This is a genomic window from Megasphaera stantonii (assembly GCF_025567065.1).
In the GTDB taxonomy this organism is placed as follows: domain Bacteria; phylum Bacillota; class Negativicutes; order Veillonellales; family Megasphaeraceae; genus Megasphaera; species Megasphaera stantonii.
Genome location: NZ_JAOQKD010000019.1, coordinates 1 through 44,669 on the forward strand (window position 1 = coordinate 1; position 44,669 = coordinate 44,669).

38 protein-coding genes, 1 pseudogene and 1 other annotated feature are annotated in these 44,669 nt (G+C 52.8%); of the genes and pseudogenes, 36 read left to right on the top strand and 3 right to left on the bottom strand.

The annotated features are described in order from the left end of the window. Positions 1–388 precede the first annotated feature (388 nt). Positions 389–1,681 (bottom strand): M18 family aminopeptidase, encoded by a 1,293-nt coding sequence (locus tag OCV58_RS09385; RefSeq protein WP_154877692.1) that lies wholly within the window; start codon positions 1,679–1,681, stop codon positions 389–391. A gap of 408 nt (positions 1,682–2,089) precedes the next feature. On the opposite strand from OCV58_RS09385, the gene OCV58_RS09390 reads away from it, so the two are divergent. The 17 genes from OCV58_RS09390 to OCV58_RS09470 all read left to right on the top strand — a co-directional run bounded on the left by OCV58_RS09390 (position 2,090) and on the right by OCV58_RS09470 (position 26,215). Further along, positions 2,090–3,517, top strand: coding sequence for an amino acid permease (locus OCV58_RS09390; RefSeq protein ID WP_154877693.1), 1,428 nt, complete (start codon positions 2,090–2,092; stop codon positions 3,515–3,517). Positions 3,518–3,650: 133 nt separating this feature from the next. Next, positions 3,651–4,850 (top strand): alanine racemase, encoded by a 1,200-nt coding sequence (gene alr / locus OCV58_RS09395; RefSeq protein ID WP_154877694.1) that lies wholly within the window; start codon positions 3,651–3,653, stop codon positions 4,848–4,850. Positions 4,851–5,127: 277 nt separating this feature from the next. Next, complete coding sequence (gene miaB, locus OCV58_RS09400) at positions 5,128–6,405, top strand: tRNA (N6-isopentenyl adenosine(37)-C2)-methylthiotransferase MiaB (RefSeq protein WP_394802417.1); 1,278 nt, start codon at positions 5,128–5,130, stop codon at positions 6,403–6,405. Between the two features lie 39 nt (positions 6,406–6,444). After that, on the top strand, positions 6,445–9,015 hold the full coding sequence (gene mutS / locus OCV58_RS09405) for a DNA mismatch repair protein MutS (RefSeq protein ID WP_154877720.1): 2,571 nt from the start codon (positions 6,445–6,447) through the stop codon (positions 9,013–9,015). Continuing rightward, on the top strand, positions 9,012–10,967 hold the full coding sequence (gene mutL, locus OCV58_RS09410; protein ID WP_107196506.1) for a DNA mismatch repair endonuclease MutL: 1,956 nt from the start codon (positions 9,012–9,014) through the stop codon (positions 10,965–10,967). The genes mutS and mutL overlap by 4 nt, the downstream gene beginning before the upstream one ends. Positions 10,968–10,969: 2 nt before the next feature. Then, positions 10,970–11,755: a class I SAM-dependent methyltransferase gene (locus OCV58_RS09415; protein WP_095629433.1), complete on the top strand. Its 786-nt coding sequence runs from the start codon at positions 10,970–10,972 to the stop codon at positions 11,753–11,755. Then, complete coding sequence (gene miaA, locus OCV58_RS09420) at positions 11,756–12,685, top strand: tRNA (adenosine(37)-N6)-dimethylallyltransferase MiaA (protein WP_154877696.1); 930 nt, start codon at positions 11,756–11,758, stop codon at positions 12,683–12,685. 97 nt (positions 12,686–12,782) lie between these two features. After that, positions 12,783–14,033: a methionine gamma-lyase family protein gene (locus OCV58_RS09425; RefSeq protein ID WP_267312878.1), complete on the top strand. Its 1,251-nt coding sequence runs from the start codon at positions 12,783–12,785 to the stop codon at positions 14,031–14,033. Then, entirely contained in the window at positions 14,026–14,586 is a 561-nt protein-coding gene (rnmV, locus tag OCV58_RS09430) for a ribonuclease M5 (protein ID WP_095629436.1), read from the top strand. Before OCV58_RS09425 ends, rnmV begins: the two co-directional genes overlap by 8 nt. Next, positions 14,573–15,439, top strand: a complete 867-nt coding sequence (gene rsmA, locus OCV58_RS09435; RefSeq protein WP_154877698.1) for a 16S rRNA (adenine(1518)-N(6)/adenine(1519)-N(6))-dimethyltransferase RsmA — start codon at positions 14,573–14,575, stop codon at positions 15,437–15,439. The genes rnmV and rsmA overlap by 14 nt, the downstream gene beginning before the upstream one ends. A gap of 25 nt (positions 15,440–15,464) precedes the next feature. Further along, on the top strand, positions 15,465–15,986 hold the full coding sequence (locus tag OCV58_RS09440) for a gamma carbonic anhydrase family protein (RefSeq protein ID WP_154877699.1): 522 nt from the start codon (positions 15,465–15,467) through the stop codon (positions 15,984–15,986). Between the two features lie 3 nt (positions 15,987–15,989). Next, positions 15,990–17,081 (top strand): iron-containing alcohol dehydrogenase family protein, encoded by a 1,092-nt coding sequence (locus OCV58_RS09445; protein WP_154877700.1) that lies wholly within the window; start codon positions 15,990–15,992, stop codon positions 17,079–17,081. 152 nt (positions 17,082–17,233) lie between these two features. Next, a complete protein-coding gene (locus tag OCV58_RS09450; protein ID WP_154877701.1) occupies positions 17,234–19,657 on the top strand; it encodes a U32 family peptidase in 2,424 nt (807 codons plus the stop codon). A gap of 20 nt (positions 19,658–19,677) precedes the next feature. Further along, entirely contained in the window at positions 19,678–22,041 is a 2,364-nt protein-coding gene (locus OCV58_RS09455; protein ID WP_154877702.1) for an endonuclease MutS2, read from the top strand. A gap of 24 nt (positions 22,042–22,065) precedes the next feature. Next, a complete protein-coding gene (locus OCV58_RS09460; protein WP_087478275.1) occupies positions 22,066–22,341 on the top strand; it encodes a metal-sensing transcriptional repressor in 276 nt (91 codons plus the stop codon). Positions 22,342–22,537: 196 nt separating this feature from the next. Then, positions 22,538–22,782: a binding site (T-box leader), on the top strand. Positions 22,783–22,851: 69 nt separating this feature from the next. After that, positions 22,852–24,186, top strand: coding sequence for an MFS transporter (locus OCV58_RS09465; RefSeq protein WP_204968184.1), 1,335 nt, complete (start codon positions 22,852–22,854; stop codon positions 24,184–24,186). A 154-nt stretch (positions 24,187–24,340) separates the two neighbouring features. Continuing rightward, positions 24,341–26,215 (top strand): heavy metal translocating P-type ATPase, encoded by a 1,875-nt coding sequence (locus OCV58_RS09470; RefSeq protein ID WP_154877704.1) that lies wholly within the window; start codon positions 24,341–24,343, stop codon positions 26,213–26,215. 62 nt (positions 26,216–26,277) lie between these two features. Here OCV58_RS09470 and OCV58_RS09475 read toward each other — a convergent pair whose 3' ends face one another. Beyond that, positions 26,278–27,000 (bottom strand): NAD-dependent protein deacylase, encoded by a 723-nt coding sequence (locus OCV58_RS09475; RefSeq protein ID WP_154877705.1) that lies wholly within the window; start codon positions 26,998–27,000, stop codon positions 26,278–26,280. 15 nt (positions 27,001–27,015) lie between these two features. Continuing rightward, positions 27,016–27,516 carry an HD domain-containing protein gene (locus tag OCV58_RS09480; protein WP_154877706.1) on the bottom strand — a complete coding sequence of 167 codons (501 nt, stop codon included), beginning with the start codon at positions 27,514–27,516 and terminating at the stop codon, positions 27,016–27,018. 357 nt (positions 27,517–27,873) lie between these two features. On the opposite strand from OCV58_RS09480, the gene OCV58_RS09485 reads away from it, so the two are divergent. From OCV58_RS09485 to OCV58_RS12240, 19 genes and pseudogenes are all read left to right on the top strand, one after another. After that, a complete protein-coding gene (locus OCV58_RS09485; RefSeq protein ID WP_154877707.1) occupies positions 27,874–29,274 on the top strand; it encodes an alanine/glycine:cation symporter family protein in 1,401 nt (466 codons plus the stop codon). Positions 29,275–29,531: 257 nt separating this feature from the next. After that, positions 29,532–30,068: an energy coupling factor transporter S component ThiW gene (gene thiW, locus OCV58_RS09490; RefSeq protein ID WP_087478282.1), complete on the top strand. Its 537-nt coding sequence runs from the start codon at positions 29,532–29,534 to the stop codon at positions 30,066–30,068. Further along, the gene (thiM, locus tag OCV58_RS09495; RefSeq protein ID WP_154877708.1) at positions 30,046–30,888 is read left to right on the top strand and encodes a hydroxyethylthiazole kinase; all 843 of its coding nucleotides are present in this window, start codon (positions 30,046–30,048) and stop codon (positions 30,886–30,888) included. The genes thiW and thiM overlap by 23 nt, the downstream gene beginning before the upstream one ends. 129 nt (positions 30,889–31,017) lie before the next feature. Continuing rightward, positions 31,018–33,069 (top strand): molybdopterin-dependent oxidoreductase, encoded by a 2,052-nt coding sequence (locus OCV58_RS09500; RefSeq protein WP_154877709.1) that lies wholly within the window; start codon positions 31,018–31,020, stop codon positions 33,067–33,069. A 69-nt stretch (positions 33,070–33,138) separates the two neighbouring features. Then, complete coding sequence (gene ylxM / locus OCV58_RS09505; RefSeq protein ID WP_095629450.1) at positions 33,139–33,468, top strand: YlxM family DNA-binding protein; 330 nt, start codon at positions 33,139–33,141, stop codon at positions 33,466–33,468. A 12-nt stretch (positions 33,469–33,480) separates the two neighbouring features. Then, complete coding sequence (gene ffh / locus OCV58_RS09510; protein ID WP_154877710.1) at positions 33,481–34,833, top strand: signal recognition particle protein; 1,353 nt, start codon at positions 33,481–33,483, stop codon at positions 34,831–34,833. Positions 34,834–34,881: 48 nt separating this feature from the next. Then, positions 34,882–35,154 (top strand): 30S ribosomal protein S16, encoded by a 273-nt coding sequence (rpsP, locus tag OCV58_RS09515; RefSeq protein WP_107196758.1) that lies wholly within the window; start codon positions 34,882–34,884, stop codon positions 35,152–35,154. Positions 35,155–35,169: 15 nt separating this feature from the next. Further along, positions 35,170–35,397: a KH domain-containing protein gene (locus OCV58_RS09520; protein WP_087478288.1), complete on the top strand. Its 228-nt coding sequence runs from the start codon at positions 35,170–35,172 to the stop codon at positions 35,395–35,397. Positions 35,398–35,405: 8 nt separating this feature from the next. Next, positions 35,406–35,813 carry a YlqD family protein gene (locus OCV58_RS09525; protein ID WP_087478289.1) on the top strand — a complete coding sequence of 136 codons (408 nt, stop codon included), beginning with the start codon at positions 35,406–35,408 and terminating at the stop codon, positions 35,811–35,813. Positions 35,814–35,819: 6 nt separating this feature from the next. Further along, positions 35,820–36,323: a ribosome maturation factor RimM gene (gene rimM / locus OCV58_RS09530; RefSeq protein WP_107196759.1), complete on the top strand. Its 504-nt coding sequence runs from the start codon at positions 35,820–35,822 to the stop codon at positions 36,321–36,323. Further along, positions 36,320–37,057 (top strand): tRNA (guanosine(37)-N1)-methyltransferase TrmD, encoded by a 738-nt coding sequence (gene trmD, locus OCV58_RS09535; RefSeq protein WP_154877711.1) that lies wholly within the window; start codon positions 36,320–36,322, stop codon positions 37,055–37,057. The genes rimM and trmD overlap by 4 nt, the downstream gene beginning before the upstream one ends. Then, positions 37,054–37,626, top strand: coding sequence for an RNA methyltransferase (locus OCV58_RS09540; protein ID WP_154877712.1), 573 nt, complete (start codon positions 37,054–37,056; stop codon positions 37,624–37,626). The genes trmD and OCV58_RS09540 overlap by 4 nt, the downstream gene beginning before the upstream one ends. 15 nt (positions 37,627–37,641) lie before the next feature. Further along, a complete protein-coding gene (locus OCV58_RS09545) occupies positions 37,642–38,376 on the top strand; it encodes a YebC/PmpR family DNA-binding transcriptional regulator (protein WP_154877713.1) in 735 nt (244 codons plus the stop codon). A 403-nt stretch (positions 38,377–38,779) separates the two neighbouring features. Next, positions 38,780–40,225 carry an undecaprenyl-phosphate galactose phosphotransferase WbaP gene (wbaP, locus tag OCV58_RS09550; RefSeq protein WP_154877714.1) on the top strand — a complete coding sequence of 482 codons (1,446 nt, stop codon included), beginning with the start codon at positions 38,780–38,782 and terminating at the stop codon, positions 40,223–40,225. A gap of 190 nt (positions 40,226–40,415) precedes the next feature. Continuing rightward, a complete protein-coding gene (locus OCV58_RS09555; protein WP_154877715.1) occupies positions 40,416–41,180 on the top strand; it encodes a DUF4422 domain-containing protein in 765 nt (254 codons plus the stop codon). After that, positions 41,066–42,658, top strand: coding sequence for a glycosyltransferase (locus OCV58_RS09560; RefSeq protein WP_154877716.1), 1,593 nt, complete (start codon positions 41,066–41,068; stop codon positions 42,656–42,658). The genes OCV58_RS09555 and OCV58_RS09560 overlap by 115 nt, the downstream gene beginning before the upstream one ends. A 15-nt stretch (positions 42,659–42,673) precedes the next feature. Then, positions 42,674–43,459, top strand: a complete 786-nt coding sequence (locus tag OCV58_RS09565; protein WP_154877717.1) for an ABC transporter permease — start codon at positions 42,674–42,676, stop codon at positions 43,457–43,459. Positions 43,460–43,474: 15 nt separating this feature from the next. Next, on the top strand, positions 43,475–44,212 hold the full coding sequence (locus OCV58_RS09570) for an ABC transporter ATP-binding protein (RefSeq protein WP_154877718.1): 738 nt from the start codon (positions 43,475–43,477) through the stop codon (positions 44,210–44,212). A 69-nt stretch (positions 44,213–44,281) separates the two neighbouring features. Beyond that, positions 44,282–44,547: pseudogene (locus OCV58_RS12240) on the top strand (glycosyltransferase family 2 protein). Positions 44,548–44,669: the final 122 nt, after the last annotated feature.

Here is a 44,669-nt window from a genome sequence, read left to right on the forward strand (position 1 = left end):
CGGCGTGTTTTGGGCTACCATACGCCGTCAGAGCTATTTGATGCATTCCTCGATGAAGTTTATGCTAGTGAGTGTGTTTCCTGATTATGGTTGTTCAAATTCAACTTGCAATTTACCATAATGTAATCTCCCAGTGTGAACAAATGATACGTTATAGTGTACTGCCCTTATTATAAGGTGAATAGAAATGCAAGTCAATACAAAAATTGCATATTCCTTAATCTTGTCAAAAAATATCTGAATATTTAAAAGATAAGATAAATTCTATTACTGCAACTATTTACACTTAAATCATATAATATGCATACATATGAATAAAAATTCTATAAATAAGGCGTAAACACTGGGATTGTTAATAATAAAATATTATATATGCGATAAATATAATTTATATTGAAAAGAAAGTATATACTAAATCGTGGAGGCCTTTTTGGTCGGCTGCGCCCATCAGTTCCCGGGCAGAGTGCATGGCTAAGATAGGAATGCCGACGTCCATGGTCCGGATGGGTAGATTGGCTGATAAGAGGGAACCGAGAGTCGAGCCGCCGGGCATGTCGGAGCGATTGACGAACCGCTGGCAGGGAATATGGGCCCTGCGGCATAAGGCGACGACAGCGGCCGCCGCTTCGGCGTCGCCGGCGTAGGACTGGCTGGCCGCCGTCTTGAGGGCGATGCCCTGGCCGAGGCGGGGCATGTTGGTAAGGTCGCACTTTTCCGGTACGTTGGGATGCATGGCGTGGGCGACGTCGATGGACAGGATGAAGGCGTCGGACGCGTCGATGCGATACTCCCGGCGCGTATAGCCGAGGGAGGCATAGAGTTCTTCCAATAGGGCAGGGAAGGCCTGGGACAAGGCGCCCTGTTTCGTCCGGCTGCCAACCTCTTCATTGTCGAACAGGGCGACGACGTGGAGGCCGTCGTGTCCCTTGCTTCGGACCAGACCGTCGACGCAGGCGTAGGCCGACGTCAGGTTATCCAGGCGGGGAGAGGAAATGAATTCGTTTTTCAGACCCATCAGGCAGCCTTCTTCGCACAGGTATACCGTAAGGTCGTAAGATAAGATATCCTCGGGCCGGCAATGGCATTCGTCGGCGAGAAATTGGAGAAAATAGGAAGCGTCGTCGCCTGGCCCCGTCAATGTCATGAGAGGCAGCATGTCTTTTTGAGGATTCAGGGCTACGCCGTCGTTGACATGGCTGTTCATGTGTATGGCCAGGCGGGGAATCGTCAGCAGGGGCCGCCTGGCGTCGATCAGATGTACTGCCGGCTTGAAGGGATCGTCGCTGGCCACGGCTACCTTGCCGGCCAGGGACAGGGGTCTGTCGAGCCACGACTCACGGATCATGCCGCCGTAAATTTCGACGTTCAGCTTTCCGTAGCCTTTTTGCGCCAGCGCCGCCGCCGGTTTGACGCGGAGGCAGGGAAAATCCGTATGGGCTGCGGCGATGCGCAGGTTAGCCCGCGGGTCAGGGCCAATTGTAAAGGCGATGAGGCTGGAATCGTAAAGGGAAATATAATATCCCTGACGAGGTTCCAGCTGCCAGGGCTCGTTCCAGCGCAGTTCCCGGAACCCTGCTTCCTTCAAGATGGCCGCGCTGGCTTTTACGGTGTGATAGGGCGAAGTGGCTTGGCTGATAAAATGCAGCAGGCGCTGCGAAAGATGTATGTCAGAGTATGTCATAATCGTACCGTCCTTTTCTGGAAAACTAGTATATCTTGGTATTTATTATAGCATATCTGGGAAATATGCGTTTAGAAAGGACATTTGCACGAATAAGCATGACGAATAGGGGAGAAAGCAGAAGGTTTCAGGAATTGCATGCTTTTTACTGTCTTTAATGAAATCATGCATTGAGTTTAAATAAATAAATTTGATAAAAGAAATTTCTTTAAAAATATCAAACAACAAGCAGATGAACATTGACATAAGTAAAGTGAGAAGTTTATAATAAGTATTGTAATTTGATGTATGCGAAAAAGGTATACTGAGCGGAACGCATGCGATGGTTAATGGTAGTGTATTTTCCTGACGAACAGCCGTTTCAGGGCATATGCCGCCGAAAATTTATGATGACAGAGGTGACGTAGTATGAGTGAACAAAATGCGAAAGTCGTTCGTGAAGATTTGAACCGCGGCCTGCAGGAAAGGCACATCCAGCTGATTTCCTTTGGCGGGGCCATCGGCGTCGGCTTGTTCTTAGGGTCGGCGTCGGCTATTGAAAAGGCCGGTCCGGCCGTCGTCGTAGCCTACATTATCTGCGGCCTGGCTATTTTCTTCGTCATGCGGGCTATGGGCGAAGTCGTTGTCGAGTATCCCGTATCGGGCTCCTTCAGCGCCCATGCCTATCAATTCTTGAATCCCTTGGCCGGATATATTTCCGGATGGAATTACTGGTATTTCTGGATTGTTACCTGCATGGCTGAGATTACGGCCGTCGGCGTGTACATGCATTTCTGGTATCCCGACTTGCCCCAGTGGATATCCTGCCTGGCTGCGCTGGCTATCATGACCTGTGCCAATTTGATTTCCGTCAAGGCTTACGGGGAATTTGAATTCTGGTTCGCCCTTATCAAGATTATTACCATCATCTTCCTTATCATTACGGGCGGCGCCATGATTTTCTTCGGCTTCGGAAATAACGGCGTGGCTGTCGGCCTCAGCAACCTGACGGCGCACGGCGGCTTCTTCCCCAACGGCTGGGCAGGCGTGTTCGGCACGCTGGTCATGATTTCCTTCGCTTACGTCGGCATCGAGGTCATCGGCGTGACGGCCGGCGAAGCCCACAATCCGGCGAAGACCCTGTCCGGAGCGATCGACAAGGTGCTGTATCGAATCCTTTTGTTCTACGTACTGGCCTTATTGGTCATCATGGCTATTTATCCTTGGAACCAGCTCGGCCATCAGGGAAGCCCCTTCGTCATGGTATTTGAAAAATTAGGCATCAGCAGCGCGGCTCATATCATCAATTTCGTCGTCATTACGGCGGCCCTGTCTTCGTGCAACTCCGGCATTTACAGTACGGGGCGCATGCTGTACAACCTGTCCCTGCAGGGGAAGGCGCCCAAGTCGCTGAGCGTCGTCAGCTCTCATAAGGTGCCGTACCGCTGCATACTCGTATCCGTATTGTTCATGCTTATCGGCGTCGCCATGAACTATTTCCTGCCGGCGCAGGTATTTGTCATCGCTACGTCTATCAGCTCCTTCGCCTGCATGATTACGTGGAGCCTCATCTTGTTCAGCCAGATGAGCTACCGCAAATCGCTGAGTCCGGAGCAGCGGAAATCTATTCGCTATAAAATGCCCTTATCGCCGTATTCTAATTATTTCGCTCTCCTCTTTTTCGTCGTCGTCGTCATCTCGGCGGCCTTCGACGCCACGACGCGCATCGCCATTTTTGCGACGATCGTGTGGGTAGCGGCCTTGCTGCTCGTCTATTACGGCACGGGCGTTCATAAGGCGGAAAAAATCCGTTTCGAGCATTATAAGGGAGACGCCGTGGACCCGTCCAACCGGTAGGCCCGAATCTTGAAAAAGACGATAGCGTGCAGTATAGTTATAGTAGAAATCATATAAGCAACGTAGGGAAAGCAGTTGCCGGTCAGGACGACTGGCGGCTGCTGTTCCTTTTTAGACAGGATGGTGACAACCCATGGATGTACTGGAATTAACGGAGCATTTTACGAAACGGCCTGTGTGGGCCCAAATTGATTTAGACGCGGCGGCGTATAATATGCAGCATATTCGTCAGGCCGTCGGGCCGGATACGCTGATTACGTCTGTCGTCAAGGCCAACGCCTATGGCCACGGCGCGGTAGAGCTGGCGAAGGTGTTTTTGGAAAACGGAGCGGATCGGCTGGCCGTTGCCTGCGTCAGCGAGGCCGTAGAGCTGCGGCGGGCCGGCATTACGGCGCGCATCGTCATCCTGGGCCATACGGATGGCCGCCGGGCGCGGGACGTCGTGCTGTACGGCATCGACGCCGCCGTATTTCATTATCAGGATGCAGTCCTGTTTTCCGAAGAAGCGCAGCGGCAGAATCAGACGATACATGTTCACATCGCCGCCGATACGGGTATGGGACGCATCGGCTACCGGCCCAGTGAAGAAAGCATCGCAGAAATCAAGAAGATCGCAGCCTTGCCTCATGTAGCCATTGAGGGGCTGTTTACGCATTTTGCTGTCGCCGATATGGCTGGCGACGAGTCGGTGGGCTATACGAAAAAGCAGTACGAAGCCTTTGCCTGGTTCTGCCGGCGGCTGGAGGAAGAAGGCGTTCCCGTTAACGTCCGCCATTGCTGCAACAGCGCCGGCACGGCAGTGTATCCCGATTTCCGCTGCGACATGGTGCGGCCCGGCATTATCCAGTACGGATACAATCCGTCCGACGAAGTGCCGGTTCCGTCCTTCACGCCCCGGCCGGTCATGTCCCTGCGGTGCTGCGTGACCCACATCAAGACGATTGACCCGGGCGATACGGTCAGCTATGGCCGTCACTTTACGGCAAAGCGGCCGACGGTCATTGCGACGCTGCCTCTGGGCTATTCCGACGGCTATCCCCGCGTCTTGTCCAATCGGGCTGAAGTCCTCGTCCATGGACGGCGGGCTCGGCAGGTCGGCAATATCTGTATGGATCAGTGCATGATCGACGTGACCGACATTCCTGGCGTTCAAATCGGCGACGAAGTCGTGTTGTTCGGACAGCAGGGCGGCGAAACGATTCCCTTGGAAGAAATTGCCGGATTGATCGGCACGATAGATCATGAAATCCTCTGCAACATTAACCGCCGCGTCCCCCGCGTATATATTCAAGGGGGAAAGGTCGTCAAGCGCGTAGAGTATCTATTCGAATAGGCTCGGCAGCAGGCCATTGAGGATGGGCCGCTAAATACAGGTTCTCAATATAGGCGCGGCAGGACGTACGTTGCTTTGTACGGACTGCCGGGCCTATTTTTTATTGCTTATTCCGGGGCCCCTATGGTATTATATAATGTAAACCTCAATGGGGCATAATTATCATAACGCAAGCCCCGATGGAGGGTTATTGCAGATATATTCATGGAAACGGAGAGAACCTGCATTGGATATTATAGAAAATAAATTCTACTTTTTGCTTACATATGGATGTCAGATGAACGAGTCCGACAGCGAGCGCTACGCCGGCCAGCTGGAATCGCTGGGATATCGCAGGACGGAAGACATGGATATGGCCGATGTCGTCCTGCTCAACACCTGCTGCGTCCGCGAGACTGCCGAAGGAAAGATCCTGGGAAAAATCGGCGAGCTCAAGCATGTCAAGCAGCATAACCCGAATCTCATCATCGCCGTCGCAGGCTGCATGGCCCAGGAATGGCAGGACCGCCTGTTTGAACGGGCGCCGCATATCGATTTGGTCATCGGCACGCATAATATACACAAGCTCGTCGAGCTCATCCGGGAACGGCAGGCTAAGTCAGGCCATTATCTGGAAGCCGACATGACCGTGCCGGCCTTTCACGATTTGCCGACGAAACGGTTCCAGAAATTTTTCGCCTGGGTGCCGATTATGAACGGCTGCAATAAATTCTGCACGTACTGCATCGTTCCCTACGTACGGGGCCGCGAAGTAAGCCGGCCCATTGCCGACATCGTCAGGGAAATCGAGGAGATTGCCAAAGAAGGCTATAAAGAAATTACCCTGCTGGGGCAAAACGTCAATTCGTATGGCCTGGATTTGAAGGACGGCACCGACTTTTCGGCCCTCCTTCAGGCCGTAGACCGCATCGACGGCATCGAACGGGTGCGGTACATGACCAGCCATCCCAAGGATATGACCTTTGCCATGATCGACGCCATCGCCGACAGCCGGAAGGTCGTTAACCACATGCACCTGCCGATTCAGAGCGGTTCCGACGAGCTGCTGAAAAAGATGAACCGGGGCTATACGGTAGACCAATATATGGAACTGGTAGAGTACGCCCGCAAGCGCATTCCCGACCTGGTGCTGACGACGGACATCATCGTCGGCTTCCCCGGCGAAACGGAAGAAATGTTTTGCCAGACTCTGGATCTGCTGAAACGGGTTCAGTACGACATGGCTTACACCTTCATTTATTCGCCTCGCACGGGGACGCCGGCGGCCAAGATGGATCATCAGATTCCCCAAGAGGAAAAGAGCCGCCGCCTGCAGCGCCTCATGGATGTGCAGAACGTGTACAGTCTGCAGCTGAATCAGGCTATGGAGCATAAGGAATACGAAGTCATCGTCGAAGGACCGACTAAAAACGACGAAAACCACTGGTTCGGCCGGACGACGGGCAATAAGATGATTATATGGGAACACGACGGGTCCGCAGCCATAGGCGACACCGTAAAGGTTGCCGTCGATAAGGGGCAGACCTGGGTATTGAAAGGACATTTAATTCATTAAGGAGGCAGCGCGTTGGCTGATACAGTAAAGTTGACTCCTATGCTTAAGCAGTATTTGGAGGTCAAGGCTCAGTGCCCGGATAAGATATTATTTTTCCGGCTTGGCGATTTTTATGAAATGTTTAACGACGACGCTTTGACGGCATCGCGGGAATTGGATTTGACGCTGACCGGGCGGGGCGTCGGAAATAAGGAACGGGTTCCCATGTGCGGCGTGCCCTTCCATTCGGCCGACACCTATATCGAGCGGCTGGTTCACAAGGGCTACAAGGTGGCGATCTGCGAGCAGATGGAAGACCCGAAAACGGTCAAGGGCATCGTCAAGCGCAAGATCATCAAGGTCATCACGCCGGGGACAATTACCCTGGAAAATGCCGTAGCCTCGAAAAAGAACAACTATATCAGCTGCGTCTGCGCGCGCGACACGTCGATTGCCGTCGCCCTGATGGACGTGACGACGGGAGAATGCCTGTGGTCCCTATGCAACGCCGGCGCTATGGACGACGTGCTGTTTGATATTTTTTCGGTATATGAGCCGAGCGAGCTCATATACGCCCATATGGACGAATACATGGACGCCGTCCAGGCTTATCTGCGCAGCCGGCTGGCCCAGTGCGCAGTGACGCCCTTTGCCGCTGACGATGCCGCCGACTACGAAGCGGTCGCAGTCCGGTATTTTGGGGCGGAAGCGGTAGAGGAAGCGAAGGGAGCAGCGGCCTGCATCGGCATGCTCCTGACCTATGTCGGCGAAGTCATGCAGTCCGATATCGGCCATATCAACTCGCTGGAACGCATTGACAACGAGCGCCGTCTGGTCATCGACGCCGCCAGCCTGCGCCATCTCGAAATTACGCAGAACGTCCGCGACGGCGGCCGCAAGGGCACGCTCCTGTCGATTTTGGACAAGACGAAGACCGCTATGGGCGGCCGGCTGCTGCGCAAGTGGCTGGAAGCGCCGCTGGTGCGCATGGCCGATATTACGATGCGGCAGGACGCTGTCGAAGAGATTCTCAGCCATGAAATCATGCGGCAGGACCTGGCCGATACGATGGACCGGATTTACGATTTCGAACGCATCCTGACCCGCATCGAAACGGGGACGGCCAGCCCGAAGGATCTGGTAGCTCTGCGGGAATCTTTAGCGGCGATACCCCAGCTCCGGCATATCCTGGAGCAGGCCGACGCGGATCTGCTCCAGCGCCTGTGCGGCCGGATCCAGACGCACGACGATATGTACGACCTGCTGTGCCGCAGCATCAAGGACGATCCGGGATTGGTTATCCGCAACGGCGGCGTCATCCGCGACGGTTATTCGGCCGAGCTCGATGAAATCCGCTCTATTGCCGCTAACAGCAAGGCCTATTTGAAGGAGCTGGAAGAGCAGGAAAAAGAAAAGACAGGCATCAAGATGAAAATAGGCTATACGAAGGTATTCGGCTATTACTTCGAAATTTCCCACGCCAATACGAAGCCTATTCCCGATTACTATGTGCGCAAGCAGACGCTGGTCAACGCCGAACGGTACATCACGCCGGCGCTGAAGGAGTTTGAAGTCAAGGTGCTGACGTCGCAGGAACGGATGCTGGAGCTGGAATACCAGCTTTTCGGCCAGCTCCGCAGGGACATACAGGGCCATATCCGGGAAATGCAGCAGACCGCCCGGGCCATTGCCCGCGTCGACTGCCTGTACAGCCTGGCCTGCGCCGCCCATGACAACCACTATATACGGCCGGGCCTGAATACGAAGCAGGCCGTGCAGATCAAGGACGGCCGCCATCCGATTATTGAAAAGTTCCTGAAGGACGAGCTCTTCGTGCCGAACGACGTGACGCTGAACCACAGCAGTCATGAAATCCTGGTCATTACAGGCCCCAATATGGCTGGCAAGTCAACGTACATGCGGCAGGTCGCCGTACTGGTACTCATGGCCCAGACCGGCTCGTTTATCCCGGCCCGCGAGGCGTCTATCTGCCCGGTAGACCGTATTTTCACCCGCATCGGCGCCAGCGATGACATCCTGAGCGGCCAGAGCACCTTCATGGTGGAAATGAAAGAGGTATCCTATATTTTAAGCCACGCGACGGAGCGCAGCCTTCTCGTCCTCGACGAAATCGGCCGGGGCACAAGTACCTTTGACGGCATGTCCATCGCCCGGGCTGTCATCGAGTATTGCCTGAAGCACATCCACGCCCTGACGCTCTTCGCTACTCATTACCACGAATTGACCGACATGGCCGATACGTCGGAAAAGATAAAGAACTACACCGTGGCCGTAAAGGAACGGGGCAAGAATATAAAATTTTTGCGGCGCATCATTCCCGGCGGCGCCGACCGCAGCTACGGCCTGCACGTAGCCCGGCTGGCCGGCCTTCCCGAAAGCTTGCTGAAGCGGGCCGACGTCATCCTGTCGGAGCTGGAGTCCCAGGGAGCCGTGGCGGCGCCTGCGCCGGCGGTTAAAAAAGAAAGCCGTCCGCCGGCGGACAGCCTGTTTACCGACCCCGTGCTGGAGCGGCTGTTGTCCGTCGACGTGTCGAGTATGACGCCTATTGAAGCGATTTCATTTCTCTACTCCTTGCAGAAAGAAGCTAAAGAAGGGAGCGGCATGAATTGAGTTCTATTATAAATTTGCTTGACGAGGCGACGCGCAATAAAATTGCCGCCGGCGAAGTCGTAGAGCGGCCGGCGTCGTGCGTCAAAGAATTGGTGGAAAACGCCATCGACGCCGGCGCGTCGGCTATCGAAGTGGAAATAGCCGACGGCGGTCAGTCGTATATGCGCGTTACCGATGACGGCTGCGGCATGAGTCCCGAAGACGCGCGCAAGTGCATTATCCGCCATGCGACGAGCAAGATCAGCGCCGTCGAAGATATCTTTGCCATCAGCTCGCTGGGATTCCGCGGCGAAGCCGTGCCCAGCATCGCCGCCGTATCGCATATGCAGATTACGACGCGCCGGCCTGACGACGACTTTGCTACGCATCTCCTTCTCGACGGCGGCGAGATTACCAGCGAAGACCAGATCGGCGCGCCTGTAGGCACGACGATGGAAGTAAGCGATTTATTTTACAATACGCCGGCCCGCCGCAAATTTTTGAAGAGCGAGCGGACGGAAAGCTCCAAGATCAGCGAAATGATTACCAAGCTGGCCTTGTCGCATCCGTCCATTGCCTTTACCTTTACGAATAACGGCCGGACGACGCTGCATACGGGCGGAGGCGGCGAGCTGAAAGAAACGATAGCCAATATTTACGGCGCGGCGCTGGCGAAGGAAATCTTTTCCATTTCTCATGACGACGGCGATATTGCCATTGAGGGCTACGTAGGCAAGCCGTCGGTGTTAAAGAGCACGCGGGCCTGGCAAACCTGCATCGTCAATGGCCGCATCGTGCACAACCCCCTCATATTTAAGGCCGTGGAAAACGCCTATCACGCCATGCTGCCCAAATCGGGCTACCCCTTCGCCATGATTCACATTCACATGGACCCGGCGGCGGTAGACGTCAACGTCCATCCGGCCAAGACGGAAATAAAATTTGCCGACGAACAGGCCGTGTATCGGGCCGTATACCACAGTATCATTACGGCCCTGGTAGCCCAGGAAAAGCCGGAAGACATTGCGACGAACATCGACATGCTGCCGCAGCAGATACAGCGCAGGGAAGCGGAGGAAGAGGCGTTGGAGCTGAAAGAGCAGACGGCGGCTCCGCCGGCACAAGCCCAGGAACTTCCCTTTGAGGACCTTTCGCCCCTGCCGCAGCGGCGCGCCGACGCTGTACAGGAACCGAGACGTATGCCCGTGTGGGAAACGAGAGATGTCGTGACTCCCGTATACAGCCGTCAGGACGAGACGGGCAGAACGGCTGCGCGGTCGTCGGCCAATACATATGAGCCCTCCCGGTCTTCAGCTGACGATTGGGACGCCTTTAGCCGCGAACTGGCGTCGAAGGGGCAGGCGGCGCAGGACGACGCGCCGGTCATTACCTTCGACGGCGATGAAGACGTATTTATTCCTCTGGGCGAGGTAGCCGACTGCTTCATTATCGCCAAGAAGGGCCAGGATTTGTACATCATAGACCAGCATGCAGCCCATGAACGGATACGATACGACAAATTCTGCCGGCGGGCGGAGAAAATGCCCAGCCAGCAGCTTCTGACGGCGGAATTCGTGGAAGTCGACGGCGACGACATGACCTTGCTTCTGGAACGGCCGGACGTATTCGCCGATTTGGGCTATACCTATTCCGAGGCGGGGCCGTCGACGCTGCGCGTGGAAGAGGTTCCCTGCGACTTGCCGACGAGCCAGATAGCCGATTCTCTCGAGGATATCTGCCGGGCTCTTCACGAAAACGACGCCGTGGACAAGGCGGCGCTGCGCCATCGTTCCCTGGCGTATTTATCGTGCCACGGCGCGATCAAAGCCGGCGACGCGCTGAATATCCGCCAGATGAAGCAGCTGCTGGAAGACTTATTCCATACGGATAAGCCCTATGTATGCCCGCACGGCCGGCCGATTATCGTGCGCTTTACGCCGGACGAGCTGGCGAAATTATTCAAACGGACGTAGCGATGGAAAAAATATATGTAACGCCTTCGCTGAAGGCAAAAGATACGTTGACCAAGGAAGCCCGCGTCTGGGCCGATGAAATCGGCGCCGCCTTCGTGCCGCGCCGGGGCCGGACGATGGAAGAATTGCAGGCTGCGTACGGAGAAGATATCCTCGTGTATACGTCGCGGGGGCCGCAGCTCAAGAGGGCTGAGGGCACTCACTTTTTCAGCCTGAATATGGCGGAGCTCCGCATTCAGCATATTCGAAGGGGGCAGACGGATCATCTGCTCGAAGCTATCGGAGCGGAAGGGCCGATACGGCTCCTCGACTGCACCTGCGGCTTTGGCGCCGACGCAATTACGGCGTCCTTTGCCCTGCCTGCCGGGTCCGTCGTCCATGGGCTGGAAGCGTCACCGCTGCTGGAAGCCGTGACAGAGTGGGGCTGCCGGTATTTTTGTCATGAAATGGACGATGTGACGGCGGCCTTGCGGCGCATTCAGGTGCGGCGGGGAAATTATAAAGAGTATTTAGAAGACGAGTCGGCCCCTCCGTACGACGTATTGTATTTTGACCCTATGTTCAGCCGGCCCGTGGCGTCGAGCTGCCAATTCCAGCCCGTGCGGCCTATTATGGATCACGAGCCGCTGACGGTGGAATCCCTGCGGCTGGCCGTCAAAAAAGCGCGGCGGCGCGTCGTCGTCAAGGGCCGGTATTTCCGCGAGCTGGAACAGGCGTTTCCGCAGATGAAGCGGTACGGCGGCAAATACAGCCGCGTCGGCTACGCCGTCTTAGACGGGGAGGCATAAATGGAGAAAGTAATTGCAATTATCGGCCCGACGGCCGTCGGCAAGACGGCCCTGAGCTTTTCCCTGGCCGAACATTTTCATACGGAGCTCATTTCCGGCGATGCCTATCAGATTTACAAGCGCATGGACATCGGTACGGCCAAGCCGACGGCCGACGAGCTGCGCCGTTATACCCATCACCTCGTCGACATCGCCGAGCCGGACCAGCCCTATTCGGCGGCCTTGTTCTGCCAGATGGCCCGGAAGGCTATTTCCGACGTAGCGGCGAAGGGAACCATCCCCATTCTCGTCGGCGGCACGGGACTGTATGTCCAGGCCTTGCTGGAAGGATACAGCTTTGACAGCTCCGGCGCCGACGAGGCGCTGCGGCAGAAGGCCAGAGAGCGCATCGCCGCATTGCCGGAAGAGGAGCTGAAAGCCTATATTGCGGAGCAAACGGAGTGGCAGCCTGCGGACTGGCATGAGCTGCTGTCGAATACGAACCGCCTCGTGCGCCTCATGGCGGCGATTGAAAAGGGCGAAGGCCGGCAGCTCGTGCGGGCCGGAAAGGCGGAAGGCCTCGTGTACGACACCTTCGTCGTCGGCTTGTCCCTGCCGCGAAGCGAATTGTACGAGCGCATTGAACGGCGCGTCGATTTGATGCTGGAAGCGGGTTGGCCCGAAGAGGTCAAAGGGCTGCTGGACGCCGGCGTGTCGCCGCAGTGCCAATCTATGAAGGCCATCGGCTACGAAGAACTGGCATTGTACGCTCAGGGAAAGATGTCGCTGGCAGATGCGGCGGAGCGCATTAAGATACGGACGCGGCGCTTTGCCAAGCGGCAGATGACCTGGTATCGCCGCATGCCTTATATACGCTGGTTTGAAAAGGAACGGTACCCTTCGGAAGAGGCGCTGGCTGACGACGTCATCGCCTGGATTGAAGGCAGATAGTATATACATATTGTGAGAACAAATTAGAATCGTTCCTGCAAAGAGCAAAGACAGGATGCAGGAAACGCAGCAGGAGAAAGGATCTGAGTTTTTGTCTATCGATTTGGAACATATCAGAAAGCAGGCTATGGCGGCCTGCGCCGCTCAGTTTGAACGGATTGACGCGATTTGCCTGCATAACACGCAGAAGGTACTGCAGGCGTATAGAGAATGCCAGATTTCGTCGTATCAGTTTGCCGGCACGTCCGGATACGGATACAGCGACATGGGACGGGAAAAGCTGGACGAAGTATTCGCTCACGTGTTTAAGGCGGAAAAAGCCCTCGTACGGCCCCACTTCGTATCGGGGACCCACGCCCTGGCTACGGTGCTGTGTGCCCTCCTGCAGCACGGCGATACGATGATATCCCTTATCGGCGCGCCGTACGATACGATGCAGAGCGTTATCGGCTATGCCAACGAAACGCCGCATTCCCTGAAGGAAAAGGGCGTCATATATGATGAAGTGCCTTTGAAGGACAACGCCTATGATTTGGAAGGCATCCGGGAAAAAGTAGGGGCGGCGCAGCCGAAGCTGGTGCTGATTCAGCGTTCCCGCGGCTACAGCACGCGGGCGTCCTTGAAGATTTCCGACATCCGCGAAATCATTCAGACCGTCAAAGCCGTAAGCCCGCAGACGATCTGCTTTGTCGACAACTGCTACGGCGAATTCGCCGCCGAAGAAGAACCGATTGAAGCCGGCGCCGATATTATCGCCGGCTCGCTCATCAAAAACCCCGGCGGCGGCATCGCGCCGACAGGCGGCTACATTGCCGGCCGGGAAGATTTGGTCTCGGCGGCGGCAGACTATTTGACAGCGCCGGGACTGGGCGATGAACTTGGCTCCTATGCGGCAGGCTACCGCTTGTTCTTCCAGGGCTTTTTCATGGCTCCTCATGTGACGGCCCAAGCCATTAAAGGAGCCGTCTTCGCGGCAGCCGTCTTCGCCCAGCTGGGATTCAAGGTATCGCCGCTGCCGGAAGAAGAACGGTACGACTTGATTCAGACGATTTACCTGGAAAATGAACAGAACATGTGCCTGTTCTGCCAGGGAATTCAGTCCTTCTCGCCAGTCGACGCCCATGTCACGCCGATTCCCGACGACATGCCCGGCTATGCTGACAAGATCATCATGGCTGCCGGCGATTTCGTACAGGGCTCGTCCATTGAATTATCGGCTGACGGTCCCATTCGCGAGCCCTATATGATTTATCTTCAGGGCGGCATCGTCTTTGAACACAACGTATTGGCCGTCATGAGCGCTGCCAAGTATATCAGCGACCATGCCGAAGGAGAACGGAATGATTAAGGAAGTCCTCGTCGTCGAAGGCCGCTCTGACGTGGCCCGCATTCAGGCCAGCGGCATCGACGCCGACATGATTACGACCGATGGGTTTAACCTGCGCCCGGATACGATCCGGCAGATACAGTATGCCTATAAAAAGCGGGGCATCATCATCCTGACCGACCCGGACAGCGCCGGCGAGCGCATCCGCAAGTATTTGACCGAGCGCTTTCCCGACGCCAAGCATGCCTTCATTCCCCGCAAGGACGCCATCGCCAACGGCGACCTGGGCGTAGAACAGGCGTCGCCCGAAGCGATTCGCCTGGCCTTGGAAAAGACGCGCTGCGCCGTGTACGAGCCGGAAGAACAGTTTACGATGGCCGACGTCGTATTGGCTGATTTGAACGGCTCTCCCGAAGCGGCGGACCGCCGGGCTGCCGTCGGGGCCATTCTTGGCATCGGCTACGGCAATGCCAAGCAATTTTTAAAGCGCCTCAATCACTACGGTGTTACCCGCGCCGAATGGGAAGAGGCCCTCGCCAAGATAGAGGAGGTAGACGACAGTGAAAGACGTTGATTTGTCCAATCCCGACGTAGTACGCTACGTCGTCAATCGCTTCGGCCTGCGCATGAACAAGAAGCTGGGCCAGAATTTTCTCATCCGCCATGCTGTCGTCGACGATATCGCCGCGGCGGCGGAGCTCAAGCCCGGCGATCCCGTACTGGAAATCGGGCCGGGCATCGGCACCCTGACCCAGGCGCTGGCCGAAACGGGGGCGGCTGTAACCGCCGTTGAGCTGGACGACCACCTGTTGCCCGTATTGGACAAGACGCTGGAGCATTACGACAATGTCCGCGTCGTCCACGGCGATATCATGCGCATCGACATTGCCGAAACGATGAACCATAAGCCTTTTAAGGTCTGCGCTAATCTGCCCTATTACATTACGACGCCGATTATCATGAAGCTCCTCGAGCAGAAGCTTCCCATTGAAAAAATCGTCGTCATGGTGCAGAAGGAAGTGGCCGAACGGATGGTAGCCGCGCCGGGCAGCAAGATATACGGGGCCTTGTCCGTGTCGGTCCAATACTACACGGAGCCCCGGATGTTGTTTGAAATTTCGCCGAAATGCTTTATGCCTGCGCCGGAGGTTACGTCGGCCGTCGTGTCCATGGACGTGTGGCAGACGCCGCCCGTACAGGTGCAGGATGAAAAACGGTTTTTCCAGGTCGTCAAGACGGCCTTTTCTCAGCGCCGCAAGACCTTTTCCAATACCCTTAAATCGGCGGGCTTGTCGAAAGAGCAGATTGCCGGCATATTGGAAGCCAGCCGTATAGACGGCAGCCGCCGCGGCGAAACGATGAGCTTGCAGGAATTTGCCGACGTAGCCGACGCCTGGAGCCATATGGCGGCGGATGAAGGGAAGTAATATTTCTTTGAGGAGGATTCAGACTATGGCACAGATTATTTCGTTCGGCGGACACGCGCCGCAGATAGACCCGACGGCATATATTGCCGAATCGGCTGTCATTATTGGCAACGTTACGATTAAAGCCGGCGCGAATATTTGGCCCCACACCGTGATTCGCGGCGACGAAAGCCAGATCATCATCGGTGAAAACGTCAGCATTCAGGACAACTCGACAGTTCACACCTACCCGGCCCTGCCTATGATCATCGGCGATAATACCCTCGTCGGCCACAACGTCATCCTGCACGGCCATTCGATCGGCAAGGGCTGTCTGATCGGCATGGGTTCAATCCTCATGGACGCTACGGAAATCGGCGACGAGTCGATTATCGGCGCCGGCACGATGATTACGAAAAAGAAGGTCATTCCGCCTCGTTCCCTCGTATACGGCATGCCGGCCAAGGTAGTCCGCGAGCTGTCGCAGGAAGAAGTCGACGGCGTACAAAGCGAGGTCAAGCTGTATGCTGATTTAGGGGCAGAATACAAGAAGATACAGGGGGAATAAACTATGTTTTCCTATGAGATGCCGACAAAACTGTACTTTGGCAAAAGCTGCGTAGCCGAAGCCGGCGACGACATCAAAGCCCTGGGCAGCAAAGCCCTGCTCGTTACGGGCCGCCGTTCGGCAAAACAAAACGGTTCCCAGGATGCCGTCGTATCCCTGCTGGAATCCTTGGGAATCGAATGGGTCTTGTTCGACGACGTAGAAGCCAATCCGTCTGTCGAAACGGTGCGCAAGGGCGCGGCTCTGGGCCGGCACGAGGGCGTCGATTTCGTCGTCGGCATTGGCGGCGGTTCGCCTATGGATGCGGCCAAGGTCATCGCCTTGCTGTGTACGAATGAATTGGACGACGCGGCCCTGTTTAAAGGCCCGTATAACGCGTCGCTGCCGATCGTTGCCGTGCCTACGACGTCGGGTACCGGCAGCGAGGTGACGAAGATCAGCGTCCTGACGAATCACAGCGCCAGCACGAAACAGTCGGTCAAGTCGCCGCTCTTATATCCGAAGCTGGCTCTGGCCGATCCGTCCTTTACGATGGATGTGCCGGAAGCCGTCACGATCGATACGGCTATCGACGCCTTATCCCACGCCATAGAAGGCTACATGGCCAAGGCTTCGACGCCGGTCAGCGACGTGTGGGCCGAAGAAGCCATGCGGTTCTTCGGCGTTCATCTGACGAACCTGCGCGGCCATTTGCCTTACGCCGTCCGCGAAGACCTCATGTACGCCTCGACCTTGGCCGGCATCGTCATTTCTCAGGCCGGAACGACGCTGGTTCACGGTATGGGCTATCCCCTGACCTATTATAAAGGCCTGTCCCACGGCCGGGCCAACGGCCTGCTTCTGCCGCAGTACATGAAGCTCATGGAAGAATCCATGGCCGATAAGGCAGAACGGGTATGGGAAATCCTGGGATTTTCCGATGCCGAAGACTTTGGAGCCTTCATGAAAGACCTCATGCCCGAAACGGTAGAGCTGAGCGACGAAGACGTTGCGAAATTCACGGCCATGACGATGAAGACGAATTCCGTAAAGGCTACGGCCTATGACGTGACGGCCAGCGTAGTGTCGGATATCTACCAGGCTATACGAAGATAATATAGTAACGATAGGAGAGGGTGATTGCCTGAGAGGCGGGCAATCACTCTTTTTGTGAATGTTTGCTGACAAATAACGTACAGCCTATTTACATAATCTATGATATAATTAGCCTATATGTAGTACTTGGATTGGCTTGTAAAGGAGGACTCATGGCAGAATTATTAGCGCCGGCAGGTTCGCTGGATCATGTGCTGTCGGCTATTGACGCCGGGGCGGACGCCGTGTATTTAGGCGGCAAGTCGTTTAACGCCCGCAAGTTTGCCCACAATCTTTCAGATGAGGAATTAGCCGAAGCCGTGCGCATTGCCCACGTATTCGGCGTAAGGATATATGTGACCGTCAACATCGTCATGGCTGATAAGGAGCTAAAGGCGCTGACGGGCTATTTGAAATACTTGGATTCCATCGGCGTAGACGGCATCATCGTGCAGGATTTGGCCGTCGCCGCCATAGCCCGCAAGGTCGTACCCAATCTGCCCCTGCACGGCAGTACGCAGATGACCGTCGCTGATTTGGACGGCGTACGCTTTTTGGAACGACTCGGCTTTACGCAGGCCGTCCTGGCCCGGGAAGTATCCCTTGATGAAATCCGGGAAATATGCAGGCATACGACGATGGCTATTGAAGTGTTTATTCACGGCGCATCGTGTATGTCTTACTCGGGACAATGCCTCATGAGCAGCTTTATCGGCGGCCGCAGCGGCAACCGCGGCGCTTGTGCCCAGCCGTGCCGCCTGCCGTATAGCTTGACGAAAGACGGCAGTCCCTTGCTGAAGGAGGACGCCTATATCCTGAGCTTGAAGGATTTGAACAGCCTCGAATATATCGATGCACTCATGGATGCCGGCGTTTCTTCCTTTAAAATCGAAGGCCGCATGAAAGGATTGGGCTATGTCCGTTCCGTCGTACAGGCCTACCGCCGCGTCATGGACAGCCATTGCCGCTCGGCGCAGGAGCGAAGGGACGCCATGGCCGACGCAGTGCAGCTGACAGCGGAAAGCTTTAACCGCACGTATCAGCACGATTTCCTCGCCGGGACGGTAGGCCGCCGCACCCTTACCGAGCAGGGCGGCGGCAATCAGGGCCGGCGCGTCGGTATAGCCTCGGCGTATCGGGACAATGTCGTCGACGCCGTATTGGACGAGCCCCTGGCTGCCGGCGATATGATCAAAATCGTCGCGCCTGACGGACGGGAATGCATTGATGAAGTCCGCTCTGCCGTCGGTACGTTTTCTAATAAGAAACAATTTGTCCTGGAAATGCGCCGCAGCGATTTGCTGACCGGCGCCATATACCGCTTGGCCCGCAAGGAAGACCGGCAGAGCCATGCCGAAGGGCTGCAGCGGCGCATCGCCTTGTACTGCCACGTCGATGCAGACGGCGAAGGGCGGCTGCGGCTGACAGGCTGGGATGAAGCAGGTCATACGGCGGACGTCGTATCGGACTATGTCGTGCAGAAGGCTAAGAAACGTCCAGCCACGGCTGAATGGGTGAAGAGTCAGCTCGATCGCCTCGGCGATACGCCTTTTATGCTGGCCGACGCTACGATTTGGGATGAATCGTATATGATTCCGGCCAGCGTGCTCAACGAGCTGCGCCGCCAATGCGCCGATAAGCTGACCGAAGATATTCTGGCGGAGTACGTCCGCCCGTCGGCCGGGACGCCGTCTGACGACTGCTTTGTCCAAGCCTCAGGCAATGGGCAGCCCATACCCTTATCCATAGCCGTCCGCTGCGATTCCATAGACGCCGTCCAGGCTGCCGCAGACAGCGGCGCCGACCGGGTGATTTTCGGCGGTGAATCGTACCATCACCATTCGTTTTCTGCCGCCCAGTGGCTGGAAGCCGTCCGCGTTGCCCATGAAGGCGGCGCGTCCTTGTGGGCGGCGACGCCCCGCGTCGTATCGCAGCGGCACAACGGGTTGGTGCGGCGTGAGCTGGAACAGGCCCTGCAGAGCGGCGTTGACGGAGTGTATGCCGGCTCTATGAGCGTATTTTCCATGCTGCGGGATATGGGGGCCGATATACCTGTATATGCCGACTGGTCGTTAAATATATTCAATAGCGCGGCGGCAGGCGAATACGTGCGGCTGGGTTGCGCCGGCATTACCGTGTCGGCCGAAGCGACGCTGCGGCAAATAGGGAAGATAGCCGAAGCGGTCCGCTGCCCCGTCGAAGCCGTCATAGCGGGACGGCTGGAAATGATGATTACCGAATCATGCGCCGTCGCGGCCTTCGCCGGAACGGGCCGCAAGGCTGGCTGCTCTGCTCCCTGTATGAAAGGCGGCTTTGCCTTGGAAGACCGGCGCAGCGAGCAATTCCCCGTTGTGACAGACCAGTATTGCCGCAATCATATCCTGAACAGCAAGGAGCTGAACATGGTTCCCTATTTCAACGAGCTGAAGCGGGCTGGCATTTCTATACTGCGCATTGAAGGGCGGGGATGCTCTCCCGAATGGGTAGGCCGCGCGGCGAAGCAGTACGTCCGCCTCCGCGACGGATTGGAAACGATGGTCTTCGGTAAGGAAGACCGCGGTGTTACGCGAGGCCATTTTTTCCGCGGTATTTTATAAATCAGGAGTAACGAAAATAGATGAATAAACGAAGTTTGCGTATTCTCGGCTTTTATCAAGTACAAAACATGCTCGTCCGCCTTGCGCCGTCGCGCATGTCCAAGGAGATTGCCCGCCGGCTCAAGCCGGTATGCGATGCAGAGGAAGTAGCCCGGAGCCTGAACGATACGGAAGAAGCCTATCGTTGTCTGCAAAGCGAGGCGTCCGTGCCGATGGGGGGCATCGTCGACATCCGTCCGGCTCTGGAAAAGGCCCGGCGTGACGTGACCCTCGAAGGGCAGGACTGCATCGATATTTGGAACAACGTCCGGCGATACGGCGACATCCGCCAGTATTTCATGGATAAGGGGGAGGAATATCCCCAGCTGGCAGAGAAAGCCGAAGGTATCGGCGATTTTTCCCTTATTTCTCATAAAATGGCCGGCGTGTTCGATCAAAACCACCAGATTCGCGACAACGCATCGCCGGAGCTCATGCGCCTGCGAAACCGCATCGTCGAGCTGGAACGGCAGACGAAGCGGTACGTGACGGGCGTACTGCAGAATAAAGAATATCAAAAGTATTTCCAGGACGCCCTGGTAACGGTCCGCAACAACCGCTACGTCGTGCCTATCAAGCAGGAATACCGCCATGCCTTTCCGGGCATCGTCCACGACACGTCGGCCAGCGGCTCGACGCTGTACATCGAGCCCTTGGCTATCGTCAATGCCAACAACGACTTGCAGGCTGCCCGCATCGGCGAGACGAAGGAAATCGAGCGTATTTTCCGCCGCCTGACAGCTCTTGTGAGCGGTCAGTATGACGATCTCATGGACAGTACGAAATGCGTCGCCGCACTGGAATTCGCCTTTGCCAAGGCGCAGCTGGCCCAGCAGATGAAGGCCTGCCGGCCGTCCGTTTCGCAGAAGGGAATCGTCCGCCTCGTCCAGGCCCGCCATCCCCTCATCGACGCGAAGGCCGTCGTGCCAAATACGATTATTCTCGGCGGCGAATACCGCATTCTCCTCATTACGGGCTCCAATACAGGCGGCAAGACCGTTTCGATGAAAACGCTGGGGCTGTTGGTTCTCATGCATCAGGCCGGCTTGTTCATCCCTGTGGGCGAAGATTCGGAGCTGCCCATTTTCCGCGACGTCTTTTCTGATATCGGCGACGAACAGGATATTTCTCAAAACCTCAGTACCTTTTCCAGCCATATGAAGCAAATCGTCTACATCCTGCGCCACTGCACGGCCGACGACCTCATTCTGGCCGACGAACTGGGCTCCGGTACGGACCCGGCCGAGGGGAGTGCCATTGCCATCGCCGTACTGGACGCCTTGTATCAGAAAGGGTCGTACGTCATGGTGACGACCCATTACAACGACTTGAAAAACTATGCCTACAATACGCCGGGCATTGAAAACGGCCACGTAGAATTCGATGAAGAAACGCTGCGGCCGACGTATAAGCTGCGCATCGGCGCCGCCGGCAGCAGCCATGCCTTCAGCATCAGCGAACGCCTCGGCATGCCGGCGGAGATACTGGCCAAGGCGAAGGAGCTGCGCAGCAAGGCTCAGGACGTCGACATGGAAGCTATTTTGACCAAGCTCAACAGCCAGTCCAAGCGCATGGACGAAGAACAGGCCGAGCTGGAACAGAAGCTGGCCGACGTGCGCCGCATAGAAGACGAGCTGCGCCGGGAAAAGGAAAAGGTATCGGCCAAGCGGCAGGATATCATCGACTCGAGCCGCCGCGAGGCCTTCGATTTGAAGCGCAATCTCCGCGTCGAAGCGGAACGGATCATCCGCGAGCTCAAGCAGCAGTCCAAGGACAGCTCCGACAAGGAAAAGGCCAAGGCTATCGACCAGGCCCGCCGGGCGATTCAGCAGATTTCCCTGCCCGATAAGGAAAAGCCGCACCGCGACCCTGTCGACCCGTCGCAGCTTAAGGTAGGCCAAAGCGTATTTATCAATTCCCTGGACGGACTGGGCACGGTCACGGAAATCAACGGCAAGAAGCTGACCGTATCGGTCCGGGGTATGACAGTCCGCGTCAAGCTGCAGGATGTCAGCGCTCCCTATCTGGATGAAATCAAGAGGGAAGAGCAGGCAGAACGCAAGGCCAGCGCTTCGTCTTCCTTCCGGCCTATCCGCACGGCCAGCGTCGCGACGGAGCTCAATATCATCGGCAAGACCTATCAGGAAGCGCTGCCGGACGTGGAAAAATTCCTGGATCAGGCTTTGGCTGCCGGATTCAGCCCGGTGCGCATTATCCACGGCAAGGGAAGCGGCGCCCTGCGCCGTCAAATCCACGAGTTTTTAGACGGTCAGCCCTTCGTCAAGAAGTACGCTCTCGACGACGTAGAAGGCGGCGGCGCCGGCGTGACGCTCGTATATTTTTAGTCAGCCCATAAGGGGGAACGCTACATGAAACAATGTATGGATGCAGAGAATCTGCACCGCCGGCTGAAGAAGATCATCGGCCAGGTACAGGCTATCGACCGCATGATCGACGAAGATATTCCCTGCGAAGATATTCTGTCGCAGATTAATGCGGCGAAATCGGCCCTGCATAAGTGCGGACAGGTTATTTTAGAAGGTCATATCCGCCATTGCGTCCGCGACGGCATTGCCCACGGCGACCCGGACAAGACCATCGAAAAGTTTACGAAAGCCGTCGAACGGTTTGCGAATATTAAATAAAAATGACATGAAAAGCCGCAGCGAAGCCGGCCTTTAACAAGGGCCTTCGCTGCGGCTTTTCTTTATTATTTAAACGATTAACTTAAATTTGATGGGATACATAAAACGATTAACCTAAAAGTTTACTGAAAATTTTCAAAAAAACTGCTTGCCAAAGACTATGAGTTGTGGTACTATGCATACATCAAGTCAAAATAAAAATGCGTTGAAGAGAAATAGTAAGTTCCAGAAAGTTTGCAGAGAGCCGCTGGCTGGTGGGAAGCGGCAACGGAATGGAAGTGAACTCGTCTCGAAGCAGCTCCCTGAACATTGCAGTAGGCGGAGCCGGGGCCTGGCCGTTAACAGACAGGAGGGTATCGACACATTGTCCGTACCTGCTGAGGGCATGCCGTATGGCGTGAATTAGAGTGGTAACGCGTGAGTAAATCTTTCGTCTCTGGTGAGATGAAAGATTTTTTTTATTTTGAGTTGTACTATGGAAAGAACAGAGATTTTGAAGGAGATGGTAGTATGACGAACGAAACGAAGATTCCAAACACGCGATGGTGGCGCATTTTGCCGGCGACAGTGCTGGTATATATTGTGGCCAACATCGACCGCGCCAATATTTCCTTTGCCATGGCCGGCGGCATGATGGAAGACTTGGGCTTAGACGCCGTGGCGATCGGCATGGCCATCGGCATTTTCTTCTGGGGCTATTTGCTCCTGCAGGTTCCGGGCGGCCATTTGGCGGAACGGAAGAGCGCCAAGCATTTCATTGCGGCCATGATCGTCATTTGGGGCGGCTGCGCGACGATTTGCGGATTTATCAGCACGTCCTTTGAATTCAACGTCGTGCGCTTTATTTTGGGCATCGCTGAAGGCGGTATTTTTCCGGCGATTTTAGTCATTATTTCTCATTGGTTCCCGCCGGCGGAACGAGCCCGCGCCAATTCGATTTTCTTGCTGAGCTTCCCCTTATCGGCTATTATTTCCGGCCCCATTTCGGGCTGGCTCATCGCGACCTGGGGCTGGCGTGAAATGTTCATCATCGAAGGCGTAGCTTCCATCGCCTTGATTTTCTTGTGGATGCCCCTCATCGCCGACCGTCCGAGTAAGGCGAAATGGCTGAGCGCAGAAGAACGCAACTGGATTGAAAGCGAACTGGCTGCCGAAGCGGCCGCGAAAAAAGCTGCTGCCGCCACGAATAAGAGCGCGACGAAGACGAGCTACAGAGAACTGGTCTTCGATATTAACTTGTGGAAAATGGTTGCCGTATACTTCCTCATTTGCTGCGCTTTCTACGTATTGAGCTTCTGGCTGCCGACGATTATCAAGGATATCCTGAAAGCCGATATCGGCATGGTTGGCTGGCTGTCGGCGCTGCCGAACATCGCTGCCGCCCTGGGCATCGTCTTCTTCGGCCGCATGGCCGATAAGAGCCAGAACCGCCGCAAGTACTGCATCATTCCGTACGTCTGCGTCGGCCTGTGCATCATCGCTTCCGTATTTACGGCGTCCTATTCGGGTTGGCTGTCCTTTGCCTTCCTGTGCCTCTGCGGTTTCTTCTGGCTGTCGGGCCATCCCGTATTGTGGACTATCGTCGCCGAAACCTTCCAGCCCGAAGTGGCCGGCGGTGCCCGCGGAGCCATCAACGCCCTGGGCAATTTGAGCGGCTTCTTCGCTCCCATGCTGCTGGGCTACATGATTCAGAACTACAGCCGCGATGCCGGCATGTACATCTTTGCCGTATTGGTATTCCTGGCTGCCGTCATCGTATGGTCCATGCCTAAAAATGCCGAAACAAAAGCTGCCGTAGAAAAGACGAGAGAACACGTAGCGGCGACGACGAACGCCCACGCGTAAACTTGTTGTCAGAAAACCATAAGAGATAGCGTGAAGGAGAGATTCCGACGCGCTGTCTCTTTTTTATTTTACTTGACTGCCTATACCCCTATATGTATAATGAACACATAAAAGATATACATATAGGGGTATACCTATTTAGGAGGGATATGATATGGTTGAGCGACTCGAATGGTTTTTGGAATTAGGCGGTATGAAAAAGGATATTGTTTTGCTGGTTATATCGGGGATTGCCCTGGTTGTCAGCATTTTTGATCTATGGTCCCTGCCCTTTGAGCCGGCATGGGTGGCTATCGTACTGTGCGGCGTGCCGATTATCTTAGAGGCCTGTATTGGGCTGATTACGAAATTTGACATTAAAGCCGACGTACTCGTATCGATTGCCTTAGTCGCGGCAGTTATCATCGGCGAAGATTTTGCCGCCGGTGAAGTTGCCTTCATCATGCAGCTCGGCGCGCTGCTGGAAGAAATGACCGTCTCCAAAGCCCGGGCTGGAATTGAAAAGCTCGTCCGCTTGACGCCGCAGACGGCCCGGGTGCTGCGCGGCGGCAAGGAAGAACTCATCGAAGCCAGTCATGTACAGGTCGGCGATATCCTGCGCGTGATTCCCGGCGAAACGATTCCCGTCGACGGAGTCATCCTGTCCGGCCAGACGTCAGTGAACCAGGCCGTCATGACCGGCGAATCCCTGCCGGTAGATAAAAAAGCCGGCGATACCGTGGCGAGCGGTACGGTAAACCAATTCGGCGCTTTTACGATGGAAGCGAAGAAGGTCGGTGAAGACAGCTCTATTCAGCGCATGATCCGCCTCGTCCAGTCGGCTGACGCCGGAAAGGCCAAGATCGTCGGCATCGCTGACCGCTGGGCGACATGGATTGTCATCGCCGCGTTGTCGGCTGCCGCTGCAACCTGGTTTGTTACTGGGGAAATAATCCGTTCCGTTACGATTCTCGTCGTATTTTGTCCCTGCGCCCTCGTATTGGCTACGCCGACGGCTATCATGGCCGGTATCGGCAACGTGACGAAGCACGGGTTCCTCGTCCGCGAAGGCGATGCCCTGGAGCGCCTGGCCGGCGTATCGAAAATAGCCTTTGATAAGACCGGCACCTTGACGTATGGACTACCGCAGGTGACCGCCGTCTGGACGGCAGGAGCCGCTATGGGCGAAGAACAGCTGTACCGGCTGGCAGCCGCAGCGGAAGCGTCGTCGGAACATCCCTTGGGCAAAGCCGTCGTGCGGGGATTCCAGCAGCTTTACGGCACAGCCTTGCCGAGGGCGGAACAGTTTCACATGATCGTCGGCTCCGGCGTAACGGCCTGCATAGAGGGAAGAGACGTCCGTGCCGGTAATGAATCCATGATGGAAGCGGCTGGTACTGTCCTATCGAAAGAAGCAAAAGATAGGGCCGAGGAATATATTGCCCAAGGCAGTACGATCATATACGTTGCCGTCGATTCCGCATTTGCCGGCTTTCTGGCATTGACCGATACGGTGCGCAGGGAAAGCGCAGCTATGATGCAGGATTTAACCAGATTAGGCGTACAGCCGGTGCTGCTGACTGGGGACAACGAAAACGCCGCAAAGGCCATCGCGTCCCAGCTAGGGATTCAGGACGTACATGCCCAATGCCTGCCGGAAGACAAGCTCCGTCATATTCGGGATTACCAAAACAGGCGGGAACGCATCTGCATGATTGGTGACGGCATCAACGACGCGCCGTCCTTGAAACGGTCCGACGTAGGCATCGCTATGGGCGGCATTGGCAGCGACATCGCCATCGACGCCGCCGATATCGTCCTCGTAGACGATGAAGTCAAAGAACTGCCCCATTTAGTGGCCTTATCGAAACGGATGATGTTTACGATTAAATGCAACCTGACCTTTTCCATGACCCTGAATTTCATTGCCGTCGCCTTAGCCATGGTCGGCATATTAAACCCCGTCGTCGGCGCCCTAGTGCACAATGCCGGCTCGGTTATAGTCATCGTCAACTCGGCCTTTTTGCTGAAATGGAATTATAATTCATAATAATGCGTGCGTATGCATAAAAAAGGAGACAGCCGAAGAGGGCCTGTCTCCTTTTTGTGTCGTTATAGTGTAATGCGGCTGAATACTTCGCCAATAGGCTCGTTGATGACTAAATCGGCCGACTTATCCATATCCGTCGCCGACTTATTGATGAGGACCAGCTTATGGCCTCCGTAGTAGCGGACCAGGCCGGCTGCCGGATAGACGACGAGGGATGTGCCGCCGATGATGAGCATGTCGGCATGGCTGATATAGTACAGGGACTGTTCGATGACGTCGTTGTCCAGTCCTTCTTCATACAGGACGACGTCGGGCTTAATGGGGCCGCCGCAGGCATCGCACTTCGGCACGCCGTCGCTGTGGAGCATGTACTCGGCGTCGAAGAATTTATGGCAGCGCTGGCAGAAGTTGCGGTGCACGCTGCCGTGCAGTTCGAGGACGTTTTTGCTGCCGGCTTTTTGATGGAGGCCGTCGATGTTCTGCGTGACGATGGCTTTCAGCTTGCCGGCCTGTTCCAATTCGGCTAATTTTATATGAGCAGCGTTGGGCTGCGCATCCAGGCAGAGCATCTTGTCGCGGTAAAACCGGTAAAACTCTTCAGGCTGGCTGACGTAAAAGGAATGGCTTAAAATCGTTTCCGGCGGGTACTTATATTTCTGATTATATAAGCCGTCGACGCTGCGGAAATCGGGAATGCCGCTTTCCGTCGATACGCCGGCACCGCCGAAGAATACGATATTATCCGAATGCTGGACCATATCGATGAATTTGTCTACGTTGGTCATGGAAAACTCCTCCTTTTATATATCTTGTATATCAAATGTTTCTCGCAGCAGCCGGATGCCGCTTTCTGTACGGAAAACCTTGCGGCAGAACGTGCAGATTGCTTCTTTAGTCAGGTTGTCTTCATAAGCGTTGACGAGGAAATCTGCTTCCAGCAGGATTTGATAATCCATGCCGTTTACGCCGTCGTACGTATGGTGATGGGCAATGAGGTAGCAGACGCGGTCGATGCGCCCTTCATCGCAGCCTAACGACGAGAGGATGTGCCGTGCCGGCGCCGGCCCTTCGAGTTCTTGGTATTTGCCGCTGGAGCTGCCGTACTTTTCTTCGGCGGCGTGGATGCCGATGTCGTGAAGGACGGCCGCTGCGGAGAGCGTTTCCTGCACGTCGTCAGGGAGGCCTTCCAAGCGGCCGATCGTATCGGCATAGGCGTAAACCTTGAGGAAATGATGGATGCGCCGGGCGTCGCCTCGGTCGAAGGCAATGGCTTGCGCAATGAGATTTGGCAGTAAGGACATGTATAATCACCTTTCTTTCTTTTTTATTATACTACAGGGCTGAAGTAAAGAAAATAAATGGAACGGCACTTTGAAAAATATAAATTACGAAAGAGGTCATAATCTTGCAGATTTTCAGTCGCTCGTCCCTTTACATAAGATATGCAATACGCAATGGAAAGACAAACTGCATATCAATTTGATATAGGCTATTCCTGTATAATTATTGACAATCATCGTAAAACGTATTACGCTTTTTATATAGTGAAAAAAGATTTTATTATTTGATTGCTCAGGCCGTACTGTCCTATCGTCTGCACTCCCGGGATAGACAAGATGCGCCGAGATGTCAAAGAGAAAGGAAGTGCGAGACGTAGTATGGATTTATTATTAGCTTTAGATGATTTTATGTACTATCCCGTGCTGATCGTCGTCCTCAGCGTAGCCGGCCTGATTTTTTCGGCTAAGACGGGCCTCGTTCAGATCCGCATGTTCGGCGAAAGCGTGCGCGTCGTCATGGAAGAGCCTGTAGAAAAGGGGGCTATTTCCTCCTTTCAGGCCCTCATGATTTCTACGGCCTCCCGCGTCGGTACGGGCAACATCATCGGCGTGTCGACGGCCGTCTGCCTGGGCGGCCCGGGCTCGGTATTCTGGATGTGGCTGCTGGCCTTTATCGGCGGAGCCAGCGCCTTTATCGAAAGCACCCTGGCCCAGGTGTACAAGCGGCGCGACAGCCAAGGCGGAAGCTACGGCGGCCCGGCGTACTATATCGAAACGGCCATGCATAACCGCACCTTAGGCGTCATCTTCGCCGTCTTTTTGATTCTGACCTATGCCGGCGGTTTCAACATGCTGGCTTCGTACAACCTCCAGTCGACCTTTGCCGTATATGATTTCTATGACCAGACGTCGACGCCGTGGATTCTCGGTGCGATTATCGCCCTCCTCGTCGGCTACTGCGTCATGGGCGGCGGCAAGCGCATCGTCAAGGTGACGTCGGTCATGGTTCCCGTCATGGGCGCGATTTATATTTTAGCGGCCCTGTTTGTCGTATTGTTCCACATCGGTGAAATTCCCAACGTGTTGGCCATGATTTTCGCCGACGCCTTTGACTTTGAAGCGATCCTGGGCGGTGTCGCCGGTTCGTGCATGATTTACGGCATCAAACGCGGCCTGTTCTCCAATGAAGCCGGTATCGGCTCGGCTCCGAACGCTGCCGCGTCGGCTCACGTAAGCCATCCCGTAAAGCAGGGCTTGGTGCAGATGCTGTCCGTCTTCATCGATACGATGCTCGTCTGCAGCGCGACGGCTTTCCTCGGCCTGTGCTCCGGCGTGCCCATTACGGAAGAAGCGGCCGGGGCCGTATACATCCAGCAGGCCGCCACGTCGGCATACGGCAGCTTCGGCCCGATGCTGATTACCTTCAGCATGGTATTGTTTGCCTTTACGACGCTCATCGGCAACCTATTCTATGTCGATAACTGCATTAACTTCATTCACCGCGGCGAACCGACCAAACAGTTCATGACGGCCTTCCGCGTTGTCTGCGTCATCGCCATCTTCGTCGGCGCCGGCATGTCCATGGCCGCCGTATGGGCTATCGCCGATATTCTCATGGGCTTCATGTGCCTCATCAACATCCCGGCCTGCCTTATTCTGGGCAACGTTGCCGTCAAAGCCTTGAAGGACTACCAGCGGCAGCGCGCCGAAGGCAAGAACCCGGTCTTCAAAGCCGAATCCATCGGCCTCAACTTGTCGGAAGTTGAATTTTGGAAATAATCATATATAGGATATAATTGACATCTCCCTCGATTTTGCTATACTAAGACTTGAGATTGAGGGGGAGCGCCCTGAGTCTTTTTTCAATACATAGCGAGGGAACCCGTGTTTCGGGGTGAGAGGGTACTAGGGAGTACCGACCGATGCCTTGGCGTCTGCAGGCGGGAGCCGTGTATTTAAGCTGCAATCATAAAAACTTCGCTCCTCGTGTTGCCGCAGATATGCCGGGAATACAATAAAGGGAGTGAAGTTTTTTTATGGAAAAAGATAAAAAAGTGCTGCGGCTGGTGCTGCTGGCTATGCTGATTGGTCTGGGCGTCGTCATTTCGCCGATTCTGCGTATTGAAGGCATGTGCCCCATGGCGCATTTGATCAATATCGTCTGCGCCGTCCTCATGGGGCCCTGGTATGCCCTGCTGTGCGCGACGCTCATCGGCATTATCCGCATGACGATCATGGGGATTCCGCCGCTGGCGCTGACGGGGGCTGTCTTTGGCGCTGTCTTGTCGGGCTTGCTGTACCGGGCGTCGAAGGGCAAGATTATCTGCGCCGTCATCGGTGAAATCATCGGCACCGGCATTATCGGCGCTGTCGTGTCTTACCCGGTTATGGAAATCTTCTACGGCCGTACGGGCTTGTCGTGGATGTACTACGTGCCCATGTTCATCAGCGGGACCCTCATCGGCGGTTCCATCGCCTTCTGCCTGCTCATGGCCTTGTCCCGCAGCGGCACGCTTCGCGAATTTCAGCAGAAATTAGGTATTCAGGTATATGAAAATGGAAAACGAAAATAATCTGTATGAGTCCTTTGCGTCCATTCTTCGCCATGTCGAAGAGACGAAGCCGCTCATTCACTGTATCACCCATCCCATCACGATGAACGACTGCGCCAATTTGGTTCTGGCCGTCGGGGCCAGTCCCAACATGGCGTCTCACCCGGAGGAAGCGGCGGAATTCGTGTCGCTGGCTTCCGTGCTGGCCGTGAATTTGGGAAATATTGCCGACGACCGCATGGAGGGCATGCAGCGGGCTGCCGCGCGGGCCAATGAATTGGGCATACCCATTCTCATCGACGCCGTAGGCGTATCGTGCAGTACCCTGCGCCGCCGTTTTGCCCATGACTTTATCGAGGCCTATCATCCGGCAGTCATCAAGGGCAACAGCTCGGAAATCCGCGCCCTCTGCGGGTTAGATTCCCATGGCTCGGGCGTCGACGCCGGCGCGGCCGACGCCGTGACGGCAGATACCTTTGCCGCGGCGGCTGGAGAATTCGGCGCTTATGCGGCGGCCCATCAGGCTGTCGTATTGGCCAGCGGCCCTGTCGACGTCGTAACCGATGGAACGCAGGCCTGCGGCATTGCCAACGGCACGCCGGTTCTGGCAAAGCTGACCGGCACGGGCTGCATGCTCGGCGTACTGACGGCTGTGTATATGTCGGCCCATGAGCCGTGGCACGCGGCGGTGCTGGCTGCGGCGGTTATGGGCATCGCCGGCGAGCAGGCGGCGCAGGAATCCAAGGGCATGGGCAGCTTTCATATGGGCCTGTTCGACGCCCTATCGAATGTGACGTTGGACGATATATGGAAAGAAAAACGGTTTCTTTTAATACAATAATATATGTACGTAATAAGGCGTTCTCTCGGCAGAACGCTTTTTTTCGTATACAGGAGGTTCTTTGATTTTGACAAACATACATCTGTTTTATACAATGCGGATATAGACTAGTGCATACGAGGTGAGACTATGGAAATCTGCAAAACCGTTTGTCCCTACGATTGTCCTGACGCCTGCGGGATATTGGCTTACAGAGATAAGGGCGTCGTCGTCAAGGTAGCTGGCAATCCCGCTCATCCCTTTACCCGGGGGATGCTGTGCCCGAAAATGGCCCATTACGAGCGGACGGTATATTCGCCAAGGCGATTGCTGACGCCGCTGCGCCGGACCGGTCCAAAAGGCTCCGGCCAATTTGAATCCATATCCTGGGACGAGGCGCTGCGAGACATTGCCGAAAGATGGCGGCACATCATCCATGCATACGGCGGCGAAGCGATATTGCCTTATTCCTTTTCCGGCACGATGGGCATGGTCCAGCACAATGCATACCACGGCTTATGGTATCGGCTTGGCGCGTCCGAGCTGGAACGGACGATTTGCTCGGCCGCTAAGAACTACGGGTGGAACAGCGTCATGGGACGTACGCTGCGCATGAGGCCTCAGGAGGCGCAGCACAGCGATTTCCTCATCCTCTGGGGCATCAGCATGCTGTCGACGAATCTCCATTTTCTCAAGGATGTGCAGGAGGCGAAGAAGAGGGGCGCTCAGGTCTGGTGCATTGATACGTACGCTACCGAGACGGCGCGGCGGGCCGACCGGTTTATCCAGACCCAGCCGGGCAGCGACGGGGCCTTGGCCTTGGGCGTTTTGCATTGTCTCCAGCGGGACGGCCTGTGCGACGAGGCCTTTATCGATGCATACGTGCAGGGCTGGACGGAATTGGCGCAGGACGTGCTGCAGAAGTATACGCCGGCCTATGTGCAGGACGCGACAGGCGTTCCGGCAGCTGTTGTAGAAGAGCTGGCTGCGGCTTATGGCCGGGCGAGGGCTCCCTTTATCCGTCTCGGCACGGGACTGTCGCGCTATACGAATGGAGCCATGACCGTGCGGCTCATTGCCTGTCTGCCTGCCGCTGTCGGCGCATGGCAGCACGATGGCGGCGGCCTGATGATGTCGACGTCGTGCAGTACGGCCTTCGACCAGTCCGTCGTGACAAAGGACGAGTGGAAAAAGCCGGCGCGGCGCGTCAATATGTGCGAAATCGGCTCGGCCCTGCTGCAGACAGAGCGGCCTATCCGCAGCCTCTTTGTCTATTCATCCAACCCAGCTTGCACGGCTCCTGACCAAAATCAAGTCATCGCCGGATTGTCCCGGGAAGATTTGTTTACCGTCGTCCACGAACGGTTCCTGACCGATACGGCCCGCTACGCTGACATCATCTTGCCGGCGACGACGTCGCTGGAGCATGACGACCTCTATTATTCATACGGCAGCTACGTCGTCGGACGAGGAAAGGCCGTCATCGAACCCTTAGGGCAATGCCGGTCCAACTGGCGCGTCGCCTGCGATTTAGCAAAAGCAATGGGAATAGACGATCCGTTTTTCCATCAAAGCGAAGACGATCTCGTCGAGGCGCTTATCGATTCGACGAGTTCCTGGCCCGTGCCCGTCGACGGGGAAGCCCTGCGCCGCGGCGACCCCGTCGAGCTGGGACTGCCGGAGCAGTACAAGCTGACCTTCGGCACGCCGTCGGGAAAAATCGAAATCAGAAATGACAGGGAAACGCCGGCCGTGCCTGACTATTTCCCAGCCTGCGAGGAAGACGGAGATTACTATTTCACCAACGGAACAGACCCGCGCGTATTGGATTCGTCTTTTAATGAACGGGACGAATTGACCCGTTCCCGCACGATGGTGTTGTTCATGCATCCCGACGACGCGGCCCGGCAGGGATTCAGCGATGGCGAGAAGGTCGTCGCTTGGAACAGCCGGGGTGAAGCCTTATTTACCCTCCATATAACGGACCGGACGGCGCCGGGCCAGGTCGTGTCGGAAGGCCTGTGGTGGATCGAGCGCTGCCCAGGCGACCGGTCGGTCAACGCCCTGACGTCGCAGCGCCTGAGCGATAAGGGACGGGGAAGCACCTTTTATAACGTCCGGGTCAATGTGAGAAAGGCGCAGCAGGCCGTTCTACCATTCGGGCAGCATAAAACGGCCGATAAAATTATATCTGACAAGTAAAACTACTTGACAGGCAACTCCTTTTTATGTATACTATCACAGTGCGCTGAATGCGGAGGCGGTGACAACATGCTGGAAGACGTAGTACGCAAGGGACGGCTCCTCGATATATACGGGCCTCTTTTGACGGAGCGGCAGCGGCGCTGTATGGAAATGTATTTTGAAATGGATCTGTCGCTGACAGAAATCGGCGAAGAGCTGAACATTTCCAGACAAGGCGCGTACGACATGCTGCGCCGGGCATCGCGTTCGCTGGAAGAATATGAAGAACGGCTTCACCTGCTGGCCCGGAATGACGCGGCCCGGGAGAAGCTGGAACAGGCCGCAGCCTTGCTGGAGCAGGGGACGGCCGAGCAGATTGAACAAGCTGCGCATATATTGAAAGAAATCGAGCTATAAAGGAGGCTTTTTATGCCATTCGAAAGTTTGTCAGAACGGTTTCAAGCGGCCTTCAAAAAGCTTCGCGGCAAGGGCAAGCTGTCGGAGGAAGACGTAAGCGAAGCGCTGAAAGAGATGCGCCGCGCATTGCTGGAAGCCGACGTTAACTTTGCCGTTACGAAAGATTTTATCAAGCGCGTACGGGAAAAAGCCGTAGGCGAAGAAGTATTCGGCAGTTTGAATGCTTCTCAAACCGTTATTAAAATTGTCCGCGACGAGCTGACAGAGCTCCTCGGCGGGACGCAGAGCCGCATCGCCATCGCGTCCAAGCCGCCGACGGTCGTCATGCTCGTAGGCCTGCAGGGCGCCGGTAAGACGACGACGGCAGGCAAGCTGGCCCGGTTGCTGAAAAAGCAGGGCAAAAGCCCGCTGCTGGTCGCCGGCGACGTATACCGCCCGGCTGCGATTACGCAGCTCCAGGTACTGGGACAGGAACTGGACGTGCCTGTCTATACGGAAGAAGGCTGTCAGGACCCGGTTAAGATTGCCAAAGACGCTATTCCTTACGCCTTGAGCCATCTCCGCGATATCGTCATCATCGATACGGCCGGCCGCCTGCACATCAACGAAGTCCTCATGGACGAGCTGGTCAACATCAAAGGAGAAGTTCATCCTCATGAAATCCTCCTCGTCGTAGACGCCATGACCGGCCAGGACGCCGTAACGGCAGCCTCGGCCTTCGACAACGCCCTCGGCATCGACGGCATGATCATGACCAAGCTCGACGGCGACGCCCGCGGCGGCGCTGCGTTGTCCATCAAAGCCGTGACGGGCAAGCCGATTAAGTATATCGGCGTCAGTGAAAAGCTCGACGGATTGGAAGAATTCCATCCGAACCGCTATGCGTCGCGAATTCTTGATTTAGGCGACGTAGAAACAATTATCGAACGGGCACAGGCTGCTTTTGACGAAGAATCCATGGCCAACATGAAAAAGACCATGAAGAGCGGCAGCTTTACCTTTGATGATTTTCTCAGCCAACTGCAGATGATCAAGAAAATGGGAAATATGGGCAGTCTTATGAGCCTCATTCCCGGCATTGGCAAGTATAAAAAAGAACTCGACAAAATCGACATGGACGGCAAGGAGTTCAAGCGCATTGAAGCGATTATCACGTCCATGACCGCCCAGGAACGGGCGAGTACGAACCCGAAAATGCTCATCAAGGACAGCCGCAAGCGGCGCATCGCCAAGGGCAGCGGCACCCGCGTCCAGGACGTAAACCGCCTTCTCAAGCAGTTTACGGAGATGCAGAAGATGATGAAGCAGGCTAAGAAAGCACAGCAGGGGAAACGGCGCGGCTTCCTGCCCCGCCTGCCCTTTTAAATAGCTGATTCCCCGAATAGGGATACCATATAGAGGAGGTGAATTTCAATGATTAAAATTCGTTTGGCTCGTTTAGGTGCTAAAAAGAAACCGTTCTACCGTGTTGTCGTAGCGGATTCCCGCGACGCCCGCAACAACGGCCGTCCGGTTGCGACGATTGGCACGTACGATCCGGCTAAAGACGCTGACAGCCGTTTGGTAGTCAACGCTGAAGAAGCAGTAGCATGGCTCGGCAAAGGTGCACAGCCTACCGATACGATTCGCTCCCTTTTCAAAAAAGCCGGCATCATGGCTCAGTTTGAAGCATCCAAGAAGAAGTAAGAGAGGCTGAGACATATGGAAGAATTAATTGCATGTATTGCCAAGGCGCTCGTCAAACAGCCCGAAGCAGTTACAGTTACGAAAATTCAGAAAAAAGGCCTCGAAGTATATCAGCTTCATGTCGCGCCCGAAGATATGGGCAAAGTCATTGGCAAACAAGGCAAAATCGCGAAAGCGCTGCGCCTTGTTGTCAAGGCTGCGGCAGTGAAGGCGAACAAGAAAGTATCCGTTGATATCGTATAGGAGGAACCATGGATCAGATTACATTGCGCGTTCCTGTCGCCGTAAAAGCCAAGGTAACCCAGGCGCTGAAGGATAAAATCCTCAGAAATACGGACCAGGCGCTGAGTGATATCGATCGGGAAATGCAGAACCTGGAATTCCAGGCCAAACGCATGATGACCGAGCAGGCGAAAATCGACGCCCAGGGCTTGATTTCCCTGCGGGCCCGCGTAGAAGAACAAAAACAGCGTCTCCAGGCTGCCAAAGCAAAAGCGCAGCATGACAGAAACGAAGCTGAACAGTTAGCAATCGGTTCCGAAATCAGACAAGGCACGCTTGAACAGACCGTAGTCGTCCAAGTCGGCGATGATTTGGGTAAATTAATGGGAACGGAAATCTTGGTCGAAGACGACAAGATCGTTGCCATTCGCCAATAAAATACGATGGCTGGATTGGATTTCTTTACAATCGGTCAAATAGTTGCCCCGCACGGCGTGCGGGGTGATGTTCGTATTTATCCCGATACGGATTTTCCGAAGCGTTTCCTGCAAATGAAATACGGCTACATCGACGGCAAGAAGTACGAAGTTGCCGCCGCGCGGCTCCATAAGCGCGTCGTCCTTATGAAGTTCGTCGGCGTCGACGACCGCAATGCCGCCGAGCTGCTCCGGGGCAAGGAGCTCCAGGTGCCGAGAGAAGATTTGATGCCTCTGAAAGAAGGCCAGCATTACATCTTCGACATTATCGGCATGACGGCTTACGATTTGCAGGATGTGAAATTAGGGACTGTTACCGACGTCTTGCGGACGGGCAGCAACGACGTGTACGTCGTAACCGACGACGAAGGAAAGGAAACGCTCTTTGCGGCTATTCCCGACGTCGTCAAATCCATTGACGAAGAGTCTGGAAAAATGGTGCTCGACCCGCCTGAATGGGTAGACGAATGAGAATCGATATAATATCACTTTTCCCGGAATTGATAGAGGCCTTTTACCGGCACAGCATTATCGGACGGGCCCGCGCGGCCGGCCTGCTGGAGCTGGATGTAACCAATCCGAGAAATTTCACCTATGACCGTCATCATATGGTAGACGACACGATTTATGGCGGCGGTTGCGGCATGCTTATGAAAGCAGGGCCGCTTTTTGCGGCTGTAGAGGCCGTGCGCCGCGACGTACCGAAACGGCGCGTCATCCTCATGGGGCCTGCCGGTGAAACCTTCACGCAGGCCAAGGCCAGGGAGCTGGCGACGTACGACCAGCTCATCCTGCTGTGCGGCCACTACGAAGGCGTAGACTACCGCGTAGAAGAAAGCCTGGCCGATGAAACCATTTCCGTCGGCGATTACGTCCTAACCGGCGGCGAGCTGCCGGCGATGACTATCACCGACGCCGTAGCCCGCATGATTCCCGGCGTCCTCGGCGCAGCTGGAAGTGCGGCTGACGATTCGTTTTACGCTTCTCTGCTGGAATATCCCCAGTATACCAAGCCGGCCGTATTCCGCGGCCTGACCGTCCCGGAGGTGCTCCGAAACGGCGACCACGCCAAGATAGACGCCTGGCGGCGCCGCAAATCCCTGGAACGGACGCTGCAGAAGCGGCCCGACCTGCTGGAAACCTGCGACCTGTCAGCGAAGGACAAGGCCATATTGGCGGAGCTGGAAGGAGAAGAAAGCCGATGAAATCGTCTCTGTACGTAGGATTGGTGCACTACCCCATATATGACAAACATTTCAACGTCATAGCCACGGCAATTACGAACTATGATCTCCATGACATATCCCGTTCGGCCAAGACCTATGGCGTGAAAAAATACTTCATTATCCATCATGTGCCGGGACAGCTGGACATGGTGCATAAGATCATGGACTTTTGGGAAAGCCCGGCCGGCAGGAAGTACAACGCCTACCGCACCCAGGCTTTCGACATCGTCGACATCCGCCCGTCTATTGAAGACGCCGTCAAGGCCGTAGAAGAGGCGGAGGGAAAACGCCCTTACGTCGTGACGACGGACGCGCGGACCTATGCCAATACCATTTCCTATAAGGAGCTGCGCCGCAAGCGTGAGGAAGACGACACGCCGGTGCTGCTGCTCTTTGGGACAGGCTACGGCATGACGAAAGAGACGATGGAGAAATTTGATTATATCCTGGAGCCCGTATACGGCGCAGGAGACTACAACCACTTATCCGTCCGCTCGGCGGCGGCCATTATTTTAGACCGTCTGGCCGGCGAAGCGTGGTGGCAATAAGAGGAGGAACACAGAATGTCTGGACATTCGAAATGGGCAAATATTAAGCGTAAAAAAGGCAAGAACGACGCCATCCGCGGCAAAATCACCACGAAAATCGGCCGTGAAATCACCATCGCCGTCCGTATGGGCGGCCCGGACCCGGTCGGCAACATGCGCTTGAAATTGGCTCTCCAAAAAGCAAAAGAAAACAACATCCCGAAAGATAATATCAAGCGGGCGATCCAGAAAGGCGCCGGCGCTACAGAAGGTCAGAACTACGAAGAAATTACGTACGAAGGCTACGGCCCGGCAGGCGTTGCCGTTACGGTCAACGTCCTCACGGATAACCGCAACCGCGCGGCTGCCGAAGTCCGCCACGTATTCTCCAAATACGGCAACAGTCTCGGCGAAACAGGCTGCGTAGGCTGGATGTTCAAGAGCAAGGGCATCTTCGTCGTAAGCAAGGAAAACGCCGACGAAGATCAGATCATGGAAGTAGCCCTCGAAGCAGGCGCCGACGACGTCAAGACCGAAGGCGAAGAATTTGAAATCGTAACGACGCCCGAATCCTTTGACGACGTAGAAAAAGCCTTGGCTGACGCCGGTATCGAAACAGAACACGCATCCATCACCATGGTTCCGGACAACACCATTACCTTGGACGCCGAAGGCACAGAAAAGCTCGAAAAACTCATCGACGCCCTGGAAGACCTGGACGACGTCCAGGACGTATACCACAACGGCGATATGATGGAAGACGAAGAGTAAGACAACGAAATATGGCAGCACAGATAAAAAGAAGAATGGCTCAGGCTGTTCTTCTTTTTTCTATTATAATATATTGCAGCATAAAAACGTACGTGGTGAAGTGGTCTTGATGAAAAGTGCGGCAGAGGGTTTGAAAAATGATATGATGAATTTGCCGAATGAAGCAGTTCATCTGCATGAAAATATGACATTGATTCTTATAGCGGACAGGCATGTGTAAGAGGAATGTAAGAATTAAGTAATGTGATAGCCATATGAGTGTAGTTAAAACATTTAAATTCCCTTGTTTCCTTTATTTGTTACAGTTTTGTTGCAGTCAGCGGGGGGCGTAGACGACTGAGTATAATTAAGGTATAATATAATTTGATAAATTTGGAATTATGCTAAAGTGAGTGCAGCCGACATGAAGAAACATGAATTATCTTCTTCTATATCGATAAAAAATAAACATAGCGCGATATTGATGCCAGTGGTGCTGCTGGTAGTTGATTACGCGGCCATTTTATGCGCTGAAATGGTTTCTTTTCATTTGCGTAATCTCCTAGTGCCGGAAACGACGTTGCGCCTGTCATGGTTGAGCATACACGTTATTATCCCGTTTGTGTACATTATTTTTATGCAGACTCATGAATTATATACTCGCCGCACACAGTTCTGGCGGATTATGTCTGAGATTTTTAGTGTCAACCTATATTCTATTGGATTATTGGTTTTTGTCATGTATCTCGCGCAGACAGCGTCGCAGACCTCACGGTTATTCGTCGGGCTACTGTGTATTTTTGCTTTTACGTTTCTCGTTATAGGCCGCTATATCATAAAAAAAGTACTAAACCACGTAAAGGTGCTGCAAGTTCCAATTTTAATCATGGGTGCAGGAAAGACGGCGGCCTTGGTGTTGGAGTACTTGCAGAAAGACGCCGGTTTGGGATATGATTTTATTGGCTTTTTAGAGGATAACGTACCAGAAAAAAAAGTATTGGCTATGATGCCTCATTTGGGGACGTTTTCTGATGCGGAGAACGTTATCAGGCAGACCGGCGTAAAGCATGTGCTGGTCATTGCGCCGGGCCTAAAAAATGAAGATGTTCAGGGGATTGTATATCGGCTGCAGCCATTAGTAAAGAGAGTTGCTTTTATTCCTGACATGGGAAAAATGCCCTTGGCGACCTTGGATATGGAGAGCTTGATTGACGGGCATATCGTTACATTCAGCTTCCGTAATAATCTGGCTCAGTGGTATAATAGATTCCTCAAGCGTGCCTTTGATTTGATCTGCACGATAGCAGGCTTGATTTGTATCTCCCCCGTATTGGCGGCGATTGCGTTCTGGATTTATAAAGATTCGCCCGGCCCGGTTATTTTTAAGCATCGCCGTATAGGGCGGGGTGGAAAAGAGTTTTCCTGTTATAAATTCCGCAGCATGTGTATGGATGCTGATATAAAATTAGAGGAACTGCTGGAAGCTGATCCCAAAGCGCGAGAAGAATGGCACAGTGAATTTAAACTGAAAAACGATCCGCGTATCACGAAAAGCGGCGCCTTCCTTCGCAAGACCAGCTTGGATGAGCTGCCCCAGCTAATCAACGTGCTGAAAGGGGACATGAGCCTCGTAGGCCCGCGGCCTATTATTAAAGCGGAAGTCCCTAAATACGGCCGATATATTAATGATTTCTACATGGTGCGCCCCGGCATTACGGGCATGTGGCAGACCAGCGGCCGCAATGACGTGACCTATGACGAACGAGTTCAGATGGATACCTGGTATGTTCGAAATTGGAACGTCTGGTTTGATATTGTCTTAATTTGGCGGACGATTGGCGTCGTTCTAGGGAAAAAAGGCGCATATTAGGTTAGTAGATGTGGTAACTCATAGACACTGAACAACACATTTAGTGTGCTGAACAACGCATTTAATGTGTCAAACAACACATTTAGTGTGTCAAACAACACATTTAGTGTGTTAAACAACAAATTTAGTGTGCTAAACAACACATTTAATGTGCTGAACAACACGTTTGAAAAGAAAGGTAGACATGCCGTTGAATATAAAAATTTTGATTGCTGCCCATAAAAAATACTGGATGCCTGATGACGACGTGTACTTGCCGGTCCACGTCGGAGCGGCGGGAAAAGCCGATTTGGGCTATACAAGGGATGATACTGGTGATAATATAAGTGAGAAGAATCCAAACTTTTGCGAATTGACGGCCTTATACTGGGCTTGGAAAAATCTGGATGCAGACTATGTTGGATTGGTACACTACCGCCGCTATTTTTCCCATACCCAGTGGGCTATGACGACAGAGGCTAAGCGAAGGAATATTCTTCGTGGCGACGATTTTCAGCGGCTTCTGCAGGCTGCACCGATCATTGTGCCGGGAAAGCGCAATTACTTTATCGAAACGACACAGAGCCAGTATGAACATGCCCATTATGCCGGCGATTTAAAGGCCGTCAAAGAATTGCTTCATCAGCAGTGTTCGCAGTATGACCCGGCGTTTGAGTTAGTGATGCAGCGGACATGGGGCCATCGGTTTAATATGTTCGTCATGCGCCGAGATTACTATGACGCCTATTGTTTCTGGTTGTTCAGCTTGCTTTTTGAATTAGAAAAGCAACTGGATATCAGCCAATACGATGCCTATCAGTCTAGGGTATACGGTTTCCTTGCAGAACGCTTATTGGATGTATGGCTGGAAACCAATCACGTGCCCTACGTAGAGCAAAGGGTTTCTTTTTTGGAAAAGCAAAATTGGCTGAAAAAAGGCGGAAAATTTATAAAACGGAAGATTTGGAGTCTATGATGGAAAAACTATACTCATTGGTGACAACAAAAGAAACTGCAAAAGACGCATTATACATACGAAAATCATCAATAAACTTTGTAGAAGAACCTTTGCGCAAGGGAGATACATTAGACTTCTGCACATATTTTAATTCGTTTAGTATCATAAAATGGAGTAAATTTACAACTATCCAAAATCTTGTTTTGGAATTGAGAATCCGGGGAAACTTTGAACTTATTGTTACCGTATATTCACCAGCTGAAAGCAAGCCGATTTTACGAGAAGTGATACATGATGGTGTGTATTGCCGTTCATGGCCTATACAGGATTTATCGGGGTATGTGTTTGGCTTTTCTTTACGTGCGTTAACCAATGGAGCGCAGTATTGCGGCGGAACTTACTATGGCGAGTTTGCTCAATGGCAGGATAAAAAAATTGGGATAGGAATATGTACTTTCAAAAGGGAAGAATATGTGCTTCGTACGCTTCGGTTGTTGGAACAATTTAAGGCGTATAATCCTTGGCTGCAAGTGTTAGTTGTCGATAATGGTAGCACGCTAAAAGAGTATGATAAAGATGGGATTCGCATTATTCATAATCGAAATTTTGGTGGCAGCGGTGGATTTACAAGAGCTATGATTGAATACGTTGATGAAAATCAGGTTGATTATGTCCTGCTCATGGATGATGATATCGTTTTGGAGCCGTCTGCATTAGAACGCTCGCATTCTCTTTTGTGCGGATTAAAAGAAGAATATAAAGATAGCTTCTTGAGCGGAGCTATGCTTACAATGGAAAAGCCTGTCATTCAGCATGAAAATACTGCATATTGGAGTAAATTTATTTCAGAGGTTGTTAATAAAGGATTGGACTTATCTGCCATAGATAATCTAGTTAAAAATGAAGCCACTAAAAAGCATCAGAATCAATATGCTGGTTGGTGGTATTGTTGCATTCCACTAGAAAGAATTAAGAAAATAGGATATCCCTTGCCAGTTTTTATTAAAAGCGATGATATGGAATATGGAATACGTAATAGACACGAGTTGCTAACACTTAATGGTATTGGAGTATGGCATGAGACTTTTTCAAAAAAAATGAGTCAAACCATACGCTTTTTTTCTGATAGGAATAGTTTTATTCTGAATCACTATGTCGATGGGTGTGGTTTAGGAACTTTATTGTTAGCAATACTTGGTCGGCTTTATAAGCGAGGCAAGAAAAGAGATTTTTCTTCTATACAGATTTTGTCCTTTGCATTACAGGATTATTTTAATGGATTTACTAAAATAGTAAGTAAAGGCGCTGATCTAAAAATGGCTGAAGTGACAGAATTAACTAAAATGTCGCCGCAAATTAAAAATTATATTAATATATTTGCCTATATTATCAAAATTATTTTGAACTATCAATCTATTGATACAAGTTATAAAGCGTTTCGTCATCAAAATCTTCGGACAAGTGTATTTTGGAAGAGATATTTAGGCATTAAATAAGGAAAGGATTTATTTATGTTCAAGGGAATACAAGATATTAAATATAAAATATTGACTTATCACTTTGTGTTTAGTGAACTTATGAAACGAGATTTTAAAACAAAATATAAGCGAAGTGTGTTGGGAATTTTATGGAGTATGTTGGCTCCGTTATTTACCTTGTTAGTAATGGATTTTGTTTTTGGCAGCTTTTTTGGCAGAGGGGCATCTCATTATACTATTTACTTATTTACAGGTATTGTAGTAATGACGTATTATAGCCAGGCAACAAATGCTGGAATGGGAGCATTAGTTAATAATGCTAGTATTTTTTCTAAAGTAAATGTGCCTAAATATTTATTTTTATTTTCCAACATAGCGTCCTCTTCAATTAATTTTGGGCTTACACTTGTTTTATATTTTATATTTGTTATTGGTGATGGATTATCTATTCATGCTAATTTTATATTATTGATTTTTCCCATTTTTTGTTTAATACTGACAGTCGTAGGTGTATCAATGATTCTTTCGGCACTATTTGTATTTTTTAAAGATATCCAGTATTTATATGGTGTGTTTATGACAGCCCTTAATTATTGTACGCCTGTTTTTTATACTCCAGATATTTTAGGTGATATGGCATATATCTTTTATATCAATCCTTTATTTTTATTTATGAATTACATTCGTGAAATAGTTATTTATTCACGTGTTCCTTCATTAGAATATCATGCAGTTTGTTTTGTATATTCAATTATTTTTTTATTAATAGGATTTTTTGTATATAAAAAATATAACTATAAATTCTTATATTATGTATAGGTTATGGTGGGAAGTATGAATATAATCGAAGTTCATAATGTATCAGTTAAATATATCATTGGGGATTTTAAAGATATTGGTTTAAAAGAATTTTTTATAAGAAAAATAAAAGGGCAAATTACAGTAAAAGAAAAATGGGCATTGCGTGATATTACGTTTAATATTGAAAAGGGTGATTTGCTCGGAATCATTGGTTCCAATGGATCTGGAAAATCGACTATTTTGAAAGTTTTAGCTGGAATTATGCCGCCGACTGAAGGTTCTATATCTATCAATGGAAAAATTGCTCCTTTACTTGAATTAGGTGCAGGGTTTGATGGCGAGTTAACTGTAAAGGAAAATGTATTTTTACGTGGGGCTATGCTGGGATATACCAAGAAATTTATTACAGAACAATATCCTGAGATTGTTAAATTTGCTGAATTAGAAGAATATGAAGATGTAGCTTTTAAGCGATTAAGTTCTGGTATGAAATCTAAATTAGCATTTTCTCTTGCATCTATGGTTAGCCCAGATATTCTTGTTTTAGATGAAGTTTTATCTGTTGGTGATATTGCTTTTAGAAAAAAAAGTGAAAAGCGGATGCAGGATTTAATTCATAGTGGTATTACAACAATTTTAGTTTCTCATTCTATGGAGCAAATTCGCAATCTTTGTACTAAAGTTGTTTGGATTGAGCAGGGAAAAATGATGGGAATTGGGGAAACGAAAATATTATGTGATCAATATGAAGAATATATGCGAAATAAATAGTATTTTTTAAGGCGGTGCATTTATGCCATTAATTTCTGTCATTATTCCTGTATATAACGCAGAAAAAGTATATATGTCAGATGTTTAGATTCTTTGATTAATCAGACTTTTGACGATTTTGAAATTATATGCGTTGATGATGGTTCAATGATAATTCGTTGGAAATTTTAGAAAAATATGCAAAAATTGATTTTCGAATTTATGTATTACGGCAAAAGAACTTATATGCTGGTGTGGCAAGAAATACTGGCATGGCGGTTGTAAAGGGTAAATATTACATATTTCTTGATGCGGATGACTTTTTTGATAAGAATCTACTTTTTCTTTTAAGATAGGAAGAATATTGACTTTTATACCAGGCGAATTTACAATACAAGTGCAACACCTATAAAAAATGACACATAGGTTTCTGATATAATAATGCTACCAAACAAAATCTATATCTCGGAGGAAACCT

What these genes read in the sequence shown, in the direction of transcription:
- OCV58_RS09385 (WP_154877692.1), bottom strand. Translation starts at nt 1,681, where the DNA reads ATGACATACTCTGACATACATCTTTCGCAGCGCCTGCTGCATTTTATC.
- OCV58_RS09390 (WP_154877693.1), top strand. Translation starts at nt 2,090, where the DNA reads ATGAGTGAACAAAATGCGAAAGTCGTTCGTGAAGATTTGAACCGCGGC.
- alr (WP_154877694.1), top strand. Translation starts at nt 3,651, where the DNA reads ATGGATGTACTGGAATTAACGGAGCATTTTACGAAACGGCCTGTGTGG.
- miaB (WP_394802417.1), top strand. Translation starts at nt 5,128, where the DNA reads ATGAACGAGTCCGACAGCGAGCGCTACGCCGGCCAGCTGGAATCGCTG.
- mutS (WP_154877720.1), top strand. Translation starts at nt 6,445, where the DNA reads ATGCTTAAGCAGTATTTGGAGGTCAAGGCTCAGTGCCCGGATAAGATA.
- OCV58_RS09415 (WP_095629433.1), top strand. Translation starts at nt 10,970, where the DNA reads ATGGAAAAAATATATGTAACGCCTTCGCTGAAGGCAAAAGATACGTTG.
- miaA (WP_154877696.1), top strand. Translation starts at nt 11,756, where the DNA reads ATGGAGAAAGTAATTGCAATTATCGGCCCGACGGCCGTCGGCAAGACG.
- rnmV (WP_095629436.1), top strand. Translation starts at nt 14,026, where the DNA reads ATGATTAAGGAAGTCCTCGTCGTCGAAGGCCGCTCTGACGTGGCCCGC.
- OCV58_RS09440 (WP_154877699.1), top strand. Translation starts at nt 15,465, where the DNA reads ATGGCACAGATTATTTCGTTCGGCGGACACGCGCCGCAGATAGACCCG.
- OCV58_RS09445 (WP_154877700.1), top strand. Translation starts at nt 15,990, where the DNA reads ATGTTTTCCTATGAGATGCCGACAAAACTGTACTTTGGCAAAAGCTGC.
- OCV58_RS09450 (WP_154877701.1), top strand. Translation starts at nt 17,234, where the DNA reads ATGGCAGAATTATTAGCGCCGGCAGGTTCGCTGGATCATGTGCTGTCG.
- OCV58_RS09455 (WP_154877702.1), top strand. Translation starts at nt 19,678, where the DNA reads ATGAATAAACGAAGTTTGCGTATTCTCGGCTTTTATCAAGTACAAAAC.
- OCV58_RS09460 (WP_087478275.1), top strand. Translation starts at nt 22,066, where the DNA reads ATGAAACAATGTATGGATGCAGAGAATCTGCACCGCCGGCTGAAGAAG.
- OCV58_RS09465 (WP_204968184.1), top strand. Translation starts at nt 22,852, where the DNA reads ATGACGAACGAAACGAAGATTCCAAACACGCGATGGTGGCGCATTTTG.
- OCV58_RS09470 (WP_154877704.1), top strand. Translation starts at nt 24,341, where the DNA reads ATGGTTGAGCGACTCGAATGGTTTTTGGAATTAGGCGGTATGAAAAAG.
- OCV58_RS09475 (WP_154877705.1), bottom strand. Translation starts at nt 27,000, where the DNA reads ATGACCAACGTAGACAAATTCATCGATATGGTCCAGCATTCGGATAAT.
- OCV58_RS09480 (WP_154877706.1), bottom strand. Translation starts at nt 27,516, where the DNA reads ATGTCCTTACTGCCAAATCTCATTGCGCAAGCCATTGCCTTCGACCGA.
- OCV58_RS09485 (WP_154877707.1), top strand. Translation starts at nt 27,874, where the DNA reads ATGGATTTATTATTAGCTTTAGATGATTTTATGTACTATCCCGTGCTG.
- thiW (WP_087478282.1), top strand. Translation starts at nt 29,532, where the DNA reads ATGGAAAAAGATAAAAAAGTGCTGCGGCTGGTGCTGCTGGCTATGCTG.
- thiM (WP_154877708.1), top strand. Translation starts at nt 30,046, where the DNA reads ATGAAAATGGAAAACGAAAATAATCTGTATGAGTCCTTTGCGTCCATT.
- OCV58_RS09500 (WP_154877709.1), top strand. Translation starts at nt 31,018, where the DNA reads ATGGAAATCTGCAAAACCGTTTGTCCCTACGATTGTCCTGACGCCTGC.
- ylxM (WP_095629450.1), top strand. Translation starts at nt 33,139, where the DNA reads ATGCTGGAAGACGTAGTACGCAAGGGACGGCTCCTCGATATATACGGG.
- ffh (WP_154877710.1), top strand. Translation starts at nt 33,481, where the DNA reads ATGCCATTCGAAAGTTTGTCAGAACGGTTTCAAGCGGCCTTCAAAAAG.
- rpsP (WP_107196758.1), top strand. Translation starts at nt 34,882, where the DNA reads ATGATTAAAATTCGTTTGGCTCGTTTAGGTGCTAAAAAGAAACCGTTC.
- OCV58_RS09520 (WP_087478288.1), top strand. Translation starts at nt 35,170, where the DNA reads ATGGAAGAATTAATTGCATGTATTGCCAAGGCGCTCGTCAAACAGCCC.
- OCV58_RS09525 (WP_087478289.1), top strand. Translation starts at nt 35,406, where the DNA reads ATGGATCAGATTACATTGCGCGTTCCTGTCGCCGTAAAAGCCAAGGTA.
- rimM (WP_107196759.1), top strand. Translation starts at nt 35,820, where the DNA reads ATGGCTGGATTGGATTTCTTTACAATCGGTCAAATAGTTGCCCCGCAC.
- trmD (WP_154877711.1), top strand. Translation starts at nt 36,320, where the DNA reads ATGAGAATCGATATAATATCACTTTTCCCGGAATTGATAGAGGCCTTT.
- OCV58_RS09540 (WP_154877712.1), top strand. Translation starts at nt 37,054, where the DNA reads ATGAAATCGTCTCTGTACGTAGGATTGGTGCACTACCCCATATATGAC.
- OCV58_RS09545 (WP_154877713.1), top strand. Translation starts at nt 37,642, where the DNA reads ATGTCTGGACATTCGAAATGGGCAAATATTAAGCGTAAAAAAGGCAAG.
- wbaP (WP_154877714.1), top strand. Translation starts at nt 38,780, where the DNA reads ATGAAGAAACATGAATTATCTTCTTCTATATCGATAAAAAATAAACAT.
- OCV58_RS09560 (WP_154877716.1), top strand. Translation starts at nt 41,066, where the DNA reads ATGGCTGGAAACCAATCACGTGCCCTACGTAGAGCAAAGGGTTTCTTT.
- OCV58_RS09565 (WP_154877717.1), top strand. Translation starts at nt 42,674, where the DNA reads ATGTTCAAGGGAATACAAGATATTAAATATAAAATATTGACTTATCAC.
- OCV58_RS09570 (WP_154877718.1), top strand. Translation starts at nt 43,475, where the DNA reads ATGAATATAATCGAAGTTCATAATGTATCAGTTAAATATATCATTGGG.